Here is a 55,174-nt window from a genome sequence, read left to right as displayed (position 1 = left end):
CGACGGCGGCCTGGCGCGGACACTGGAGCATCCCGACACCGGATGGCTGCGCCGCTACCGCGTGCGCGCGCATGGCGAGGTGACGCAGGGCCAGCTCGACCAGCTCAAGGGTGGCGTCGAGGTCGACGGCGTCAAATACGGACCGATCGACGCGACGCTGGAGCGCGACCAGAGCGCCAATGTGTGGGTGGTGTTCGCGATCCGCGAAGGCAAGAACCGCGAGGTGCGCAACGTGATGGCGCATCTCGGGCTCGAGGTGAACCGGCTGATCCGGATCTCCTACGGTCCGTTCCAGCTCGGCGAGCTCGAGGAGGGCAAGGTCGAGGAGGTCAAGACGCGGGTGCTGCGCGAGCAGCTCGGCGAGAAGATCGCCAAGATCGCAGGCGCCGACTTCACGCGGCCGGAGCAGCGTGACGCAGCCGACAGCGACGATGCGCCCGCCAGGAAGCCGAAGCCCAGCAAGCGCGAAACCATCAACGATCGCAAGGGCCGCCGAGTGCTGGTGCAGCGCACCGGCAGCGAGGAAGCGCGTGCCCGCAATGAAGACGAGGCGAACGGCTACGGCCCGCCGCGCCGTCCCAAGCGCGGCTACCACGGCAAGCGCGATCTCAAGCCGCGCGACGAGTAACGGTCGATGCGCGTCGTCGGGGGCAGGCTGAAGGGCCGCAATCTCGCTTCGCCTGCGGGCCGCGAGATTCGTCCGACCGCGGACCGCCTGCGCGAGTCCGTGTTCAACATTCTGATCCACGCCTACGACAATCCGATTGAGGACGCGCGCGTGCTCGATCTGTTTGCCGGCACCGGCGCGCTCGGCATCGAGGCGGTCTCGCGCGGCGCCAGGTTCACGCTGTTCGTCGACAATGGTGCCGAGGCGCGCGCGCTGCTGCGCAACAATGTCGAGTCGCTCGGCCTCGGCGGCACGACCAAGGTCTATCGCCGCGACGCCACCGATCTTGGACCGGCACATCCGGTCGAGCCGTTCTCGCTGGTGTTTCTCGATCCGCCCTATGGCAAGGGTCTCGCCGACAAGGCGCTCGCCTCGCTGCGCGACGGCGGCTGGCTGACGCCGGGCGCGCTGCTCGTGGTGGAGGAGGCCAAGGCCGCGGCGTTCGCGGCACCCGAGGGCTTCGAGGAGCTCGAGCGGCGCGCGTATGACGACACGGAGTTCGTGATTTTGCGTGCTGTCACCGCAATCTAGAATTCGTAGGATGGGTAGAGCGAAGCGAAACCCATCAACTTCCGGGCCGCGGGAAAGATGATGGGTTTCGCTGCGCTCTACCCATCCTACGCGATACTGATTCATCACCGCTAGGGGAGCGCGAACCATGGCCGACACTCTTGCCGGGCTGGCCGGTCAGCTGGAGACGCAGGTCAAGGCGTTGCGCGGCGCTGGCGATGATGCGGCGCTGCTTGCGGCAGCGCGCGATGCCGCCGATCAGATCGAGCGCGGTTGCGGCGCGCGGGATGGGGATGCGCGTGACGCGCTCATGATGGTCCAGCGCTGGACGTTCAATGCGGCGGCCGATTGCTGGCCGGGCTGGAGCGTGTCCGACAAGCCGATCAATCAGGACAATCTGCTGGCCGCACGCGAGCTTGCAGAACGCTCGCTCCGGCTGGTGCGGACTCTGGAGCTCGGACCGCTGCGCGAGGCGACGGGCGTCTGGATGGTGGGGGCGTTTAACCTGGCGCTTGGCCGCTATGAGGAGGCGATCAGCATGTTTCGCGAAGCACGCGAGCATTATGTTGTCGCGAGCGCGCCCGGCCTCGTGCTGCTGACGGAGGGCTATGTCGCGATTGCGAGGCAGGTCGGCAAGGATCAAGCATCACCTGGGGGCGAAGATCTCGATCAGATCTGCACGCGGATCGCGGCAGGCGGGTTCGAGGACGGTCACGAATGGATCGCGCAACTTCGCACGGTGCTGGACGTGTTTGCCCGGCGGAACAGTTCGTAGGATGGGTAGAGCGAACCCATCAACTTCCGGGCCGCGGGAGAGATGATGGGTTTCGCTGCGCTCTACCCATCCTACGAGATATTCATCTCCGCCCGAACAGCTTCTCGATATCGCTCAGCTTCAATTCGACATAGGTCGGGCGGCCGTGGTTGCACTGGCCGGAATTCGGCGTGTCCTCCATCTCGCGGAGTAGCGCGTTCATCTCTTCCGGCTTGAGGCGGCGGCCGGCGCGGACCGAGCCGTGGCAGGCCATGGTGGCGGCGACGTGCATCAGCCGGCGTTCCAGTGGCAGCGCCTCGTCCCACTCCGCCATGTGCTCGGCGAGGTCGCGCAACAGGCCCGCCGCATTGGCCTTGCCGAGCAGCGAGGGCGTCTCGCGCACCGCGACCGCGCCGGGGCCGAAGGATTCGATCGAGAGCCCGAATGACGCCAGCTCCTCGGCGCGATCGAGCAGCTTCTCGACAGTCGACTCATCGAGCTCGACGATCTCGGGGATCAAGAGGATCTGCCGCTGCACGCCGTTCTTCGCCAGAGAGGCCTTGAGCTTCTCATAGACGATGCGCTCATGCGCCGCGTGCTGGTCGACCACGATGAGGCCGTCGCGGGTCTGCGAGACGATGTAGGTCTCGTGGATCTGGGTGCGCGCGGCGCCGAGCGGCCGGTCGAGCAGGTCGGGCGCGGGCGCGGCCTCGAAGCGCACATCGGCGGTCGGCATGCCGACGTCGAAGGCGGCCTGTCCGGGCTCGGCGAAGGCGGGCGCCGCCGCGCCGTCGAATGCGCGCATCGGACCAACCGGATAGGACGGCGAGCCGCGCCAGTCCCAATTGCCCGGACGCGGCGGCGTGAAGGCCGGGCGGAAGGCCGAGAGCGCCGCGCCGTCGGCGGTATTGGCCGCGGTGCGCCTGCCCTCGCGCGCGAGACCTTCCTTCAAGGCGTGCACGATCAGCGCGCGGACCAGGCCGGCGTTGCGGAAGCGCACCTCGGTCTTGGCCGGATGCACATTGGCATCGACGCCCTCGGGGTCGCAGGTCACGAACAGCGCCACGACAGGATGGCGGTCGCGCGGCAGATAGTCGGAATAGGCCGCGCGCACCGCGCCGAGGATCAGCTTGTCGCGCACCGGGCGGCCGTTGACGAACAGATATTGCCCGAGCGCATTGGCGCGGGTCAGCGACGGCGCGGCGGCAAAGCCTTCGACCACGACGCCCTCGCGCTCGGCGCGCACCTCGATCGCGGAGCTGCGAAAATCCGCGCCCAGGATATCGCCGAGCCGGGTCAGCCGGCCGGCGGCGCCGGGCAACGCTGCGGCCCAGGTGACCGGCGCGCGCTCTTCGCCGGCCAGCGTGAAGGCGATGTCGGGGCGCGCCATGCCGAGGCGGCGCACCACCTCGCGGATCGCTTCCGCTTCGGTGCGGTCGGTCTTCAGGAACTTCAGCCGCGCCGGCGTCGCATAGAAGAGTTCATTGACCTCGACGCGGGTGCCCTGGCCGAGCGCGGCCGGCATGACCTCCGACTTCTCGCCGCCTTCGACCGACAGCGACCAGGCATGCGGCTCGCTGGCATGACGCGTGGTGATGCCGAGCTTTGCCACGGCGCCGATCGACGGTAGCGCCTCGCCGCGGAATCCGAGCGTACGGATGCGCAACAGGTCTTCGTCGTCGAGCTTGGAGGTGGCGTGCCGGTCGACCGCGAGCGCAAGGTCGGCGCGGGTCATGCCGCCGCCGTCGTCGGTGATGCCGATCCGGCGCCGCCCGCCGCCATCGGTGAAAACGTCGATCCGGCTGGCGCCGGCGTCGATCGCGTTCTCGACCAGTTCCTTGACCACGCTCGAGGGGCGTTCGACCACTTCGCCGGCAGCGATGCGGTTGACGAGCTGTTCGGGAAGCTGGCGGACGGGCATGGATTGGACGTTCGGAGGAGCGATTCGAGGCTGGCCATTACTATAAGTCGCCGCGCCGGCAAATGCATGGGACCGATCTGGCGGCCGCAAGCAGGTTGGGGATGAGTCCGGCCTATCGCCTTGAAGACGCTTGGCTTCGGCGGCCGGCGCGTTACGCCCTACGTCCCGATTGTGGGGCCGCGCGCACAGGTATATCGTTTAGAAAAATTATAAGTTCTCGCCGGAGGAACGCCATGTGCCATCTTTTCGCGCATCAGCCGCAACGCGACTATGAATCGCAGACCCGATCGTTGCGGATCGACGGCCATTGCACCTCGATCCGGCTGGAAATGTCGTTCTGGGATACGCTGGAGGAGATCGCGGCCAAGGAAGGCATGACGCTGGCCAAGTTCCTCACCACCCTGCACAACGAGGTGCTCGATCATCACGGCGAGGTGAACAATTTCGCGTCGCTGCTGCGCTGCTCCTGCCTGATCTACCGCGCCAAGGCGAACGCGCCGGCGGTCGTACCGGACTATCGCGGGGCGGCGGCGATCATGGATGCCGCGGAATAGATTTCGCACCGGTCCATCACGCAAAGAAGAAAGCGGCCTTGTCCAGTTGGGCAAGGCCGCTTCAGTGAGAGGGGAATTGTATTTTCTTGCTAAAGCGCAGTGGCGACCACGACGGCGCTGCGCTCCCTCGCCCCGTTCTTACGGGAGAGGGTTGGGGTGAGGGGCCGTCTCCGCGTATCCGGTGACAGCTGCGTTTGCGGAGACTCCCCCTCACCCGGAACGCATCTAACGATGCGCTCCGACCTCTCCCCGCACGCGGGGCGAGGTGAGGCGGAATCCGCGACTCGGTTCGAATGGTCGTCTGGTCTAGATCTCCTTGCGCTGCATCGCGCCGGCGATGTGGTCGGCCTGGCGGATCGCCAGCGACACGATCGTCAGCGTCGGGTTGCAGGCCGCTCCGCTCGTGAACTGGCTGCCGTCGGAGACGAACAGGTTCTTGATGTCGTGGGTCTGGCCGAACTTGTTGACCACGCCGTCGCGCGGCTTCTCGCTCATCCGGTTGGTGCCCATGTTGTGGGTCGAGGGATAGGGCGGCGTCGGATAGGTGACGGTGGCGCCGACCGCCTCATAGACCGCGGAGCCCTGCTTGTAGGCGTGATCGCGCATCGCAACGTCGTTCGGATGATCGTCGAAATGCACGCTGGCGACCGGCATGCCGAACTTGTCCTTGATCTTCGGATCGAGCGTGATGCGGTTGGTCTCCTGCGGCATGTCCTCGCCGACCAGCCACATGCCGGCCATCCGCGGATAGCCCTCGATCGCGCTGGTGAAGCTGCGTCCCCAGGCGCCGGGATTGAGGAACGCGGCCATGAAGGGCAGGCCGAGCGACAGCGTCTCCATCTCGTAGCCGCCGACGAAGCCGCGCTTCGGATCGTTCTTTGCCTCGTCGCGGATGATGCCGGCCATGGTGGTGCCGCGATACATGTGCACCGACTTCTCAAAGCTCGCATACACGCTGCCGGTCATGTGCCGCATGTAGTTGCGGCCGACCTGGCCGGATGAGTTGGCGAGCCCGTCCGGGAACATGCTGGACGCGCTGTTGAGCAACAGCCGCGGGCTCTCGATCGAGTTGCCGGCGACCGCGACGACGCGGGCCTTCTGGCGCTGCATTGCGCCCGTCGCATCGGCATAGACCACGCCGGTGACCCTGCCGGACTGGTCGTGCTCGATCTTGATCACCATGCTGCCGGGGCGCACTTCGAGATTGCCGGTGGCTTCGCCCTTCGGGATCTCGGTGTAGAGCGTCGACCATTTGGCGCCCGACTTACAGCCCTGGAAGCAGAAGCCGATCTGCTGGCAGGAGCCGCGGCCGTCGCGCGGCTCGCTGTTGATCGCCATCCGCCCGGTGTGCACCTCCTTGTAGCCGAGCTTCTTCGCGCCGGCCTCCATCACCTTGAAGTTATTGTTGCCGGGCAGCCCGGGGATGCCGTTGGTGCGGGTGACGCCCATCTTGTCCTCGGCCTTGGCGTACCACGGCTCCATCTCGGCGAGCGTGATCGGCCAGTCGATCAGGTTGGCGCCAGGAATGGCGCCATAGGCCGACTTGATCTTGAACTCGTGCTCGTCGAAGCGCAGCGAGGCGCCGGCCCAATGCGTGGTCGAGCCGCCGACGGCCTTCACGATCCAGGCCGGCAGGCCCGGAAAGTCCTGGTGGACGCGCCAGCTGCCCGAGGTCGAGCGCGCGTCGGACCAGGCGAGCTGGGTGAAGCTGTCCCACTCATCGTTGATGAAGTCCTGGTTCTCGATGCGCGGGCCAGCCTCCAGGATCACGACCTTGACGCCCTTCTGCGCCAGTTCATTGCCGAGCGTTCCGCCGCCGGCACCGGAGCCGACGATCACCACAACGCCGCTGTCATTCAGATCGAATTTTGCCATTGTTTCCTCCCGACCCGTTAGACCTTCGGCAGCCAGTCGATATCGGCGAAGCCGCGCTTGATGTAGCCGCCATGTTCGGCCGAGGAGCCCTCGTAGCCGAACCGCGGCCACACCTCCTTGTTGTTGTAGATGGAGACGATGAGGTCGCCGCGGATCTTCTGGAAGAACGCGCTTTGCTCGATCTGTTGCAGCAGCGCGACGCGATCGTTTTCCCAGGCGACTTGGACATAAGGCATCTTGTGGCGGTCGTTGGCCGCCTGATCGAGCCTCGTGGCGCCGTCATTGATCAGCGACTTGACCGCCGGATCCTTCGCGGCCTTCTCGTCATACGGCTTGACCGCTGCTATGTAGTAGCTGTCGCCGAGGAAATCGTGCGGATAGATATCGCGCGCCATCTTCAACAGCGTCTTCAGCGTGGCCGGCGTCAGCGTCGTGGCGCCTTCGGCCCACGCATCGGTGATACCGAGCCCCGTCGAGGTCGCAATCGCGACTGCGGGTGCGGTCACGGCCGCGCCTTTGAGAAAGACACGCCGGTCATATTTGCTGCGTCGATCGATTTCTCTCATGGGTTCCTCCGTCAATTTTTATTTGTGCAATTGCCTTGTTATTTCGAGCATGCTCTAGCCGAAGCGCCCGCCGCGCTGGATCACCTCGATCTTGTAGCCGTCGGGATCGGAGACGAAGAAGAAGCGCGCCAGCGTCTTGCCGTCGTGCTTGAAGTCGCGCAGCGGCCCCGGCGACAGTTTCTCCTGCTCGAAACGCGCGTGCTCAGCATCGACGTCATCGACGATGACGGCGAGATGGCCGTAGCCGTCGCCGAGCGTGTAGGGCTCCTTGCGATCGAAATTGACCGTGAGCTCGACCTCGAAGGGCGAGGAGGGATGGCGCAGATAGATCAGCGCGAAATCGGGAAATCTCAGATTGTCCACGATCTCGAGGCCAAACGCGCGCTGGTAGAAGTCGAGCGCTTTGGCCTCGTCGAGCACGCGGATCATCGAATGCACGGGTTTCGCCATTCAGTTCAGCTCCTTCAGATAGGCGATGATCATGGCGCGGGTTTCCGGCTTGGCCTGCCGGTAGGCCATCACGGCGCCCGGGATCACCTCCTGCGGATTGGTCAGCCAGGCATCGAGCCTGGCGTCGTCCCAGACGAAATCGGCCTTGCCGAAGCCCGCGGAATATTTGAAGCCGTCGGCCTTGCCGGCATGGCGGCCGACGATCCTGTAGAGCGACGGTCCTTGCCGGACGGCATCCGACATGTTGGTGGTGTGGCAGGTCGCGCATTGCTGCTTGAACAGCGTCGCCCCATCGGGTGGCTTGGCGGCGGGCAGGGGCATCTGCGCGCCGGCCATTTGCACTGCAAGCATTGCGCTGCAAAATCCCAGCCCCAACGTCCACCTTGCGCGCAGCTTTGTCATCTACATCACCGCCTCTGTGCGGTGACTGTAGGAGGCTGAAATCCGCCGTTGGTAGTAGCGGGCTGTTTCACAGCAGAACAAAGCTGGGCGGTGATCTGGCGCGGAACCGGTGGTTGCCGCATATGCGGACGACAATTTCGCAAAATGACCGCGAAATCCCTGCACGATCACCACACGACGCAGCTTGCATCTCGCGTGCGCCGTTTGCGGAAAATTCAGTCTTGCGCGATGGGGTTCAGGGTCGGCGCTGCAAACGGCGCACCACCTGCGCCGCTCCTCCATCGTCAATTAAAGTCCCAGGAGAAATGGATGACGTTTGCAAAAACCAGCGTGCTCGCCCTTGCCATCTCGGCCGCGATGGCCGGCCCCGTCCTGGCACAGGGAACGACCGCACCGGATACCCGCGGCGGTGCACCGAGCAGAGGTACCATGCAGCAGGGCGGCGGCATGTCCGGCAGCGGCGATGAGGAAATGACGGCGCAACCTGGCGCGCCGACGCAGAAGAGCGGTGCCGCCGCCAAGTCGGGCAGCAAGGGAACGGTCGGCAGCGGACGCACGGCACCGAAGTCGGGTGGTTCCGAGATGGCGCCCGCAACCAAGAAGTACTGAAGCACGAGGGCCTTCGCGGTTCTGATCAATCGGAACCAAGGCTCAGGCTTCCTGTTCTGACGCGTTCCTTCGCGCGAACCGACATCCGCTTCGCGCGAAGACGCTTCTGGTTACGCTGACCGGATCCCGGATGCAGTGCCGCGCGCGCTGCGTCCGGCGTTCCCTGGAGCATGATCCGGAAAAGTGGAAACCGGTTTTCCGAAAAGATCATGCTCGAACAAGGAGATGAGATCATGATGCGATTCCGTGGAAACGCATTATGATCTAATCGTCGAAACGACGCGCCCCGCGCCCCGCCTTGATGTCGCTGCGGCGTTTCTTGCCCTCGAGCCGGCGCTGCTTGGAGCCGAGCGTCGGCTTGGTCGGTCGCCGCGGTGTCGGCCGCACCATCGCCTCCCTCAACATCTCGAGCAGCCGCTCGATCGCATCGGCGCGATTGCGTTCCTGGGTGCGAAAGCGGAAGGCGTGGATCACGATCACGCCATCCTTGGTCATGCGGCTGCCGGCGAGCCGCGCCAGCCGCTGCGCGGCGTCCGCCGGCAACGCAATCTTGTTGGTATCGAAGCGAAGCTGCGCCGCGGTCGAGACCTTGTTGACATTCTGTCCGCCCGGGCCGGAGGCGCGGACAAAGACGATCTCAATGTCGTTCTCGTCGATCGTAAGGTCGCGGGACACCCGCAGCATGACATCACCCGTGGAGGGAAGAATCGGCAGGCCGCAGGATAGCGGGTTTGGGTCTGCTTGGGTGGTGTTGATGCAGTGGTCGTTACGTCGGCGTCCGAGTGCGCGGCTCCCCCTTCTCCCCCCTTGCGGGGGTCCGAGGCGAGCGTAGCTCGCTCTCGGGGTTGAGAGGAAAGGTGGCGCGCCGAAGCGCGTCAGTTCGCCTTCGGCGGCGCCGACACCGGCTGCGCCGCGGCCTGCGGGGCGCGGCCGACGATTGCGGTGAGCAGGCCGTTGCCCCAGAGCTTTTTGGCGACCCGCTTGGCATCGTCGAGCGTCACCGCATCGACGATGGCGTTGCGTTTCTCGATGTAATCGATCGGCAGCTTGTCGAGCTGGTATTGCAGCATCGCCTGCGCGAGCTTGGAGGAGGTGTCGAGCGCCAGCATCTGCGAGCCCTTCAGGTAGGACTTCGCCTCGTCGAGCTCCTTCTGCGTCGGACCTTCCTCGGCAATGCGGCGGACTTCCGCTTCGATCGCATCGACGGTCTCGCCGGCGCGATCGGCGCGGGTGCCGGTGTTGCCGATGAACAGCGCGGAGTGATCCATCCAGACCAGCGCTTCATAGATCGAGTAGGCCAGCCCGCGCTTCTCGCGCACTTCCTTGTAGAGCCGCGACGACAGCCCGCCGCCGCCGAGAATGTGGTTCACCACATAGGCCGCCATGAAGTCCGGGTCATGCCGGTTAATGCCGGGGCCGCCGAAGGTGACGACGGTCTGCGGCACGTCGAGCGGGACGAAGGCGCGCTGCGGCGGCCGGGTCGCCACGACGTCGGGGACGGGCGTCAATTCGGCTTTCGCCGGCAGGCCGCCAAAGGTCTTGTCCAGCAACTTGCCGAGCGTATCGGGATCGACGTCGCCGACCACGGCAACGCGCAGCGTATCCTTGGCGATGATGCGGCGGGTATAGTCCTTGAGATCCGGGATCTGGATGGTCGGCACGCTGTCGAGCGTGCCGGTGGCCGTCCTGGCATAGGGATGATCGCCGAAGGCGAGCTCGAGGAACTTGCGGCCGGCCAGCGAGGACGGATTGGTCGATTCGCGGCGCAGATTGGCGATCACCTGGGCGCGGATCCGTTCGACGTCCTTCGGCTCGAAGTGCGGCGAGGTCAGCGCCATCCGCAACAGGTCGTAGGCTTCGTCCTTGTTGTCCTTGAGCATGCGCAGCGAGCCGCGGAATTGATCGCGGTTCGACTGGAAGCTGAGCTCGATGGCGCGGCGCTCGAGCCGCTCATGATAGGTTTTGGAATCGAGATCGCCGGAACCCTCGTCGAGCAGGTCGGCGACCAGATTGCCGACGCCGGGCTTGCCGGGCGGGTCCTGGCTGGCGCCGCCGCTGAAGGCATATTCCATTGCGATCAGCGGCACGGTCGCATCCTGCACGAACCACGCCTCGATGCCGCCCGGCGACACCAGCCGCTGGATCTTGGCCGCGGCCTGCGAGGGCGCCGACGTCAGCGTCAACAGCGCGGCGCAGGCGCCGCCGATCAGCGCCGCACGGCGGGTGAGGGAATAGATCACGAGCGCTTCTCCTCGCGTTTCGGCGCAGTATCCTTGATCAGATAGCCGGTCACCGACCGCTTCTTGTCGAGCCAGCTGGCGGCAGCAGTGCGCACCTGCTCGGCGGTGACGGCGCGAATGCGATCCGGCCAGCTGCGGATATCCTCGATGCTGAGCCCGGTGGTCAGTGCGCCGCCATACCAGCGTGCCAGTGTCGCCTGGTTGTCCTGGGCGTAGATCGCCTCCGCGATGAGCTGGGTCTTGACCCGTTCGAGATCCTCGGCGCGCGCCGGGTTCTGCGCAAGATCGGCGATCACCTTGTCGATCGCGTCCTCGATCTGCGCGAACTCGACGCCGGGTTTCGGCGTCACCGAGATCGAGAATTGCGACGGATCGAGCGAGGTGCCCTGGTAGCCGGCGCCGGCCGAGATCGCGAGGCCCTTGTCGATCACCAGCGAGCGATAGAGATAGGAGTTGGCGCCGCCGCCCATCAACTGCGCGAGCACATCGAGCGCCTGGCTCTCGCCCGCTGCCGCCGTCGTCGCCGACGGCACCAGGTAATAGCGGCGCAGGCTCGGCTGTTCGACGCGCGGATCCGACAGCGTCACGGTGCGCGGCGCGGCAGGTGTCGGCTCCTGCGGCCTGACCCGCTTCTCGGGGATCGCATGCTGCGCCGGGATCGGGCCGAAATTCTTCTCGACCAGCGGGCGGATATCCTTGACGTCGACGTCGCCGGCGATGACCAGGATCGCGTTGTTCGGCGCGTAGAAGCGCCGGTAGAAGGCCAGCGCATCCTCGCGGTCGAGCTTCTCGATCTCCTGGTGCCAGCCGATCACCGGCCGGCCATAGGGATGGTTGAGATAAAGCGCGGCCATGATCTGCTCGGCCAGCCGTGCATCCGGGTTGTTGGCAACCCGCATGTTGAACTCCTCCAGCACGACGTCGCGCTCGGGCAGCACGTTCTCGTCCTTGAGGATCAGGCCGGTCATGCGGTCGGCCTCGAACTCCATCATGGTGGGCAGCTGCTCGCGCGGCACGCGCTGGAAGTAGCCGGTGTAGTCGACCGAGGTGAAGGCGTTCTCATTGCCGCCGACGCGCAGCACGGTCTGCGAGAACTCGCCGGCCGGATGCTTGGCGGTGCCCTTGAACATCAGATGCTCGAGGAAATGCGCGAGGCCCGATTTGCCGGGCGTCTCGTCGGCCGAGCCGACCTTGTACCAGATCATCTGCGTGACCACCGGCGTGCGGTGGTCGGGGATCACCACGACCTGCAGGCCGTTGTCGAGCGTGAAGCTGGCGGGGCGTTCCGAGGTGACGGTGGTCTGGGCGCGGAGGCTGGCACCCGGCAGCGGGATGGTGGAAACGAATGCGGCAGCGAACAGGGCGATCGATCGGCGAGAGCGCATCATGATCCTTATGAAAGCCCGGACCCACGGCCGGGGCGCGAAAGCAAGCCATCGTACACGGTCGTTCCCGTGCCGATGGTCACGAAGCGGAGAGACACCCGCCGCCCCGCATTAAGCTTTGCTCATGTCAGCCTTCGCCCGCGCAGGCCAAGCGATCACTGCACCGGTTTTCCGGTCATGACGTCGTATTGGCCTTCTTTCGCCATCGGCGCCTGCGGGCCGGTGCCGTAGGCATAGCCCGCGGACGGCGTCTGGTAGCCGGGCGGCGGCTCGGTCAGAGAATCGCGCGTCGGCTCGCCCTTGAACGGTTTGGACTCGCTGCTATTCCCCTTGAACATGCCGAGCAGGCCGCCGGTGTAACCGAGCTGGCTCGGCATCAGCGATGGATTGGTGCTCACGCCGGGCTCCAGGGGCTCCTTGCGCCCATCGGTGGCCGTCTGCTGCTTGCGGCCCGCCTCGATCTCGGCCGGCGTCAACGCCACCGCCGACTGCCACGGCTCCTTCTTGACTTCCTTCTTGCGCGCCGCGATCGCAGCCTTGCGCGCCGCGAGATCAGGGTCCTTAGGCCAGTTCGGCGCGTTGACCTGGGCGGTCGATGCCGGCGGGGGCAAATCCAGCTTCGGCGGCACCACCAGCGGCGAGCGCTCGCGGTAGTCGATGCCCTTGCTGGCCGCGCTCTTGGCGCCGAGCCCGGTCATCAGATTGTCGACGATCCGCTCTTCGAAGGTCAGGCCGTCGTCGCCGTCATCCTCATCGTCGCCGGCGCGCACCGGGCCGGCCGTCATGACAAGGCCGATCCCGGCTGCGACGAACGCCAGGCGCAGGCCGCGCATCAGCGACAGCCGGGACGTCTCGATCAGGTAACCGCGGGCTTTGGTGTTGCGCATTGCGCCATTCCCATCTCAAAATTCGCCAAAGCGATCACTGGCTTAGGCACAGTTCCGCTTGATACAGGTGTGGGCCGCTGACCGGCTCGTATCGGCCGGGATCAGGGCGCTTTTACGGCGGGGGTCCCCACCACGGAATCATACAATAGGGCTGCCACGCCAGCAACGATGGCTACATCGGCAAGGTTGAAGATGTACCAATTGAAGGTTTTTCCCCCGATCTCGGCATGAAGCAGGGCAAAATCGACCACCGCGCCATAGGCGAAGCGGTCGATGCCGTTCCCGATGGCACCGCCGATGATCAGGCCGAGCGACACCGTCGCGAGCCAGGTCCGCGACCGCGCCATCCAGATCGCCAGCGCGATCACGGCCGCGGCCTTGATCACCATCAGCAGGATCTGGGCCGCCGGGGTCTCGCTCTGGAACCAGCCGAAACTGATCCCTGGATTCCAGGCGAGCACCAGGTCGAAGAACGGCGTCACCCGCACCGGGGCGTGATGCACGATGTCGAGGACGTGGAGCAGCCAGAGCTTGGAGGCCTGGTCGGCGATCAGGGTGATCACCGCCGCAAGCACACCGGCGCGCACGGGCGAGCTCAAGCCGTGACCTCCAGCGCCTTCCATTCGCGCAGCGCTTGCGCGTCGCGCGGCGAGACGTCGGGATATTCGCCGTCCTCGCCCACCGTCGGCAGGATCTTCCACGAACGGGCGCATTTGGTGCCGACCGCCTTCTCGACCACGACCGCAACGCCAGGCACGGCATCGAGGCGGAAAGCTGTGGCCGGCGCCTCGCCCTCGCGCACCTCGTAGTTCGAGGTGATGCAGACTTCGGCGAGATCGATGTCGAACAGCGTGGCCAGCATCTCCCTGTCAGCGACGTAGATCACCGGCGATGCCTCGAGCGAGGAGCCGATCCGCTTGGCGGCGCGTTCGAGTTCGAGCGCGCCGGTGACGACGCGGCGGACGTTGCGGACCGTCTCCCACTTCGCGGCAAGCGCGTCGTCTTGGAACTGCTCGAGACCTTCGGGGAACAGCGTCAGATGCACCGAAGGCTCGGCGTTCGGCCGATACATCCGCCAGGCTTCGTCGGTGGTGAAGCTCAGGATCGGCGCCAGCCATTTCAGGATCGCGTCGCAGAGCAGATCGATCGTGGTCAGCGCCGCCTTGCGCGCCACCGAGGACGGCGGATCGCAATACAGCGTGTCCTTGCGGATGTCGAAGTAGAACGCCGACAGCTCGGAGTTCATGAAGGCCGCGAGGCTTGCGACCACGGTCTTGTAGTCGAAGTCGGCATAGGCCTTGCGGATGGTCTCGGTGTGGCCGGCGAGCTCGTGCAGCATCAGCCGCTCGAGTTCGGGCATCTCGGCAAAGGCGACCTTCTCGCTCGGCTTGAAATGATGCAGCGTGCCGAGCATCCAGCGGATCGAGTTGCGCAGCTTGCGGTAGGTCTCGATGGTGTTCTTGAGGATCTCCGGGCCGATGCGCTGGTCGTCGGCATAGTCGGTGGCGCAGACCCACAGGCGCAGGATGTCCGCGCCGGAATCCTTGATCACCTTCTGCGGCTCGACGGTGTTGCCGAGCGACTTCGACATCTTGCGGCCGTTCTCGTCGAGCGTGAAGCCGTGGGTCAGCACGATGTCATAAGGCGCGCGGCCGCGCGTGCCGGCGCTTTCCAGCAGCGACGAGTGGAACCAGCCGCGATGCTGGTCGCTGCCTTCGAGATACATCACGGTGTCGTTGCCGCCGTCGACCTTGCGGACGATGTTGCCGAGCTGCGGGAAGTTCTGGCGGTCTTCCAGCACGAAGGCATGCGTAGAGCCGGAATCGAACCAGACGTCGCAGATGTCGTCGACCTTCTTCCAGTTCTCGGACGCGCGGCTGCCAAGGAAGCGCTCGCGGGCGCCGGCCATGTACCAGGCGTCGGCGCCTTCCTCCATGAACGCCTCGGTGATGCGCTGGTTGACGACCTCGTCCTGCAGGATCTCGGCCGAGCCGTCGCTGTTCTCGCGCACGAACACGGCAATCGGCACGCCCCAGGCGCGCTGGCGCGAGATCACCCAGTCGGGACGGTTGGCGATCATGCCGTTGATGCGGTTCTCGCCCGCCGGCGGCACCCATTGCGTGACCGAGATCGCGTGCAGCGCGCGGGCGCGCAGCGTGTCGCCTTTCCTGGCATGGCCGTTCTCGGCGATGGGCTTGTCCATCGCGATGAACCATTGCGGCGTGTTGCGGAAGATCACCGGCTTCTTGGAGCGCCAGGAGTGCGGATACTGGTGCTTGAGGCGGCCGCGCGCGAGCAGCCTGCCGGCCTCGATCAGCGCCTTGATCACGGCCTCGTTGGCATCGCCCTTCTCGCCCTTGTCGTTGAGCACGCGTTTGCCGGTGAAGCCCGGAGCGTGATCGGTGAAGGCGCCGTTTTCATCTACCGTATAGGGAATCGAAGTCTTGATGCCGCGCGCATCGAGCTCGCGGGTGTTGGCCGTCCAGACGTCGAAGTCCTCGCGGCCGTGGCTCGGCGCGGTGTGCACGAAGCCGGTGCCGGTGTCGTCGGTGACATGCTCGCCGGCGAGCAGCGGCACGATGAATTCGTAGCCGCCACCGAAGCCGCGCAGCGGATGGGCGCATTCCACGGCGTCCAGCGTGTCGCCGGGAATATCGCGGACCTTCTCATAGGACGTGACGCGCGCCTGCTTGAACACTTCGGCGGCAAGAGCGTCGGCCAGGATCAGGAGATCGCCGGTCTTCGCCCAATTGTCCGCCGGCGCATCCGTCACCTTGTAGAGGCCATAGGCGATCTTCGGCGAGAACGAGATGGCGCGGTTGCCGGGCAGCGTCCACGGCGTGGTGGTCCAGATCACGACCGAGGCATTGGCCAGCGCGCCATGCGCCGGCGAGGTGACCGGGAATTTCACCCACACCATGTCGGAGGTGTAGTCCTCGTATTCGACCTCGGCTTCGGCAAGCGCGGTCTTCTCGACCACGCTCCACATCACCGGCTTCGAGCCGCGATAGAGCGTGCCGTTGGCCGCGAACTTCATCAGCTCGCGGGCGATCTGGGCTTCGGCCGGATAGCTCATCGTCTGGTAGGGATGATCCCAGTCGCCAATGATGCCGAGCCGCTTGAACTCCTCGCGCTGCACGTTGATCCAGTGCGTCGCATAGGCACGGCATTCCCTGCGGAACGCGACCATCGCCGCCGAGTCGCGGAAATCGGGCTTCTGCTTGCCCTTGGAGCGGTAGTTCTCCTCCTCGATCTTCCATTCGATCGGCAGGCCGTGGCAGTCCCAGCCCGGCACGTAGTTGGAGTCGAAGCCGAGCATCTGCTGGCTCTTGGTCACGACGTCCTTGAGGATCTTGTTCAGCGCGTGCCCGATATGGATGTTGCCGTTGGCGTAGGGCGGGCCGTCATGCAGCACGAATTTGGCGCGCCCCTCGGCTTCCCGGCGGAGCTTGTCGTAGAGGCCGATGTCGTTCCAGTATTTCAGGATTTCCGGCTCGCGCTGGGGCAGGCCGGCGCGCATCGGGAAATCCGTCTGCGGCAGGTAAAGGGTCTTGGAATAGTCCCTAACGTCAGTCTTTTGGGCGTCGGTCTTTTGCGGCTTGTCGGACATGAAAGCTCTGATTTGGCAGGTGCGGGCGCGGATACGCGATCAATCGCGGGTGAAACGGCGAAGTCCCGGTCTTGCGCCGAGCCTTCAGGCTCAGGCGGAAGCCGGGCAGCTAATCCGTATGATGCGCCGCGAAAACATGGGGTTTCCATAGCAGCCGGACGGGGAAATCGCAAAGCCCCCGGTGGCCCGCAGGGCCGCGCATGGCGCGGCTCAGGCCGGCCGTGCCCGGGCCGGATTTCCCGCCACTATCGCGCCGGGGGCGACGTTCCGTGTGACCACGCTGCCGGCCCCGACCAGGGCGCCGTCGCCGATCGTGATGCCGGGCAGGATGATGGCACCCCCGCCGATCCAGACGTCGCTGCCGATCCGGATCGGGCGGCCGAATTCCAGCCCGGCGCGGCGGGTTTCGGCATCGCGCGGGTGGTCGGCGGTATAGATCTGCACCGCGGGTCCGATCTGGGTCCGATCGCCGATCACGACCTCGACGACGTCGAGGATGACGCAATTGAAGTTGAGGAACACGCCGTCGCCGAGGCTGATATTGCTGCCGTAATCGCAGAAGAACGGCGGCCGGATCACGGTATCCCTGCCGACCTTTCGGAAGCGCGCGGAGAGCTGTGCGTGCAGCTCGGCCGCGGACGCTGCGCCCGACACGTTGTAGCGGGCCATCCAATGTTCCGCCGCGGTGTGGTCGGCGGCGAGCTCCGCATCCGGGCGATACAGCTCGCCCGCCAGCATTTTTTGCTTTTCAGTCCGGTTCAACCAATCACTCCGAGCTGCGGGAACGCGTCGGGCGCCGCGGCAAGCACCGCGCGCGCCTTGGCGCTGTCGTCATCCATCTGGCGTATCAACGCCTCGATGGTGTCGAATTTCAGCTCTTCGCGAATGAAACCGATGAATGCGACATCAAGGACCGCGTCGTACAGATCGCCCTTGAAGTCGAACAGGAATACCTCGAGCAGCGGCGCGCCGTTGTCGAAGGTCGGCCGGCGCCCGAAGCTTGCGACACCGTCGAACCGTTGCGAGCCCTTGCCGACCCGCACCGCGTAGATGCCGTGCTTCAAGCCGCAATGCTTGTCGAGGCGGATATTGGCGGTGGGATAGCCGAGGTCGCGGCCGCGCTTCTCGCCATGGACCACCTTGCCGGTGACGAACCACGGTCCGCCCAGCATCGTGGTCGCATCCGCGATCTCGCCCTCGGCGAGCGCCATGCGGATGGCACTGGAGGAAACCGGGCGCTCCTCGATGTCGACATGGGCCTGCACATCGACCTCGATGCCGAGCCGCGGCGCTTCGCTGACCAGCAGGCTCGGCGAGCCGACCCGGCCCTTGCCGAAATGGAAGTCGTAACCGACCGCGATCCCGCTGATGCCGAGCCGGCCGATCAGGTCGTGATGAATGAAATCCTGCGCCGAGGTGCCGGCGCGCGCCTTGTCGAAGGTCATGACGACGGCACCGGCGAGGCCGGTGGCCGCGAGCAGCCGCAGCTTGTTGGTCTCGTCCGTGAGACGGAATTGCGGGGTGTTCGGGCTGAAGAAGCTGCGCGGATGCGGCTCGAAGGTCACGGCGAGCGCGGGCACGCCGTGCGCTCTGCCCATCGCGAGCGCCGCGCCGATCACGGCGCGGTGACCGCGATGGACGCCATCGAAATTCCCCATCGCGACCACGGCGCCTTTCGGAATGGCGCTTGTGGGGGTGTTGTCGCGGATAACGGTAAAGCCGGTGCTCATGAGTGGTATTCTTCAAGGATTCTTAAGCATGATTGGTGCGGGCCGGACCGTGACGCGGCGGCGGCGTGGAAGTCAAGGCTAACGAAAATCGCGTCAAATCCGTAACAATCCGGATTCAGCCGGTTAACGCGCTGTTTAACGGCTGCTGTTAGTCGTTGGCGGAAAGCTGCGTTCGTGCAGAAGCCAAGTTGCGTTTGTGTTTTGGGGGGAAAGATGGCGGTTGATTTGTCCATGCCGGTTCTGGTGGTTGATGATTACAGCACCATGATCCGCATCATCCGGAATCTTCTCAAGCAGCTTGGATTTGAAAATATCGACGATGCCTCCGACGGCTCCGCAGCGCTGAACAAGATGCGCGGCAAGAAGTATGGCCTGGTGATTTCCGACTGGAACATGGAGCCGATGACCGGCTACGACCTGCTCAAGGAAGTCCGCGCCGATCCCAATCTCGCGACCACGCCCTTCATCATGATCACGGCGGAATCCAAGACCGAGAACGTGATCGCGGCCAAGAAGGCCGGCGTGAACAACTACATCGTCAAGCCGTTCAACGCGGCCACGCTGAAGACCAAGATCGAGGCGGTGTTCCCGGACATGGCGACGGCGTAAGACGCTCGTCCATCGCATCGACTGAAATTCACGTCATGCCCGGGCTTGTCCCGGGCATTTGCATTTGATCACGCTTCCCTTCACCCGCTCCGCTTGCGGGACGGGGGGCGGATGCACGATTTCGGAATATTAGAAGAATATCGCTGAGTTGCCCGACGTGTCAAGTTGGCTGTCGAACGTCGGCCGCCGCTGGCTACTTTGCATGGGGTTGTTTTCGATATTTTGGCGGCGCGCCCCTTCACCTCGCCCCGCTTGCGGGGAGAGGTCGGATTGCATGCAGCGTAGCGAAATGCGATCCGGGTGAGGGGGACAGGTCCAACCGCGTTCGTTACTCGCGGAAGCAGCCCCTCACCCCAACCCTCTCCCCGTGAAGAACGGGGAGAGGGGGCGCAGAGAGTTGGCCGTTACCACTTCAGCTCGCGCATCAGCGCGCGCGGCGGATGGCCGAACAATTCCTTGATCGAGGCCGCATCGAGCTGCTCGATGCCCTCGAACTGCTCGGAATGGATGCCGCGGGTGACGAACAGGAGATCGATGCCGAAGCCAAGGGCGCCGGTGAGATCGGTGCGCACGGAATCGCCGATCGCGAGCACCCGGCTGAGCTCGGTCGGACGCCCGCGACGCTCGGTGGCCAGTGCCATGGCGCGCTCATAGATCGGCCGGTGCGGCTTGCCGTAGAAGATCACCTCGCCGCCGAGCTCGCGATAGAGTTCGGCGACCGCCCCGGCGCAATAGATCAGCCGGTCGCCGCGCTCGACCACGATATCGGGATTGGCGCAGACCAGCGTGAGCTTGCGCTCGAGCGCCTTCAGCAGCGTGTCGCGATAGTCTTCGGCCGACTCGGTCTCGTCGTCGAACAGGCCGGTGCAGATGATGTAGTCGGCCTGCTCCAGCGGCACCAAGGTGGCGTCGAGACCGCGGTGGATCGAGCTGTCGCGCTCCGGGCCGATCCAGAAGATCTTCTGGCCGGGATGATCGGCCACGAAGTGGCGCGTCAGGTCGCCCGAGGAGACGATCGCATCATAGGTCTCGTCGGCGACGCCGAGCTTGCGCAGTTGTCGCTGCACGGAATCGGCCGGCCGCGGCGCGTTGGTGATCAGGATGACCGTGCCGCCCTGCTGGCGGAAGGTGTGCAGGGCCTCGCAGGCCTCGGGAAAGGACTCGAGCCCGTTGTGCACGACGCCCCAGATATCCGACAGCACCACATCGACGCCGCCGACGAGGTCGCGCAGCTGCTCCACGAAACGCAGTGAGGTCATGATGCAAATTGCCGGCTAATTTGGACCGAGGGCGCGGCGCGCCAGCGCGGCGCTGCCGGTTGCGCGCGGCGGAGCTGCGGGGCTGGAGACAGGGGCTGAAGTGCTGGCGCCATTAAGATCCTGAGGGTTGATCTGTGGAGCCTCGGCGGTAGCAGATGCCCCCTCCGGCCGCAACGGCCGCGGCGGCGCGAACAGGAACCCCTGGCCGAACCGGACATCGTAGTCGAGCAGATCGACCACCGAGCGTTCGCCCTCGATCCGTTCGGCGATCAGGTCGATGCCGTAGCGGCCGAGCAGGTCGGACAGATCGGAAGGATGGATATCGGTGCTCGCGATCTGCTTGGCATCAAGCAGCAGCGCCGCCGGTACCTTGATGAAGCGGACGCCGCGATCGGCGAGCTCGCGCGGCTCGAGGCGAAGGTCGCTGACATGGTCGATCGAGAACCGGTAGCCGCGCTGCGCCAGCGCCGCGAGATTCTCGCTCTCGGTCGGGCCGAGATTGCGGAAGGTCGCCTGCTTGAACTCGAGCACGAAGGACGGCGCCAGCGCGCGGTTGGCCTCGAGGAAGTCGAGACACTGGGTGAAATGCGCCGGGTTGGACAGCGTCGCCGCCGAGACGTTGCAGAACACGCCGACATCCTTGCTGCGGATCATCAGGCGGCGCAGCACCTGGACGCAGCGAAGCATCACCATGTGATCGATGCGGCCGATCAGGCCGCCGGCCTCGGCCGCCTCGATGAAATCCTCGGCGGCCAGCACCTGGTCGCGCTCGTCGCGCAGCCGCGTCACCGCCTCGTAGTAGCGCACCTTGCGCTGCGGCAGCGTCACCATCGGCTGCAGGTAGATGTCGAGGCGGTTCTCGTCGATGGCCTGCTTGATCGCGCCGATCAGCTGGGTCTGGCTGCGCGAGACCTCCGGCGGAGCCGCAGGTGTCGGCGGAGGCGCAACCACGACGGTCGGCGCCGGCGCAACCCGTTGCAGCACATCGTCGCGCGGGGACGCGACCGGCTGCACCGCCGGAGCCGCCGCCAGCAGATCCTCATGATGCGCGACGGATGCCGCAAGCTGCCGCACCAGTCCGCCGAGCTCGCTGATCTCGCCCGCCATGCCCTGCATCCGGTCGGAGCCAGAGGAGTTGGCCGAGGCGACGCGGCCTTCGACCGCGGCCAGCCGGCGGCCGAATTCGGCGACCTGGCGGGCAAGGTCGGCGGTGCCGCGCGACAGATCCGCGATCTGGCCGCCGACGTCGCTGCGGTCGCGCAGCCGCATCGAGACCGCATTGTAGAGGATCAGGCAGGTGAGGGCGGCGAGCGCCACGATCGCCGATTCCGATCCGCTGATGCCCGCCACCGAATACAGCACGAAGCCGAGCGAGGCTGCGACCAGCACCATGCAGATGGCGATGAAGATCGTCGAAATGCGAATCATGTCGCGCGCCCGCGCCCTCTGTCCGAACGTCCCCGGACCGCGACCTTAGCACCATTGTTGATTCGACGGGCCAGCGATCTTCGGAACCGGCTGGAACTGCACACGATTTTCGCTTCGCCCGGATCGGGCTCCGTAAATCGCCGGAGCCGGCGGCGGCTCGCCGGTCAGAGGTGCGCGGCGGCGATCCAGAACACCTCGCCCTCGGAGTCCTCGGTGTCGAGCCAGAGCAGCGGCAGGTTCGGATAGGCGGCCTCGAGATTGTCGCGGCCGCGGCCGATCTCGCAGAGCAGCCCGCCCTGCGGGGTCAGATGCTGCCTCGCCTCATCGAGCAGGCGGCGGACGATGTCGAGCCCGTCGGCGCCGCCATCGAACGCGATCTTCGGCTCGGCACGGCACTCGCGCGGCAGCGCCGCCATGCCTTCGGCGTCGACATAGGGCGGGTTCGAGATGATGAGATCGTATCTGCTGCCGCCGAGCGGCTTGAACAGGTCGCCGCGATGCAGCGTCAGGCGACCGTCGAGGCCGTGGTCGGCGACGTTGCGCGCGGCGACCTCGAGCGCATCCTTTGAAATATCGACGGCATCGACTGCGGCGTTGGGGAAATGCCGGGCGGCCAGGATCGCGAGGCAGCCGGAGCCGGTGCAGAGGTCGAGCACGCGTTCGACCTCCTCGGGATCGCCGAGCAGCGAGGTGCCGTCCTCGTCGCCGCCGAAATGCGAATCCAGCAATTCGCCGATGAAGGAGCGCGGCACGATGGTGCGCTCGTCGACATAGAACGGCAGGCCGCGCATATAGACCTTGTTGACGAGATAGGCGGCCGGCTTCCGCGTCGCGATCCGCCGCTCGATCAGGTCGAGGATCTGCTTGCCCTCGGCAATCGTGACGCGTGCGGTGGCAAAGTTCTCGAACTGGTCGGGATGCAGGTGCAGCGTTTCGCAGATCAGGAACGCTGCCTCGGCCACCGGATCGGTGGTGCCGTGCGCGAACACGAGCTTGGCTGCGTTGAAGCGGCTCGTCGCATAGCGCAGGAAGTCGAACAGGGTGTGCAGCTCGCCGGCACCGACTTTCGGCGCTTTCGGCACGGCGGGGCTGCGCCTCGCCGGCACTTTGCTGCGCTTGGCCATCAGGATTTGGTCCAGCGCGCGGCGGCCGCGTCGTCGTGGTCCTGCGCCTCGATCCAGCTCGCGCCGCGCGCGCTTTCCTCGCGCTTCCAGAACGGTGCGTTGGTCTTCAGATAGTCCATCAGGAACTCGGCGGCCTCGAACGCGGCCTGCCGGTGCGCCGAGGCGGTCACGACCAGCACGATGTTCTCGCCCGGCGCGATGCGGCCGAAGCGATGGATGATGGTGAGGCCCTGCAACGGCCAGCGCGCCAGCGCCTCGTCGGCGTGGCGTCCAATCTCGGCTTCCGCCATGCCAGGATAATGTTCGAGCGTCAGCGCCACGATCGGCTCGCCCTGCTCGCTGCCGCGGCAAATGCCGCTGAAGCTGACGACCGCGCCGACATCGGTGCGGCCTCGGCTCAAGGCCGCGATCTCCTGCGCGACGTCGAAGTCGGCTTGCTGGATACGGATGGTCGCTGCGACGGTCATGTTAAGATTTAGCCGCCGGTCATCGGCGGAAAGAACGCGATCTCGCGGGCGCCGGAGATCGCCGCGTCCGATTTGACATGGGCGTGGTCGATCGCGGCGCGGATCACCGTCGGCTTCTCGAAGGCATAGGCGTAGGCATCGTCGCGCGCGGCAAGCCAGCCGATCAAGTCGCCGACGGTGCGCACCTCGGCCGGCGGCTCGACGATCTCTTCAGCCTTGCCGACGCGTTCACGTACCCAGGCGAAATATTTCAGCTTCATCCCTCATCCTCCTTGATGAGGTGATGGATGCCGGCACGGAAGTAATCCCAACCGGTGTAGATCGTGAAGATAGCCGACATCCAGAGCAGCACGATGCCGATCAGGGTGGTGGCCGGGAAGACCTGCTCGCCCGCTTCGCCGGCGATCAGGAAGCCGATCGCCACCAGCTGGATCGTCGTCTTCCATTTGGCCAGCTTGGTGACGGGAACGCTGACCCTGAGCCCTGCGAGATATTCGCGCAGGCCCGAGACCAGGATCTCGCGGCACAGGATCACGATCGCCGCCCACAGCGTCCAGCCATGGATCGAATTGTCGGCAGCCAGCATCAGAAGGCTGGAGGCGACCAGCAGCTTGTCGGCGATCGGATCGAGCATCCGGCCGAAGGCCGACTGCTGGTCCCACATCCGGGCATAATAGCCATCGAGATAGTCGGTGATTCCCGCCGCAATGAACACGGCCAGCGCCACCCAGCGCAGCCACAACGGGCCGTCCAGGATCGATTGCCAGTAGACGCAGCCGATCACCACCGGGATCGCGGCGATCCGGGCGTAGGTCAGGATATTCGGGAGGGACATGGTCTTGGTCTGTCCCCGGGTCGTGGCGATGTTCATCCGTTCTACCAATACCGCTGAAGCGAGAAGGTCAACCGTGCGGACGCGTCAAGCGCGACCAGATTGCGCTGCATCGTCATAGCGCCTTAGCTCGTTGTTTAAGCATGATCTTTTCGGATAACTGCCTCACACTTTTCCGCATCATGCCCTAGATGCCCTGTCGCAGGCGACGCCCTGATGACTCGCCTTTGGTTTAACCCGGCTGGGCGTGGAAAAACTCGAAAATCTTGCGGGCGCTCTCGGCGCTGACGCCGGGAACCTTGCCGAGGTCGGCGATCGAGGCCCGCTCGATCTCCTTGAGCGTTCCGAAGTGGTGCAGCAAGGCACGCTTGCGGGACGGGCCGATGCCCGGGATCTCCTGCAGGCCGGCCTCGCGGATGTCCTTCTTGCGCAGCTTGCGGTGCGAGCCGATCACGAAGCGATGGGCCTCGTCGCGCAGCCGCTGGATGAAATAGAGCACCGGGTCCCGCGGCTCCAGCTTGATGGCCTCGCGGTCGGGCATGAACAGGGTTTCGCGCCCGGCATCGCGCTCCGGACCCTTGGCAACTGCCATCAACGAGACCTCGGTCAGCCCGAGATTCTGGAATATCTCCCGGACCGCATTGAGCTGGCCGCGGCCGCCGTCGATGATGACGAGGTCGGGCCATTGCGGGAACGAATCGTCATCCGCTTTCGTCTTGGCTGCGGCCTCGCCCTCCGGCGGCTTCAGCAGCCGCTTGAAGCGGCGTTCCAGCACCTCGCGCATCATTCCGTAATCGTCGCCGGGCGTCAGTCCTTCGGACTTGATGTTGAACTTGCGGTACTGGTTCTTCATGAACCCGTCGGGTCCCGCCACGATCATCGCGCCGACCGCGTTGGTGCCCTGGATGTGGCTGTTGTCGTAGACCTCGATCCGCTTAGGTGTGTGCGGCAGGCCGAGCGTCGAGACCATGCCCTCCAGCAGCCGGCTTTGCGTCGCGGTATCGGCGAGCTTGCGGCCGAGCGCCTCGCGCGCGTTGGTGAGCGCGTGGCCGATCAGCTCCTTCTTCTCGCCGCGCTTCGGCACGGAGACCTCGACCTTGGATCCGGCCTTGACCGACAGCGCGTCGGCGAGCAACGCGCTTTCCTCGATCTCGTGCGACAGCAGGATCAGCTTCGGCGGCGGCTTGTCGTCGTAGAATTGCGCGAGGAACGAGGACAGCACCTCCTCGGGCGTGAAGCTCTTCTCGGCCTTGGGGAAATAGGCGCGGTTGCCCCAGTTTTGGCCGGTGCGGAAGAAGAACACCTCGACGCAGGAATAGCCGCCCTCCTGGTGGATCGCGAACACATCGGCCTCTTCGACCGTGCGCGGATTGATGCCCTGCTGCGACTGGATTGCCGACAGCGCCGCGAGACGGTCGCGGTACAGTGCCGCGGTTTCGAATTCGAGCTCGCCGGAAGCCTTCTCCATCTCGGCCGCGAGCAGCTCCTTCACGGCGTGGCTGCGGCCGGAGAGGAATTCGGTCGCCTCGCGCACCAGTTCGCTATAGCCGGGGAAGTCGATCTCGCGCGTGCAGGGACCGGCGCAGCGCTTGATCTGATAGAGCAGGCAGGGCCGGCTGCGGCTTTCGAAGAAGCCGTCGGTGCAGGAGCGGATTAGAAACGCGCGCTGCAGCGCCGTGATGGTGCGGTTGACTGCGCCTGCGTTGGCGAACGGGCCGAAATAGCGCCCGGGCCGCGACTGCGCGCCGCGATGCTTGAGGATCTGCGGCGCCCAATGGTCGCCGGTGATCAGAATGTAGGGAAACGACTTGTCGTCGCGCAGCTGCACATTGAAGCGCGGACGGAGCTGCTTGATCAGATTGGCTTCGAGCAGCAGCGCCTCGGTCTCGGTCATGGTCGAGACGATCTCGACCTGCGTGGTCGCCGCGATCATGCGCAGGATGCGCGCCGGCAGCGGCGCGTTGGCCCGCGCATAGGACGACAGCCGCTTTTTGACGTTCTTCGCCTTGCCGACATAGAGCACGTCGTTGGCAGCGTTGAGCATGCGGTAGACGCCGGGCGAGGTCGGGGCGAGGCGGACCGCGTTCTCGATCGCGGCATGTCCGACCGAGAGCGTGCCCTCGGCGACTGCCTCGGCGGCGTCCTCCGAAGCCTCGGGCAGGCGTGCCTCGTCCTCCTCCTCGGCGGCGGAGGTTTCGGGATCGACGTCGCTTGTATCGAGCGCCAGATCGTCCTGTGGCAGGTCGGACTTTGAACCGCGCCGCGGCTTGGGGTCAGCCTTGGAGTCAACCTTGGAGGCCGGCGTCGGGCGCTCGGGAGAATCGTGAACCATGGGCCGTAAACTAAGTGCTTGGGCGACCGGTCGCCAGCGTTGACGGCACCTACAAAAAGCACCTCGATTGCAGGAGATTACCGGCCCGCACGGGCGCCGGGAGGGGGGGGCGTAACACCTTGTTAAGACTGATGAGCGGGCCGGTAACCGGGCTTAACAGCCCTTTAACTTAAAACTCTCGATAAACCTTAGCGAAAAAGTGGAATTCCGTAACCACGCCGGCCTTGGCCGGCGGGCTGCGGCTGTTGCGTGGTGGAGAGTACCAATGACCCGGTTTGTCGCGCGTGCGCTGGCACTGATCGTTGCAGGCTGGACGACCTCGGCGGCGTCGGCCGATCTCAACTACGGATCGCCCTATACCGTCTATCAGCCGCTCAATGCCTATAGCTGGGCCGGCCCCTATCTCGGCGGCAATGTCGGCTATGGCTGGGGCTCGGTGGAGAACAACCCGACCAAGCCGTCCGGTTTCGTCGGCGGTGTGCAGGCCGGCTACAACTTCCAGAACGGCTCCCCCTGGGTGTTCGGTATCGAGGCCGATATCCAGGGCACCACAGCCGACGACCGCTTCGCGCCGTGGAAGTTCTCCAACCCTTGGTTCGGCACGGTGCGCGGCCGCGCCGGCTATGCGGTCAACAACGTGCTGTTCTACGCGACCGGCGGTCTCGCCTTCGGCGAACTGCGCGGCGAGACGTTCGGCATCACGGAGAGCCACACCAATGCGGGCTTCACCGTCGGTGCCGGCGCCGAAATGGGCTTTGCCCCGCACTGGAGCGCCAAGATCGAGTATCTCTACGTCGACCTTGCCAACAGCAATTTCACGATCACCGGTGGCGTGTCGAACGGCTACAGCTTCAGCCTGGTTCGCGCCGGCATCAACTATCACTTCTGAGAAAAAGAAAACGTCGACCATCAACTCCCGGCCGCGCCTTGCGCGGCCGGGTTTTTCTGTTGATGATCTCAACGTCGCGCACGGCGGCATGCATGCCGCGGCATCCGCGAATCCAATCGGTGGGCCGCACGTGTGGGATATGCGGCACCGCCAGTCGCGTCCGCATCATGCAGGTGGTCATCCAGCGAGCGCTAGCCGCGCTCGGCAGTCAACTCACACGCAACGCCTCATTCGGTGTTCATCCCGAGCCGCGCATCGCGAGCGCTCGTCATGAGACCACCAGGTTGACCGCCTTCGGGCCCTTGCCCTTCTTGTCGGGCTCAACCTCGAACGTAATGCGTTGTCCTTCAGTCAGGTCCTTCAATCCTGCACGCTCGACGGCTGTGATGTGAACGAACACATCGCGGCCGCCATCATCAGGCTTGATGAAGCCGTAGCCACGCTCTCCGTTGAAGAACTTGACTGTCCCAGTCATGGCCATCGGGAAACTCCTCCCCCGTATTGCTCCACCGCTACGCGCACGCCGCGTAGCGGTTGACCGACATTCGCTTGTCGGAAGCTTGGCCACCTGAACAGGCCGGCGTCACGCCACCGGTCCGCCTGGATTTTATTTCGGCCTTGTCACTCCGCCGCAACCATTCGCGGAAGCGGAACGTAAAGCCAGTCGTAACAGGATGAGCATAATACGGTTCCGCGCAAATTGCCTATGCTCAAAATTGAACTTTTCAGTAGGAGGTGTCGATCATGGTTTAGGCGTCTCGAGTCTGAAGCGTCCCGCGCCGCCTTGACCGAGCGGCTTCTCGAGTTCGGGCAGGATGATCTTCAACTCATTCGCCAGCGTCCACGGCGGATTCACCAGCAAAAGCCCTGTGGAAACGAGGCCTGCGCCTGCTTCTTGCGGTGCCACACTGAATTCCAATCGCAGGCATTTGCCGGCGGGCCGGCTGCTTGCTGCTGCAGCGACCACACTGCGCGTTAGCTCGTCGGTGGCTCTCCGGGTTTTTACGGGGTACCACAAAAGATACGAGCCGGTCGGCCACTTCGCGTACGCTTCCGTGAAAGCGCTGGCCAGCCGCTCGAACTCGTCCTTCGCTTCGAACGGCGGATCGATCAGCACCAGGCCGCGCCGTTCGTTCGGCGGCACGAATGCGGGCAGCGCCATCCAGCCGTCGAGATCGACGACGCGCGCTTGCGCGTCGCGTCGCAAGGCGTCGATCAGTTGTTTGCGCGCCGTCGGTTCGATCTCGCTAGCGGTGAGGCGATCTTGCGGACGCAGCAGCGCCCGCGCGATCAACGGCGAACCAGGATAGGCTTTCAGCTCGCCTTTCGGATTGAATGCTCTGACGATGTCGAGATAGGGCGCGATCAGCGGCAATGCCTGGTCGGAGAGCCGCGCCTGCATCAGCCGGGCGATGCCGGTGAGCCATTCGCCGCCGCGCTGCGCTTCGCTCGACGTCAAATCATAGAGGCCGGCGCCGGCATGGGTGTCGATGACGCGGAACGGCGCCGGCTTGTCCTGCAGATAGGTGAGCATGCGCACCAGCACGATGTGCTTGATGACGTCGGCAAAGCTGCCGGCATGAAAGGCGTGACGGTAGTTCATGTGATGATCGTGCTGCGCTCCCAAAGGGTGCGCATGTTGTACTCGTCATGCCCGGGCTTGTCCCGACCTTCGCTAAAGCTTCGGCGGGGTTAACATCCCGGCTCGGCCAAGCCCTGGCGTAGCCGGCTCCCGGGCATCTGCGCCTTATCTTGCTTGTTTCGCGATGGCGCAGGTGGCCGGGGCGTTCTGCGCCACGACGCGCGGCGCGGGTCTGCCGGCCATGACGCAGAGAGTTTCAGCCGCCGCGAACCGGCGGCATCAGCACCTGATCGCGGCGGCAGGCGCGGCGATCGATTTCCTCGCAGGAGCGGAATTGCAGATCCTTGCTGAGGCAGATCCGCACCTCGCTGAGCCGCTTGCTGTCGCAGGTCACCGAGATCGCGGAGTTGCTGAGGCCCGGATTGACCTTGATGAACGCTGTCTCCAACTCGTCGGGCGCGACCGTCTTCGGCTCCGACAATTGCAGGAATTCCTCGGGGATCTTCACCGTGGCGCGGGCCTTGCGGATGGCTTCGAAATAGGCGCGTTCGCCGAGACCGGAGCAGGTGCCGTGCTTGTCCCACTCGTTGTAGATCAGTCCGGGCGCCGGCATCAGGTCGAGCATCGAGCTCATGATGCTGCGGGCGAGTCGCGGCGAGGGCCGCTGGCAGTATTCCGGAAAGCCCCGTTCATATTGCGGCCAGAGGCCGTGCACCACGAAGGAATAGGGCCGTCCGCCGCACTGCGCCTGCGTGCCGCGGCCGTTGTTGCCGCGCTCGCTCGCCGCCTCGCAGAACGAGGGCGACCACGACAGCGACAGCACATAGAAATCGAACTCACCGGGCGCATTCTGGCGGCGATCCTGGGCCGACGCCCCAACCGCACTGCACAGAATAATGGCAACCGAAATCAAAAATCGGGAAATCGTGTCCAACCGAGGCATCAAACGCTCCCTCACTCGACCGCCCGGAGCCTAGCAGGCCGTGAGAACATTTCAAGAACAAAAAGCCGCCGTCCAAATGGCGGCGGCTCCTGCTTTAGCAATCCGGTCGGAGATCAGGGCCGCGCGGCCTTGCAGGACGGGTTATAGGTCCAGTTGCGGTCGAGCCCCGCGACGCACCATTCGACGCCCTGATTGATGCTGGCAAAGCCACCGTCCTCGATGATCGAATAGTGCACCTTGCGCACCTTGCCGTCGCTCAGCATCGCCTCGCCCGTGCAATAACGGCGCGGAATATTGTCGGACTGCCAGGGACGGAAGGCGGTTTCGTGAATCCCGTTGAAGCCGGTGATCACGAGCGGCGAATTCCAGAAGGTGGCTTCCTTTTCCTGGAATTGCGTGCTGATGACCGTCAGGGCCTTCTCGCATGGGGCCACATTGCCATCATAGCGCGGGCCGGACAGCCAGAAGTTCATTTCGAGCGGATTGGCGGCCTGGGCCGTACCCCCGAAAGCCAGCAGACCGACCACGAGTGCGGCGCCGAGGCCGAGCTTGCGGCCGAGTTTATTGCGGGAGTTGAACAGGTTGCGCATGGGAATCCACCCGATTATCCGATGCCGCGGACGGTGCCGCGAAGCCCCGGCAAGGTCAAGTGCAGGGCGGCAACACCTGCGGAGAAGTCCACTTTGGGGAGCCCGCTCGTTCTTTTCACGGTCGCCGGCGCACTCTATGTTGGCTCGAAGCGAAATGGAGTCTGCGATGCGAAGGAAATTGGCCGCTTGCCTGGTTGCCGTTTGCGGGATGCTGGCCGTTGTGCCGGCGCGGGCGGATTGGATGCAGCCGGTGCCGCCGTTCAAGGGCAATGATACCGGCGGTATCATCGCCTATACGCTGGCGACCCAGAGCGACGCCCGGCAGCTCGCCGTCGATCACTGCGCCTCCTACGGCAAGGTGGTTAAGTTCCTTGCGATGCAGAACTATCCGGGCGGCTACATCTCTTTCGCCTGTCGCTGGGTGCCCTATGGCGCAGCCCAGAGGCCGCTGCGCACGCTCTACTGAGCGCGCACCAGATCTTTCGATCGTTCAGCCGGGAGCCGACCGCATGACCCGACAGCTTGCCTTGCTTGGTTCGGCTGTGTGCCTTGTTCTGTCCGCTGGCGCCGCAAGTGCCGTCGATCTGCCGATCCGCAAGGCCGGTCTGTGGGAGATGAAGATGGTGCGCACCGGCGGGCCGATGCCGGAAATCACCATGCAGCACTGCACCGACGAGACCACCGACAAGGAGATGAGCGCGGCGGCCTCGCCGATGGCCAAGGAAGTCTGCTCCAAGCAGGATATCCAGAAGACCGCGACCGGCTATGTGAGCGACAGCGTCTGCAGCGTCGCCGGCATGACGATGCAGAGCCATGCCGAGATCGTCGGCGATTTCAATTCCGCCTACACGGTGAAGAGCACCTCGCATGCCGAGGGCGGCGCGGCCGGCTCACGTGACACCACGATGACCATCGAGGCGAAATGGCTCGGCGCCTGCAAGAGCGACCAGAAGGCCGGTGACATCATCATGCCCGGCGGCATGAAGATGAACGTCAAGGACATGGAAAAGCTGAAGGGCCTCCTGCCCAAGCAGAAGTAGCGCGCAGCGCATCCGGCTGTTGCCGCGCGCCTGAATGCATCGCCTCGCATGCTGAGAGGCTGCGCCGCTTGCCGCACCATCATTTCGAGTAGCTCGCGACAAGATTGCAAAGCAATTTTGCGCTGAGGCGATGTGCAATCCATCCGATCCCACCCCGTCACCCCCAGGGCTATCGCATATGCCCCTTGGCGACCGCGCAAGTGCTTGGCCACGTGGTTCGAGACGCGCCGCAAGCGGCGCTCCTCACCATGAGGGTCTACTATTGTGCCGCAGAACAAGACCTCATCCTGAGGAGCCCGCCGAAGGCGGGCGTCTCGAAGGATGGCCACGAGAACGCCGCCACGAAATGCGATAGCCTTTGCGCGGGGATGACGGTTCACCGCGTTCATGCGCTCCTTGGCGCGCGATGACGTCGACGGGGTACAACATCGTTGAATGATCGCTGCGTGCCTCGCGTTCGAGACTCTCTGCGAGAGACGACGCGCATCGCCAACGTCGTGTCGAACGCCTGACGCGCCAACATGTCGTTTTGAATCGTTCCAGTGATGCGCATCTTGAATCACTCCAGTGTTGCGCTTCGTTGCTGCTTCCATCGATTCTATTTTGCGCGTGTGGAATTTCGATCATCCCGCCGATAGAAGTCCGCCCCAATCGATGCCGGCCTTGTCGCAAACGCGGCTCGATCGATGTCGGCGTAAGGCAATGTGGGGATTTGTTCGGTGGGAATGGCTTCGTTGCGGAGCAAGCGCGGTTTGCTCGGATCAACGGCTGCGATCAATGCAGCGCTACTCGGTTCGGTCATACTTGTGCCAATGGGCACAGACGTCGCCTACGCTCAGGCGCAGACAAGTCCTCCGCAGAACAATGTCAGCGAACTTCCCGCAGTGACGGTGGATGAACCTGGCGCCGCAAAAAAGCGCGGTGCCGTCGTTTCAAGTCAGAACACCAGGACTTCGCGCGCGGTCGCGGCGAATCGGCGCCGCAATGTGACTGCGCCCGCCCAGAGTCAGGCTCCGCGGTCGCAAGGCACAGGAGGCGCGATCGGTATGACGACGGGTTACGTCGCAACCGGAAGCACTGCCGGCACCAAGACCAGCACAGCGCTGATCGAAACGCCGCAGTCGCTTTCGGTCGTGACGCAAAAGGAGCTAAGGGATCGCAACGTCCAGACGCTCAAGGACGCCGTCAGCTACACGCCCGGCGTGACGACCACGGCGTTCGGCTATGATCCAAGGTTCGATAGTTTCTACATCCGTGGCTTCGACGCGACCTATACAGGCATCTATCGCGACGGCCTGCGCCAGGGCGGCGGCAACTTCGCAATTCCCAAGATCGAACCCTACGGTCTCGACAGCGTGTCGATCCTCCGCGGACCAGCCTCGGGCCTCTATGGCCTCGGCTCTCCAGGAGGCATCGTGGATGTCACGACCAAGCGGCCGCCGTTGACGGCATTCGGTGAGGTGCAACTGCAGGGCGGCACCTACGACCGTTACCAGGGCAGTTTCGATGTCGGTGGTCCGGTGCCCGGCAGCGATCAGCTGTACTACCGGCTGACGGGCCTGCTTCGCGACGCAAAGACCTGGTACCCCGGCAACGACGACGATCGCGCCTATATCGCGCCGGCGCTGACCTGGCGGCCGGACGCCGACACGTCCTTCACCATCCTGATCGAATATCAAAAGAGCCGAACCGCCGCGAGCATCGGCAACTTCCGCACGCCCGACGGACAATTGACCAACATCTACTCGAATGATCCGGCGTTCAGCGCAATGGATCAGAAGCAATATCGCATCGGCTACGCGTTCGAGCACAATGTCGACGATGTGTGGACGGTGCGGCAGAACTTCCGCTTCTACCAGGTCGACGTCGACGCGAAATACACCCAGATCGATTCGATCGACAGCAGCACCAATCTGGCGTCGCGGTCGGCCTGGCGGATCCTGGACAGTTTCAACACCGTGACGCTCGACAATCAGGCCGAGGCCAAGTTCATGCTTGGCGCGATCAGGAACACGGCGCTGTTCGGCGTCGACTACGGTCACTCCTACTACAACGACAAGATCGGCTACGGGCCGGCGCCCGACCTCAATCTCCTGACCATGAACTACGGCGCCCAGGCCATCGCGACGCCGACATTCTCGATCTTCAACAAGCAGTCGACCGACGAGGTCGGTGTCTATGCACAGGAGCAGGCCAAGCTCGGCGGCTTCATTCTGACGCTCAATGGGCACCAGAGCTGGGTGTCGCAGACGACGACCGCGGGTCTCGACGGCGTGCCGTCGACGCAAAGGGCCACCGCCTTCACGGGCCGTGCGGGCCTCAGCTATGTCTTCGACAACGGCATTGCGCCCTATGTCAGCTACGCGACGGCATTCGCCCCGCAGGTCGGCGTCGACGCATCCGGATTGCCGTTCAGGCCGACCACCGGCGAGCAGAAGGAAGTGGGCATCAAGTACCAGATGCCGAACGTTCCAGTGCTGTTGACCGCCGCGGTGTTCGACATCACGCAGGACAATGTGCTGCGTACCGATCCGAACAACATGGCGTTCCAGGCAGCGACCGGGCAGGTCGAATCCAAGGGCGTGGAGCTCGAGGCGAAGCTGGCGCTCAAGCAGGGATTTGATCTCACCGCCGCCTACACCCATCTCAACGTCGTGATCACGCAGGGCAATCCCGATACGACCGGCAATGAGCTCTCCGGCATTCCGAGGAATTCCTTCGCCGCCTTCGGCAAATATACGTTCCAGTCCGGCGTGCCCGTCGAAGGCCTCGGGCTTGGTCTCGGCCTGCGTTATATCGGCACGAACTTCGGCAACGACCAGAACACGTTCCAGAACGCGGCGACGACGTTGTTCGATGCGGTGATCGATTACGATCTAGGCAAGCTGGACCGGCGCTTCCTCGGCGCCACCGCGCGCGTCAACGCCACCAATCTGTTCGGCACGCACTACCAGACCTGCCAGTCCGGGTACTGTTATGCCGGCGAACGGCGGCAGGTCATCGGCACGTTGTCATACCGCTGGTAGCTCGAATTTGTTGTTTGGACGCGTTTTCCTGACGCGAACCGGCGTCCAATTCGCTCGAAAACGCTAGGTTACACCGGCACCCGCACGACGGCGCGCAGGCCGCCCATCGGGCTTTCGCTAAGCATGATGTCGCCGCCATGCGAGCGGGCGATGTCGCGGGCGATCGCAAGCCCGAGCCCGGTGCCGCCTTCGTCCTGGTTGCGGGCATCGTCGAGCCGCAGGAACGGCTTGAACACTTCCTCGCGCATGTCGGCGGGGATGCCCGGCCCGTCGTCGTCGACCGTGACGTTGAGATAGCGATGGTCGCGATGGCCGGTGATCGAGATCGTGTTGGCGTGGCGCGCGGCGTTGGAGACGAGGTTGGCGAGACAGCGCTTGAACGAGGCCGGCTTCACCGTGACGACGGGCAGGCCGTGGAATGCAACGGTTGCGGTGTGGCCGTGGCGCTCGGCGTCGCTGTGCAATTCCTCCAGCGCCAACGCCATGTCGGTCGGCTGCGCGACCTCGCCGGAATCGCCGCGCGCGAAGGCAAGGTAGTCCTCCAGCATCATCGACATCTCGTCGACGTCCTTGCGCATCGCGTCGATCTCGGGACCTTCGCCGATCAGGGCAAGCTCGAGCTTGAACCGGGTCAGGATGGTGCGCAGATCATGCGATACGCCGGCGAGCATCGCGGTGCGCTGCTCGATCGAACGTTCGACGCGCGCCTTCATCTCGATGAAGGCCTGCGCCGCGCGCCGCACCTCGCGCGCGCCGCGTGGCCGGAAGTTCGGCGCCTCGCGGCCCTTGCCGAAACTTTCGGCGGCGTCGGCGAGCCGCAGGATCGGCTTGATCTGGTTGCGCAGGAACAGCACGGCGACGATCAGGAGGATCGTCGAGGTGCCGAGCATCCAGAAGATGAATATCTCCGAATTGGAGGCGTAGGCCGCGCTGCGCTGGGCGAAGATCCGCATCACGGAATCGTCGAGCTGCACGCGGATCTCGACCAAATTGGATTTGCCGACAGTGTCGATCCAGAACGGACGGCTGATCTGGCGGCCGAGCTGCACCGAAAGCGTCTGGTCGAGCAGCGAGAAGAACGGCTTCGGCCCCGGCGGCGGCATGTCGCCGGCGGGAAGGAAGTCGACCACCAGCTGGAGTTTCTGGGCGATGCGGCGAAGCTGCGCGCGGTCCTTGTCCTGCGGGTAGCTCTTGTAGACGTCGATCAGCGCGGCAATATCGGACACCACCGCGGCCGACAGGCGCCGCGTCACCGTGTTCCAGTGCCGCTCCATGAACACGAACGCCACCACGGTCTGCAGGATCACCATCGGCACGATCATGATCAGCAGCGCGCGGGCATAGAGGCCGGTCGGCATCCAGCTCTTGAACGCATTGCCCATCCAGCCATTCGCCTTCGAGACGCGCTGCGAGGCGTTGCGGATCAGGGTCAGGCCGGAGTCGAGCGTGCTCATGTTCGATACTTATAGAGCGATGGGATTTCGTAGCCCGGATGAGCGAAGCGATATCCGGGGCTTGCCAACCCCGCATATCGCTTCGCTCATGCGGGCTACTTTCTGGGTCATGCTCAGGGCGAAGCCACTAGGCGATAGCCGATGCCGCGCACCGCCTGCAGGAACAGCGGATTGGCGGGATCGTGCTCGATCTTGCGGCGCAGGCGGTTGATCTGCACGTCGACCGCGCGTTCGTTGACGGTGCCGCCGGAGGTCAGCTCGGCGCGCGGCACGGTCTCGCCGGGCGCGCTGGCGAGGATGCGCAGCATCTCGCGCTCGCGATCGGTCAGATGGATGATCTCTTCGCCCTGACGCAGTTCGCTGCGCTCGATATGGAAAATATAGGGGCCGAACGCGATCTGCTCGACGACTGCGACCTGCGGCGGCGCGGTGCGCTTGAGGATATTGCCGATCCGGAGCACCAGCTCGCGCGGCTCGAACGGCTTGGCGACATAATCGTCGGCGCCGATCTGCAGGCCCTCGATGCGGGCTTCCGCCTCGTGCCGGGCGGTCAGCATGATGATCGGCACCGTCGAGGAGCTGCGGATGAAGCGGGCGAGGTCGAAGCCGTTCTCGCCGGGCATCATCACGTCGAGGATCAGCAGGTCGAAATGCAGCCCGAGCAGCTTGGCGCGCGCATCGGTGGCGCTCATCGCCGTCGTGACCCGGTAGCCTTCGCCGGAGAGAAAGCGCGACAGCAGGTCGCGAATACGGCGGTCGTCGTCGACCAGCAGAAGGTGCGGCGCGTCGTCGGCCGGCTCGACCGGCGCGCGCATCATGGTTGCAGCCTGCACCAGCTCACTCCCTCGTTTTTCTGCCGCCGCCGAAGATCGCTTCGAGCACCTTGTCGGGATCGTCGCGGTCGATCATCGCGCGGAGGAATTGGCGAACCGTCTCGACGCCGGCCGGATCGATGCCGGCGACCGCGCGGTTGATGCGGTCGGTCTGCAGCCCCGCGAGCTTGGCGACCAGCGCCTCGCCCTTCGGGGTGGCGTAGAGCAGGCGCTGCCGGCGGTCGTTGTTGCCGGTCTTCTGCACGATGTAGCCCTCGTCCAAGAGCTGCTTGAGCACGCGCCCGAGCGACTGCTTGGTGATGCGCAGGACGTCGAGCAGGTCGGCGACCTTCAGCCCCGGATAGCGGGTCACGAAGTGGATGACGCGGTGGTGGGCGCGGCCGAAGCCGAACGCCTCCAGCTCCTGGTCGGCATCGCCGACAAAGTCGCGGTAGGCGAAGAACAACAGCTCGATGATGTCCCAGCGCAGGTCGCGTACCCCCGCCCCAGGAGCGTTGTCGTCTCCCTGCGAATCGGGCTTGGCAGCCATGCCTGAGAAATTTATGTCAGTCATATTGACGTATCTTGGGTTCAATGTTACAAAACTGCCTGTCACGACGAAACATTAGGTCGTTTTGTCCTCGACAGCGTTTAAGGCGGCCTGAACGAGCCTGTGAGGCGGTTTGGGCCGCAAATTGGACTACCGTGCGATTGTCGAGCGGCATTTCGGCAAACATACTGGACTTCAGCATTCCGCAAAAGCATGTCTAAACGGCATGTTGGCGATGGAAGCCGGCGGCGCGGCCGGCGGTGGTGAAGTTCGGGCCAGCTGAGCCTGATGGCTCCGGGGGAAACAGGCCGGCGCCGGGTATCGCGCCGGTTCCGACAGCGGAAAGCAAGAAAAATGACTTTGAAATTTGACATCCAGCCTTCGCCGAATGCGACGTCCGACAAGGATCGCGCGGCGAAGCTCGTGGACCCCGGCTTCGGCCGGGTCTTTACCGATCACATGGCGATCGTCCGCTACAGCCAGGGCAAGGGCTGGCACAGCGCCCGCGTCGAGGCCCGCGCGAATTTTCCGCTCGATCCGGCCGGCGCGGTGCTGCACTACGCCCAGGAAATTTTCGAAGGCCTCAAGGCCTACAAGCGCGACGACGGCGGCGTGAACCTGTTTCGGCCGGACGCCAATGCCCGCCGCTTCCATGATTCGGCCGAGCGCATGGCGATGGCGCCGTTGCCCGAGGATTTGTTCATCGATGCAGTCGAGCAGCTGGTGCGGATCGATCGCGCCTGGATCCCGGGTGGCGAGGGCAGTCTCTATCTGCGGCCTTTCATGATCGCGAGCGAGGTCTTCCTCGGCGTGAAGCCGTCGGCCGAATACATCTTCTCGGTCATCGCCTCCCCGGTCGGCTCCTATTTCAAGGGCGGCCCTGCGCCGGTGTCGATCTGGGTGTCGGAGAATTACACCCGCGCCGCGATCGGCGGCACCGGCGCCGTCAAGTGCGGCGGCAACTACGCCGCCAGCCTGCGCGCGCAGGCCGAGGCGATCGAACGGGGCTGCGACCAGGTCGTGTTCCTCGATGCGGTCGAGCGCCGCTACATCGAGGAGCTCGGCGGCATGAACGTGTTCTTCGCGTTCGACGACGGCTCGCTGCTGACGCCGCCGCTCGGCACCATCCTGCCCGGCATCACCCGCGACTCGATCATCGCGCTTGCCAAGGATGCCGGCACGCGCGTGCGCGAGGAGCCCTATACGATCCAGCAATGGCGCGCTGACGCCGCCAGCGGCAAGCTGAAGGAGGCGTTCGCCTGCGGCACCGCGGCCGTCATCTCGCCGATCGGCAAGGTGTGCTCGGCGAGCGGCGACTTCCAGATCAGCGGCGGCGTGGCCGGCCCGGTCGCCATGGGCCTGCGCAAGAAGCTGGTCGACATCCAGTACGGTCGCACCAACGACCCGCATAACTGGATCAGGAACGTCGCCTGACTGGCGGTTTGGCGGACGTAAGGTAGGCACGCTCTCCGACTCCCTCGCCCCGCGCTTGCGGGGAGAGGGTGGGGTGAGGGGCCGCTTCCGCAAACATGGTAAGAGACCGGCTCGTGGAGGGTCCCCCTCACCCGGAATTCAAGCTACGCTTGAATTCCGACCTCTCCCCGCAAGCGGGGCGAGGTAAGAGCGGCCGGATACCTTGCTCCGCGCCGCCTCGGCTGGTAACCCGGCATCATCTTTGTAAGCTACCGCGGCTTACAGACCTTGCAGCGCATGACATGGCCGAGAAACCCAAAAAACCCCAGAAACTGAAGGCGCGCCTGCCGCGCGGGCTGGAAGATCGCGGCCCGGCCGCGATCAATGCCACGCGGGCGATGGTCGAGAAGATCCGCGCCGTCTACGAGCTCTACGGCTTCGAGCCGGTGGAGACGCCGGCGATGGAATACACCGACGCGCTCGGCAAGTTCCTGCCCGACCAGGACCGTCCCAACGAGGGCGTGTTCTCGTTCCAGGACGATGACGAGCAGTGGATCTCGCTGCGCTACGACCTGACCGCGCCGCTGGCGCGCTATGTCGCGGAAAACTTCGACGCGCTGCCGAAGCCTTATCGGTCGTATCGGTTCGGCTATGTCTTCCGCAACGAGAAGCCGGGTCCCGGCCGCTTCCGCCAGTTCATGCAGTTCGACGCCGACACCGTCGGCTCGGCGACGCCGGCGGCCGACGCCGAGATCTGCATGATGGCGGCCGACACGATGGAAGCGCTCGGGATTCCGCGCGGCTCCTATGTCGTGAAGGTGAACAACCGTAAGGTGCTCGACGGCGTGCTCGAGGCGATCGGTCTCGGCGGTGACGAGAATGCAGGCCGTCGCCTCACCGTGCTGCGCGCGATCGACAAGCTCGACAAATTTCCCGCCGAGGAAGTTCGCAAGCTGCTTGGTGCCGGACGATGGGATGGCGGCGAAGAGGGCAAGGGCGACTTTACCAAGGGCGCCGACCTGAGCCCCGCGGATGCCGATATCGTCCTGGCCGTCACGCAGCAGCGTGACGATTGGCGAGAGGCGATTGCCGCGGCGGAGACCTATCTGGCGAAGAGCGAAGTTGGTCAGGCCGGCGTGAGCGAGCTCGAGGAGATCGCCAAGCTGGTCGCGGCGTCCGGCTATGGCGCGGATCGCATCCGCATCGATCCCACCGTTGTTCGTGGTCTCGAATATTACACCGGCCCGGTCTACGAAGTTGAGCTGCTGCTCGACACCAAGGACGAGAAGGGCCGCCCGGTGCGGTTCGGCTCGGTCGGCGGCGGCGGCCGCTATGACGGCCTGGTCTCGCGCTTCCGCGGCGAGCCGGTGCCGGCAACGGGCTTCTCGATCGGCGTGTCGCGCCTGCAGGCCGCGCTGACGATGCTCGGCCAGCTCGACACGCAGGCCGAGTTCGGTCCCGTCGTCGTCACCGTGTTCGACCGCGATCGTGTCGCCGACTACCAGAAGATGGTCGCGCAGTTGCGCCAAGCCGGCATCCGCGCCGAGCTCTATCTCGGCAATCCGAAGAACATGGGCAACCAGCTCAAATATGCCGATCGCCGCAACTCGCCCTGCGTGATCATCCAAGGCTCGGACGAGAAGGCGCGCGGCGAGGTGCAGATCAAGGATCTGATCGAAGGCGCCAAGGCCGCGGCTGCGATCGCCTCCAACCAGGAATGGCGTGAGACGCGTCCGGCGCAGTTCTCCTGTGCGGAGGCCGATCTGGTCGCCAAGGTCCGCGAGGTCCTGGCGCGGCATGACGTGGCGTGGGGATAGCCATTCGCTGGTGACGTCATGCCCGGCCTTGTGCCGGGCATCCACCTCTTGTTTGATGCGCGGCGACGTGAATGGCCGGGAGGAGCCCGGCCATGGCGACAACAAGAGGGAGAGCAACAATGCCTGAGATCACCGTGAGCATGGCCGCCGGCCGCACCGACGAGCAGAAGCTCGGCATGATGCGCGACATCACCCAGGCGCTGGTGAAGAATCTCGGCGTCGATGCCGACGCGGTCGTGATCCAGATCAACGAAGCGCCGCTGCATCACAAGATGAAGGGCGGCAAGTCGTTCGTCGAGCGCGCGGCTGCGGCGAAAAAATAATTCGCATTCATTTCGTCGTCCCTGCGAAAGCACTAGTGCATGCACACATCTTCTGGAGTCTTCTCAATGACTTGGCTCAAGAACGCAGAGAAACGATGCATTTTTGCCAAGCTGCGCTCGCGAAGTTTCGTCACGGAGTGGCGACTAAGCCCTTGATCAAGAGTCGGTTTTTCGGCTCGAAAAGATGTGTGCATGCACTAGTGCGAAAGCAGGGACCCATAACCATCGATGCCGGTGATTGGCAAAGGCTGCGGCCTCAGCTTTCGACCGATTGATATTCGTGGTTATGGGTCCCGGGTCGCGCTTCGCTTGCCCGGGACGACACCTGTTTTGAGGCACCCATGGACGCACGCGACTTCATCAAGATCGGCATGAGCGCCGAGCGCATGCTCGTGGTGCCGCCCGAGCGCACCGTCGGTCACTTCGTGCCCGGCATGCCGATGGTCTATGCGACGCCGATGATGATCCTCGACATGGAGATGGCGTCGGGCGATGCCATTCGCGCCGCGCTGCAGCCCGGTTGGGTCACGGTCGGGACCGAGGTCGATATCCGCCATCTCGCCGCCGCGCTGGTCGGCGCCACCGTGCGGACGACCTCAAAAGTGATCGCGGTCGAACGCCGCGTGATCCGCTTCGAGGTCGAGGCCTTTGAGGGCACGCGCAAGCTCGGCGAAGGCCGCCACGCCCGCGGTCTGATCAATGTCGAAAGCTTCAACAAGCGGCTGGCCGGGACATCGGGCCAGGCGCAGTAGATGAAGCCTTGTGGCCGATCCGCGTATTCCGACGTCATCCTGAGGTGCGAGCCTTGCGGCGCACTTGCGTCGCTGGGCGAGCCTCGAAGGATGGGCCGCGGGCCGTGCACCCTTCGAGGCTCGCTCCGCTCGCGCCTCAGGGTGACGGGGAACGAGTGATCGGTCGGCGAAGGACTACTTCGCCAATTCCCTTGAGCGCCTTGTCGCGGCGGCAATCGCGCGGGTCATCAGCGGCTGCATGCCGTCATTGGCCATCAGCACCTCGAGTGCCGCAGCGGTGGTGCCGCCGGGCGAGGTGACGTTCTGCCGCAGGGTCGCCGACGGCAGATCCGAGCGATGCAGCAACTCGCCGGAGCCGGCGACGGTCGCCCGGGCCAGCGTGGTCGCGAGCTGCTCGGGCAGGCCGGCCGCAACGCCGGCGCGCGCCAGCTCCTCGGCGAGCAGGAACACATAGGCCGGGCCCGAGCCGGACACCGCGGTCACCGCGTCCATCAGGCTCTCATCGTCGACCCATTCGACGAGCCCGGTCGCTTTCAGCAGCGCATCGGCCATCGCGCGCTGCGCGGCGGTGACGCGCTTCGACGGCACTGCAACGGTGATGCCGCGGCCGATCGCCGCCGGCGTGTTCGGCATCGCGCGCACCACCGCGCCGCCGACAACGTCTTCCAGCGCTGACATCGTCGTGCCGGCCATGATCGAGACGACGAGTGTCGAGGGGCCGACGAAGGATTTCAGCGCAGCGCCGGCGTCGCGGAACGATTGCGGCTTCACCGCGACGACAAGCGTGTCGACCGTGCCGAGATCCTTCGCTTGCGGATTGAGCCGCACGCCCTTTGCGGCAAGCGCGGAGATTTCCGGCGAGAGATGCGGGTCGATCACCGCGACGCGCTCGGGTGCAAGGCCCTGCGCGAGCCAGCCCGTCAGCATGGCGCCGCCCATCTTGCCCGCGCCCGCGAGCGCGATGGTGCCGGAAGTATTCGTCAGTGCGCTGCTGGATGTGCTCACAGGTGACTCCGCAAACTCTCACGTCGTCCCGGCGAAGGCCGGGACCCATAACCACAGGCGGTTCTAGTGAGGCACGTGATCAGCCACAAGCAGTTTGCTTAAGCCCAGGGGCCGCGGAGTATGGGTCCCGGCCTTCGCCGGGACGACACCGAGCGTGTGGGAGCGCTGGAGCGAAACGCTTACGCCTCGCCCTCGGTATCGAACATCGCCGCGGCCATCGCCTCGGCGGTCGACTTGCCGGCCCACACCACGAACTGGAACGCCGGGTAGTAGCGCTCGCAGGCGTGGATCGCGTTGACCACCATGGCCTCGCACTGCGCGGTGGAGGCGGTGAGACCGCCGGGCAGCACCAGCGCCTGACGATGCATCACCATGCCGGTGTGGGTCCACAGATCGAAATGGCCGACCCACAATTGTTCGTTGATCGCAGCGACCAGGCGCTGCACCTCGGCGCGGCGCGCCTGCGGCATCTTCATGTCGAAGGCGCAGGCGAGATGCAGCGCCTCGATCTCGCCCATCCAGGTGAACGAGAGTTGATAATCGATCCAGTCTCCCTTGGAGACGATCGTCACCTCGTCTTCGCCGGAACGCTCGAACGCCCAGTTGTTGTCGGTGGCGATATCTTCGACCACCGCAAGCGGGTTGTTCCGGGAATCGATAATGCTTTCGAGGAGGGACATGCCGTCTCGGACCTTGTTCTTATGATCGCTTGATACGCACACGGAAGCCGGCACTTGCGACATACTGCGTCGTGGCCGAGTGCAGTTCCTGATGCGGGCTTCCGGATGCCCCTGGACCTGACGCCGATGAAGTGATGTGATTTGCGGAATCCGCGCAACCGCACGCCGAGTCCGTCCACAGCCAAAGCGCGCATCGTCCACAGCTGATCTCCGCCACATCTGTGATTTTGAGAACAAATCGGAATCTAAGCGTTCGCGTAACGCTTTGTTAACCATTTGCTGGCGCTTCGCCGCGCCTGTGAATCAGCTGTCGGGGCCTCGCATCAACCTCGCAGAGCCGCAACGCGCTCATGGGGACATGCCGTTTCCCCATGCCAAAGGCCTTGCCCGGCTGTCGCGCTTTGGTCATATTTCGCCTCAGGCACGTCCATCCCGGGCGTGCCGAGTTCTCAGGGCGGGGTGAAAATCCCCACCGGCGGTAAGGGTGATGAGCCCAAGCCCGCGAGCGCCTTCCTCCGCGAAGCCGGCGGAAGGGTCAGCAGATTCGGTGCAATTCCGAAGCCGACGGTTACAGTCCGGATGAAAGAGAACGGTTGCGGCAGCCAACGCGATTTTCGCGTGGGCTCGTGTCGTTGTCCGTGTGCCCTGATTCTGGTCCTGAAAGAGGAAAGCCATGAATCAGATGTTGCAAGACCAAGACGCTCAAGCCTCTCAAGTCCAAACCTCCCAGGCAGAAAGCGCTCCCGATACGCCGGCCATTCCGCCGACGCCGGAGCATCCGCACTTCGCAAAGCCGCAGCGCGTTGCCTTCGTGCAGTCGTCCTGGCATCGCGACGTGGTGGAAGAATGCCGCATCTCCTTCCTGAAGGAGATCGAGGCGCGTCACATCACCAATGTCGACGTGTTCGAGGTGCCGGGCTCGTTCGAGATCCCGCTGCATGCCCAGCTGCTGGCGAAGACCCGTCGCTACACCGCGATCGTCGCGGCCGGGCTCGTCGTCGATGGCGGCATCTACCGCCACGAATTCGTCGCCGACACCGTGATCAAGGCGCTGATGGATGTGCAGTTGCGCACCGAGGTCCCGGTGTTCTCGGCGGTGCTGACGCCGCAGCAATTCCACGAGACCGAGGTGCATTACGAGTTCTTCCGCAAGCACTTTGTCATCAAGGGGATCGAGGTCGCGGAAGCCTGCGCCAACACGCTGCTCAGCCTCGAGCGTCTGCGCGGCCAGGTCGCGGCGGGGATTCCCGGCTAGCGTCGGCGGAAAAGCGATTCCGGCATGCGTGCCGGGATCGCTCTCGCCTGCGGCGCGTTCGGTTATGCTTGCGGCATAAAACCAAAATGCGCGGGAGGCGCCCCATGACCGAACAACATTCCTCCGACTGGCTCGGCCTGTCGGGCCGCGTTGCCGTCGTCACCGGCGGAGGCGGCGGTATCGGCCGCGCCACCGCGATCAGTTTCGCGCGGGCCGGCGCCAGGGTCGCCGCGCTCGATCGCGACGAGCGCTCCCTTGCGGAGACCAAGGCAGAGCTTCGCGAATTCGGCGACGGTCATCTCGTCGCGACCTGCGATACGACCAGCGAGGACAATGTCGCGGCAGCCGCCGACGCCGTCGCGCGCACGCTTGGCGCTTGCGACATCCTTGTCAACACTGCGGCGGTGCTGCGCCCGGGTGGGCTCGACACGTTGCCGCTCGCGGAATGGAATGCGGTGCTGGCGGTCAATCTCACCGGCTATTTCATCTGCGCCCAGGCGTTCGGCCGCCAGATGCGCAAGGCCGGACGCGGCAGCCTTATCCACGTTGCCTCGATCGCCGCCAGCAATGCGCAGGGGCAGAGCGGTGCCTACAGCGTCAGCAAGGCTGGCGTCGTGATGTTCTCGCAGCAACTCGCCGCCGAATGGGGACCGCACGGCATCCGTAGCAATGTGGTGAGCCCCGGCCTTGTCGTGACGCCGATGAGCCAGGCTTTCTACGATACGCCAGGGGTCACCGAGCGGCGCACCGCCGTGGTGCCGATGCGCCGGATCGGCGCACCGCAGGACATGGCGGACGCGACCCTGTTCCTGGCCAGCGACCGCTCGTCATACGTCAATGGCGAGGAGATCATCGTCGATGGCGGCTATGCGCGGACGCTGATGAGCCACGTTCCGCGGCCGGGGTTTTAGCGGGGTGGCTGCCGCATACTCGGTGTCGTCCCGGCCTTGAGCCGGGACCCATAACCCCGAATTGGAGTTGATTGACAACGCTGGAGCCACGGCCTTCGCAACAACAAAGGCCTGTGGTTATGGGTCCCTGTTTTCGCACTAGGGCATTTACACATCTCTTCGAGGCTAGAAAACCGACTCATCATCAAGGGGTTAGCTACTAGGCGAGAGCCGAAATCGGCGGGCGCAACCCTAGTGCAGATGAGTAAGTTCTCTGCGGTTTTCGGCCAACTCTTTGAGAAGACTCCGGAAAGACTGCGGAGGATATGTATATACGCTAGTGTTTTCGCAGGGACGACAGCAAATATCGATTTAATCGAACAGGCTGGAAACCGACTCTTCCGCCGCGGTGCGGCCGATCGCTTCGGCAATCAGGCCGGCGATCGAGATCTGGCGGATGTTCGGCGCCTTGTTGACGGCCTCGGTCGGCAGGATCGAGTCGGTGATGACCAGTTCCTTCAGCCGCGACGAGGCGATGCGTGCGGCGGCACCGCCGGACAGCACGCCGTGGGTGATATAGGCCGAGACTTCCTTGGCGCCGTGCGCGATCAGCGCCTCGGCCGCATTCACCAGCGTGCCGCCGGAATCGACGATGTCGTCGACCAGGATGCAGTTGTAGCCGGCGACGTCGCCGATCACGTTCATCACCTCGGACTCACCGGGGCGCTCGCGCCGCTTGTCGACGATCGCAAGCGGGGTGTTGATGCGCTTGGCGAGGCCGCGGGCACGCGCCACGCCGCCGACGTCGGGCGACACCACCATCACCTTGGCGAGGTCGAACTTTTCTTTGATGTCGCGCACCATCAGGGGCGCCGCGAACAAGTTGTCGGTCGGGATGTCGAAGAAGCCCTGGATCTGGCCGGCATGCAGGTCGAGCGTCATGACGCGGTCGACGCCGGCGTGCGAGATCAGGTTGGCGACGAGCTTGGCCGAGATCGGCGTACGCGAGCCGGACCTGCGATCCTGCCTGGCGTAGCCGAAATAGGGCACCACCGCGGTGATGCGGCGCGCCGAGGAACGGCGCAGCGCGTCGGTGATGATCAACAGTTCCATCAGATTGTCGTTGGCCGGAAACGACGTCGACTGCAGGATGAACATGTCCGAGCCGCGGACGTTCTCCTGGATCTCGACGAAGATCTCCATGTCGGCGAAGCGCCGGACCACGGCCTTGGTCAGTTCGATGCCAAGTCCCTTGGCGATGTCCTGCGCCAGCGCAGGATTGGAGTTGCCGGCGACGAGCTTGATTGATCCGTTCTTTGCCGACATCGATGCTTCCCCCCGCGCCTTGCTGGATACGACGTTCAGCATCTCAAGTCCTTACAGAACCGGCGGGTTTTCGGTGCGCGAGGGAATATCAGGCAGGCGCATCCGATGGCAACCCATTAGCCGGCTTTGGCCGCCGTTTTCCTGGGCAAAAAGCGCATTTCCCGGGCGATAACGGGGTTTAGTCGGCGGAATAGCCGAGCGCCACGGTCTCGGGCGCGGCGGGGGCCGGGGCGCTTGCCACCGTGGGCCCGCGGAGGTCCGGTGCCGGAGCGGGCGTGGGGCCGTCCGCCGGGCCGCCATTGATCATGCCGGACAGGCCGCTGAGCCCGGCCTGAGCGATCTTGCGCAGCACCAGGTCGTCGGCGGCGGCCCAGGCGTCGCGGCCGGCCTTGCCGGCGGGCTCCTCGCCGGAGAGCCGCAGCGCGCGTTGCTGGTTGCTGTCGTAGACGTCCCACACCCACGCGATCATGGTGCGGCCGCGCACCACCTGCGCCGACAGATAGCTGCGCACGCGATAGGCGGCAGCGCCCTGGCGCGACACGATCGACAGGCTGCGCAGCTTGGACTCGCTGTCGAGCACGCCGACCATGCGGTCGAACACCTGGGGCGGCGGGCCGTCGATCGATTCGAAAGCGACGGTTGCGCCGCTGCTTGCCGGCGTGGCCATGGCGTAGGAGTCGGCCACGTTGCCGCCGGCCGCGCAGCCGCCAAGCGCGCACGCGATCGCGAGCCACGAGCATGCGATCGCGGCACGCACGGCTGTCCCAGTTTGAAACTGGCGGTTCGACGCTTCCCTCATTGCGTCCTGCGATATCGTTAAAACGGCTTAACGTCTAGGGCAGGACGGCCACAGCGCTTAACAGTCGACGGTCCAAGCGCCGCGCCAGGATCGAATTCCTTGCTCCGTCATGTTGCCGAACGACGCCACCAACCTGAGCGGATTTTCCGGCTCTGAGACGTCAGCGGTTTGGCCGCGCATCCATGGCGACCAGCGTCGTGCAGCGCATATCCGCGATCTAGCCGCGACATTCGGGTTTGTTTCCCGTCAGACAAATTCGCCTGAAAATGTGAAGCAGCGCATACAGCCAGACCGACAACCGGTTTAGGCATTCATCGATACTTATGCAATTTTAGGTTTCAGGAGATAGTTGTCATGCCATCCTATGCCGACGAACTCGAAAAGCAATTTGCCGCAGCCGACACGACCACGATAGCCGCCGCCCCGCTCGACCTCCCGGGGGACCATCCACTGAGGCTGAAGGGATATTCTCCGGTTTTGCTGTCCTCGTGCGTTTGTGTAACCGATCCTTGTCCCTGCGACGATCCGGACGGCCCGATCGTCTGGCTGCTGGATGGTGACGTTCGCAAGCGCGTGGCCGCAAAGGGCAAGAACAAGGCTGGAGAAGCCCTGTACGAGTATCACCTGGCGCGGGATGCTTTCGTCATCATCGAAACCTTCGCACGCACGAAGGCCGGCACGCTCGTGGCGTCCGGTGACAAGACCTCCGCACTCAGGCGATCGGCGTTCAACCGGCTCATGCGAATGCGGGGATCGGATTCGGCAGGCGGTCTCATTGCGCGGGCGCCGGGCTCCTCCTATGGAGGGCAGGAATGCGGCGGAGGCACGCTGTACGACGTTTACGTCGAATCGGACGGCGCAGGCGGAACAGTATTCTACTATCAGGCCGTCGGCAGCTGTTGACGGGTGAACCCCGCTTCGTGGCGCTCGCGCATGGTCGATGATTACGCCGGCCGTTCCAGCGCGATGGCGTGAACGAGCCGGCCGTAATCGGCTTCCTTGCGATGCACGGAGCGGCGGTAGCTGAAGCAGCGCTCGTCGGAATAGGTGTCGATGCCGAGATCGTCGATCATCAGCACGCCGGCATTTTCCAGCCGCATGCGGATGAAGCCGGCAAGATCGAACATCGCGTGTCCATCGCGTTCGGCAGGCATGAAGAACATGCCGTTCTCCGCATCGGCCTCGATGAAGCGTTCGACGAATTCGTTGCCGACCTCGTAGGACTCCTTGCGGATCAGCGGGCCGATGGCGGCGACGATGCCGCCGCGCTCGGCGCCGAGCTTCTCCATCGCGTCGATGGTCGATTCCAGCACCCCGGTCAGCGCGCCCTTCCAGCCGGCATGCGCCGCGCCGATCACCCGTGCATTGGGGTCGACGAACAGGATTGGGCCGCAGTCGGCCGTCGTGACCGAAATCGCAAGGCCCGCGGTGCGGGTGACGAGCGCGTCCGCCTTCGGGCGCACGGCGCCATTCCATGGACCGGTCACGGTCACGACGTCAGGCGAATGAACCTGATGCACGCTGACGAGGTGATCGAGCGGCACACCGAGCTGCGCCGCCATCCGCCGCCGGTTCTCCGCGACCTTGGCCGGATCGTCGCGCGAGCCGAGCCCGCCATTCAGCGCGGCATAGATGCCCTCCGACACGCCGCCCTCGCGCGAGAAGAAGGCATGGCGCAGGCCCGGAATGGCCGACAGCAGCGGTGATCCCAATGTCATTGTTCGGTCTCGTCAGGCTGATCGCTCAATCCGGCGATCGAGGTGAGGCGCGGGTCGGAGATGGCCATGACCTTGAACATCGAGCCCATCCCGCCGCGTCCGGAATCGGTCAGGCGCTTCAGCGCACCGGCAACGTCGGCCGAGACTTCGGGGCTTGCTTTCGCCATCAGCCCCGCCGCACGGGCCTCGACGCCGAGACGCTTGAGGAAGTCGCCCTGCGTCGCCGGTCCGTGGACGCGCGCGCCGACATCCTCGGCGGCCCGCGCCAGCGCTTGGAAATCGACATGCGCGGTTACGTCGGCCTGTCCGGGGTTCTTCAGCGGGTCGGCGAAGCTGTGGCGCGCGATCGCCTGGAAGGTGTCGCCGGCGTCGCTGCGCAGATGGCCGTAATCGATGATCAGCGCGGCGCCGTCCCGGTCGCGCAGCCGCGTGGCGAGCTTCATGATCTCGTTGTCGGGCCGCCATTCGAACACCGCGCCGAGCGGGGCGGCGCGCACCAGCGGCGGCAGTAGCACCTCGAAATGCGGCGTCGGCTCGGGCGCGGGCGCGAAATACAGGTTGCCATTGGCATCCATCCCGACCGTCCGCTCGTGCCAGCCGGTCTCGCGGCGGACCATCTGGTGGATCGGCAGCACGTCGAAATATTCGTTGGCGAGGATCACCGCCGGTCCCTCGGGCACGTCGTCGATGTTGTCGTGCCAGGTGATGTTGCGCACGCCCGTCAGCGTCGCGTACTGCTTCTCGCGCAGCACCGGGTTGACCTCGACGAGGTGGATGCTGAGCGACTGGTAGAGCGGCGGCAGCACGCGCAGCGCACGCAGCGCGTCGGACATCATGGTGCCGCGGCCGGGCCCGAGCTCGATCAGGCGGAACGTCTCCGGCGAGCCGATCGCGCGCCAGATCGAGGCGCTCCACAGCCCGAGCAGTTCGCCGAACATCTGGCTGACCTCGGGCGCCGTGGTGAAATCGCCCTCGCGGCCAAGCGGATCGCGCGACAGATAGTAGCCGTACCGCGGATGCATCAGGCACAATTCCATGTAGCGCCAGACCGGCATCGGCCCGGACAGCTTGATCAGCTTCCTGATCTCATCCAGCAGCGGGGAGGGTTCGTTCACGGCCTTCCTTGGATTGCACTTGCTTTAGATTGAACTTGTTCAGGTTGAACTCGGTGCCGGACCGTTCGCCCTGCGGCGGACGGCGGCGGTGATGATGATAACGCCCACGATGATCATTGGCACCGACAGCAGCATGCCCATGGTAAGTCCGCCCCACAGGAATCCGAGTTGCGGGTCGGGCTCCCTGAAGTGCTCGCCGATGATTCGGGCAACGCCGTAGATCGTGATGAAGCTACCGAGGATCAGGCCGGGACGCTTCAGCGCGCCCATCCGGATCACGATCGCCAGCGCTGCAAACAGCACGATGCCCTCGAGCCCGGCTTCGTAGAGCTGGCTCGGATGCCGCGGCAGCGGCCCGCCATTGGGGAAGATCATGGCCCAGGGCAGGCTCGGATCGGCGTGACGGCCCCACAATTCGCTGTTGATGAAATTGGCGAGCCGGCCGAGGAACAGCCCGATCGGCGCGACCGCGGTGGTGATGTCGCCGAGCGACAGGATCGGGATGTTGTTGCGGCGGGCAAACAGCATCACCGCGGCGACGCAGCCGAGGAAGCCGCCGTGGAACGACATGCCGCCCTTCCACAATTCGAGGATCTCGGAAGGGTGCGCGATGAAGAAAGGCAAATTGTAGAACAGCACATAGCCGGTGCGGCCGCCGACGATGATGCCGATGGTGACCCAAAGGATGAAATCGTCGAGCTGCGGCAGCGTGATCGGCGCCGGGCCGCCCCACAGCCGCTCCTTCTTGATCAGCGAGCGGGCGTAGATCCAGCCCAGCACGATGCCGACGATATAGGCCAGTGCATACCAGCGGATCACGATCGGCCCGAGCGAGAGCGCGACGGGATTGAACACCGGAAAGTCGATCAGCAGGAACGGCATCGTGCGTCTTGAGACTCAGCTCACGAGGTTGCGCCGGTAGAGCGCGAGGAGCCGCTCCCAATGGCGTTCGGCGGCGTCGCGGTCATAGACCGGACGCTTGGGGAACGCAAAGCCGTGATGCGTGCCGGGATAGATCTCGACCTCGTTGTTCGATCCCTTCATGCCGGCCTTCACCTGCTCGATGATTTCCTGTGGCGCGTAGATATCGGTCTCGGCGCAGGCGAAATAGAGTTCGGCCTTTGTCCTTTGCGCGGCAAGATGCGGACTGTCGGGCTGATCGGTCGCCAGATGCGTGCCGTAGACCGAGGCGGCGGCCTTGACGCGATCGCCGAAATGCGTCGCCGCGTTCACGGCGTAGCGGCCGCTCATGCAATAGCCGACAGTGCCGATGATCCTGGTGTTGGCGGCCTTCTGCGTCTCGGCATAGGCGAGCAGGCCCTTGGTGTCTTCCATCACCAGCGGAATGTTGAGCGAGTGCATCAGCTCGAACATGCGCTTGCGCTCGGGCGATTCCGGATCGGGATTGATCGGGCCGAGCTCCATCACGCCGGCGCGGTAATACATGTTGGGCAGCATCACATAATAGCCTGACGTGCCGAGCCGGCGCGCCATGTCGCGCAGCTCCTCGCGGATCGCCGGCGCGTCCATGTAGAAGATGACGACAGGGAAGGGGCCGCCGCGCTCGGGATGGGTGATGAAGGTGGTGGTCTTGCCGTCCTTGGTCGGGATATCGACGGTCTGGTCGATCATGGCGTTTCTGCTCGCGTTATGTGTGCGATTTCTGTTGTGAGTTCATACGATTGCAAGGAAACCGGAGCATGACAAGGCAAGCCTCGGGAGGCCTGCCATTCGCGGCGGACTTGAACCGGATGGCTGAGATCGCCATTGTCTTTGGCGCGAGGCAGTGAACGCGGAGAGTTTTGCGAGATGACCCAGACCAGCAACCGGTTTTTCGATGAGATCGGCCGTCTGATGAACGATGCCGCGGGCGCCGCCCAGGGCGTCAAGCGCGAGGTCGACACGGTCATGCGCAACCAGGCGGAGCGGATCCTGCGCGACCTCGACGTGGTCAAGCGTGAGGAATTCGACGCGGTCAAGGATATGGCCCGCCTGGCACGCGAGGAGAACGAGGCGCTGAAGGCGAGGATCGCGGCGCTGGAAGCCAAGCTCGGCGGCACGGCAGGCTGAAACGGCATGTAGCCCGGACGGCGCGAAGCGAAATCCGGGACCACTGCCTCCGCGGGACCGGCCCCGGATTGCGCTTCGCGCCGTCCGGGCTACGATCCTCCCTCGGTAACCCAAGAAAAATCCCTTCATTTCCTTGTCATTTCGGCCCTTTGGGGCTAAAAGCCCGCCACGTCCGCGGCCCCCGCACCCCTGGAGGCTTGCTGTGGACCTGAGCATGGGCCGCGCTGCGGCCTTTAACTTTTTAAATACAAGGACTTAACGCTATGGCGACCGTCAAGGAATTGAAGGCGACCGCGCGTCCGAAGAGCGGCAAGGGGGCCGCCCGGGCAGAGCGTCGCGCCGGGAGAGTTCCCGGAGTGATCTACGGAGACAACCAGCCCCCCGTCACCATCTCAGTCGACGATCGTGAACTGCGCCAGCGCATCCTGGCGGGCCGGTTCCTGACCACGATCTATGAGATCGACCTTGAGGGCAAGAAGCACCGCGTGATTCCGCGCGACTTCCACCTCGACCCGGTGAAGGACTTCCCGCTCCATGTCGACTTCATGCGGCTCGGCGAAGGCGCGACCATCCGCGTCAGCGTGCCGCTGCACATCGTAAACGGTGAAATCTCCCCGGGCGTCAAGCGCGGCGGCACCGTCAACATCGTCACCCACGCGCTCGAGCTCGAATGCGCGGTCGACAACATTCCGCAATATATCGAGGCCGACGTCGGCGCGCTGGAGATCAGCTACTCGCTGCATCTTTCCGACGTCAAGCTGCCCAAGGGCGTGAAGTCCCTCGCCCGTGAAGACGCGACGCTGGTCACCATCGTGCCGCCGTCCGGCTACGCCGAAGAGCAGAAGGCCGCGGCTGCGGCGGCTGCTGGTGGCGCGGCTCCGGCTGCGGGTGCTGCAGCTCCGGCCGCGGCGGCAACTCCGGCTGCGGGTGCGGCTCCGGCCGCGGGTGCCAAGGCTCCCGCCGGTGGCGACAAGAAGAAGTAATCGATCAGGTCGGCGCGCGATCGTCTGATGGCGCACCGACGCGGGATGCCGCGCCATGCGCCTTTTTGTCGGTCTCGGTAATCCCGGCGCGAAATACGCCAGCAACCGGCACAATATCGGTTTCCTGGCGGTCGATGAGATTGCACGGCGTCATGGTTTCGCACCATGGCGCCGTCGCTTTCAGGGCGAGACCTCCGAGGGTGTCGTCGATCGCGAGAAGGTCGTGCTGCTGAAGCCGACCACCTACATGAACGAGTCCGGGCGCGCGGTGCAGGAAGCGGCGAACTTCTTCAAGCTGACGCCCTCCGACATCACCGTGTTCCAGGACGAGCTCGAACTGCCGCCCGCCAAGGTGCGGGTCAAGATCGGCGGCGGGATCGCCGGCCACAACGGGCTGCGCTCGATTTCCGCGCATATCGGCAACGAGTATCGGCGGGTGCGGCTCGGGATCGGTCATCCCGGCGTCAAGGAGCTCGTGCACAGCCACGTGCTGTCGGACTTCGCCAAGAGCGACCGGGCGTGGGTGGAGGCCTTGTGCCAGGCCGTCGCCGACAATGCCGGCCTGCTGGCTGCGGGGCACGACGCGTCGTTCGCCAACAAGGTGCATCTGACGATGCAGGCCAAGGGGTTTTTCGACAAGGGTGAGAACGGCGGCGAGAAGCCGGCCTGATCTCCCTTGTCGTCATGCCCGGCCTTGTGCCGGGCATCCGCGTCTTACCTGCCGCGTGCACCGTAAGACGTGGATGGCCGGGACGAGCCCGGCCATGACGGATCAGAGAATGTTGAGGAAGACATGGGATTCAAATGCGGGATCGTCGGGCTGCCTAACGTCGGCAAGTCGACGCTGTTCAATGCGCTGACCGAGACGGCGGCCGCCCAGGCGGCGAACTATCCGTTCTGCACCATCGAGCCGAATGTCGGCGAGGTCGCGGTACCTGATCCGCGGCTGGAGAAGCTCGCGGCGGTCGCGAAGTCCGCGCAGATCATTCCGACCCGGCTGACCTTCGTCGACATCGCGGGCCTCGTCCGCGGCGCGTCGCAGGGCGAAGGTCTCGGTAACCAGTTCCTCGCCAACATCCGCGAGGTCGACGCCATCGCCCATGTGGTGCGCTGCTTCGAGGATTCCGACATCACCCATGTCGAGGGCAAGATCGCGCCGCTCGCCGACATCGAGACCATCGAGACCGAGCTGATGCTGTCCGACCTCGACAGCCTGGAGAAGCGCGTCGATAACCTCTCGAAGAAGGCCAAGGGCAACGACAAGGAAGCCAAGGAGCAGCTCGAGCTCGTCAACCGCGCGCTGGTGCTGCTGCGCGACGGCAAGCCGGCGCGCGCGCTGGAGCGCAAGCCGGAGGAGGAGCGGGCGTTCCGCATGCTCGGGCTCCTGACCTCGAAGCCCGTGCTCTATGTCTGCAACGTCGAGGAAGCCTCGGCGAAGGACGGCAACAATTTCTCCAAGGCGGTGTTCGAACGCGCCAAGGAGGAGGGCGCGGTCGCGGTCGTGATCTCGGCCAAGATCGAATCCGAAATCGCGACGCTGTCGCGTGAAGAACGCACTGACTTCCTGGAGACGCTGGGTCTGGAAGAGGCCGGGCTCGATCGGCTGATCCGCGCCGGCTACCGGCTGCTCGATCTCATCACCTATTTCACCGTCGGCCCGAAGGAAGCGCGCGCCTGGACCATCGACCGCGGCACCAAGGCGCCCGCCGCCGCCGGCGTGATCCATACCGATTTCGAGAAGGGGTTCATCCGCGCCGAGACCATCGCCTACGCCGATTACATCGCCGGCAACGGCGAGGCCGGCGCGCGCGATGCCGGCAAACTGCGGCTTGAAGGCAAGGAGTACGTCGTCGCCGACGGCGACGTCATGCATTTCCGCTTCAATACCTGAGCATCGATTTCGAGAGAGCTTTCTCCCCACGTCGTCCCGG

General features: G+C 64.8%; 56 protein-coding genes and 1 riboswitch (1 of these 57 cut by a window edge). Of the genes, 21 read left to right on the top strand and 35 right to left on the bottom strand.

Annotated features, from left to right (window positions below; translation table 11 throughout):
• From J6525_RS17880 to J6525_RS17870, 3 genes are all read left to right on the top strand, one after another.
• Positions 1-628, top strand: partial view of a pseudouridine synthase gene (locus J6525_RS17880; RefSeq protein WP_225645628.1) — the final stretch only. 1,433 nt of this gene lie to the left of the window's left edge; 628 of the gene's 2,061 nt are visible here — the last part of the coding sequence; the start codon falls outside the window, past its left edge; the stop codon is at positions 626-628.
• Positions 629-634: 6 nt separating this feature from the next.
• Positions 635-1,198, top strand: coding sequence for a 16S rRNA (guanine(966)-N(2))-methyltransferase RsmD (gene rsmD / locus J6525_RS17875; protein ID WP_225645627.1), 564 nt, complete (start codon positions 635-637; stop codon positions 1,196-1,198).
• Positions 1,199-1,325: 127 nt separating this feature from the next.
• A complete protein-coding gene (locus tag J6525_RS17870) occupies positions 1,326-1,952 on the top strand; it encodes a tetratricopeptide repeat protein (protein ID WP_225645626.1) in 627 nt (208 codons plus the stop codon).
• A gap of 82 nt (positions 1,953-2,034) precedes the next feature.
• Here J6525_RS17870 and mutL read toward each other — a convergent pair whose 3' ends face one another.
• Positions 2,035-3,852 carry a DNA mismatch repair endonuclease MutL gene (mutL, locus tag J6525_RS17865; RefSeq protein WP_225645625.1) on the bottom strand — a complete coding sequence of 606 codons (1,818 nt, stop codon included), beginning with the start codon at positions 3,850-3,852 and terminating at the stop codon, positions 2,035-2,037.
• 233 nt (positions 3,853-4,085) lie between these two features.
• Here mutL and J6525_RS17860 point away from each other — a divergent pair, with 233 nt between their 5' ends.
• The gene (locus J6525_RS17860) at positions 4,086-4,406 is read left to right on the top strand and encodes a ribbon-helix-helix domain-containing protein (protein ID WP_016848007.1); all 321 of its coding nucleotides are present in this window, start codon (positions 4,086-4,088) and stop codon (positions 4,404-4,406) included.
• A 306-nt stretch (positions 4,407-4,712) separates the two neighbouring features.
• Here J6525_RS17860 and J6525_RS17855 read toward each other — a convergent pair whose 3' ends face one another.
• The 4 genes from J6525_RS17855 to J6525_RS17840 are packed head-to-tail and all read right to left on the bottom strand — an operon-like array spanning position 4,713 to position 7,618.
• A complete protein-coding gene (locus J6525_RS17855) occupies positions 4,713-6,281 on the bottom strand; it encodes a GMC family oxidoreductase (protein ID WP_225645624.1) in 1,569 nt (522 codons plus the stop codon).
• A 17-nt stretch (positions 6,282-6,298) separates the two neighbouring features.
• On the bottom strand, positions 6,299-6,847 hold the full coding sequence (locus J6525_RS17850) for a gluconate 2-dehydrogenase subunit 3 family protein (RefSeq protein ID WP_225645623.1): 549 nt from the start codon (positions 6,845-6,847) through the stop codon (positions 6,299-6,301).
• 54 nt (positions 6,848-6,901) lie between these two features.
• The gene (locus tag J6525_RS17845) at positions 6,902-7,297 is read right to left on the bottom strand and encodes a VOC family protein (protein WP_225645622.1); all 396 of its coding nucleotides are present in this window, start codon (positions 7,295-7,297) and stop codon (positions 6,902-6,904) included.
• A complete protein-coding gene (locus J6525_RS17840; RefSeq protein ID WP_225645687.1) occupies positions 7,298-7,618 on the bottom strand; it encodes a c-type cytochrome in 321 nt (106 codons plus the stop codon). It lies immediately after the preceding gene.
• A 390-nt stretch (positions 7,619-8,008) separates the two neighbouring features.
• Here J6525_RS17840 and J6525_RS17835 point away from each other — a divergent pair, with 390 nt between their 5' ends.
• Positions 8,009-8,308, top strand: a complete 300-nt coding sequence (locus J6525_RS17835; RefSeq protein ID WP_225645621.1) for a hypothetical protein — start codon at positions 8,009-8,011, stop codon at positions 8,306-8,308.
• Positions 8,309-8,572: 264 nt separating this feature from the next.
• Here J6525_RS17835 and arfB read toward each other — a convergent pair whose 3' ends face one another.
• The 8 genes from arfB to J6525_RS17795 all read right to left on the bottom strand — a co-directional run bounded on the left by arfB (position 8,573) and on the right by J6525_RS17795 (position 18,160).
• A complete protein-coding gene (gene arfB, locus J6525_RS17830; protein ID WP_168856562.1) occupies positions 8,573-8,992 on the bottom strand; it encodes an alternative ribosome rescue aminoacyl-tRNA hydrolase ArfB in 420 nt (139 codons plus the stop codon).
• Between the two features lie 191 nt (positions 8,993-9,183).
• Positions 9,184-10,548 (bottom strand): M16 family metallopeptidase, encoded by a 1,365-nt coding sequence (locus tag J6525_RS17825; RefSeq protein ID WP_176937169.1) that lies wholly within the window; start codon positions 10,546-10,548, stop codon positions 9,184-9,186.
• A complete protein-coding gene (locus tag J6525_RS17820; protein ID WP_176731370.1) occupies positions 10,545-11,936 on the bottom strand; it encodes a M16 family metallopeptidase in 1,392 nt (463 codons plus the stop codon). The genes J6525_RS17825 and J6525_RS17820 overlap by 4 nt, the downstream gene beginning before the upstream one ends.
• 152 nt (positions 11,937-12,088) lie before the next feature.
• Complete coding sequence (locus J6525_RS17815) at positions 12,089-12,820, bottom strand: hypothetical protein (protein ID WP_225645620.1); 732 nt, start codon at positions 12,818-12,820, stop codon at positions 12,089-12,091.
• 101 nt (positions 12,821-12,921) lie between these two features.
• Positions 12,922-13,443 carry a signal peptidase II gene (gene lspA, locus J6525_RS17810; protein ID WP_092089066.1) on the bottom strand — a complete coding sequence of 174 codons (522 nt, stop codon included), beginning with the start codon at positions 13,441-13,443 and terminating at the stop codon, positions 12,922-12,924.
• A complete protein-coding gene (ileS, locus tag J6525_RS17805) occupies positions 13,416-16,430 on the bottom strand; it encodes an isoleucine--tRNA ligase (RefSeq protein ID WP_092089064.1) in 3,015 nt (1,004 codons plus the stop codon). The genes lspA and ileS overlap by 28 nt, the downstream gene beginning before the upstream one ends.
• A 210-nt stretch (positions 16,431-16,640) precedes the next feature.
• Positions 16,641-17,192, bottom strand: a complete 552-nt coding sequence (locus J6525_RS17800; RefSeq protein WP_225645619.1) for a sugar O-acetyltransferase — start codon at positions 17,190-17,192, stop codon at positions 16,641-16,643.
• The gene (locus J6525_RS17795; RefSeq protein WP_225645618.1) at positions 17,189-18,160 is read right to left on the bottom strand and encodes a bifunctional riboflavin kinase/FAD synthetase; all 972 of its coding nucleotides are present in this window, start codon (positions 18,158-18,160) and stop codon (positions 17,189-17,191) included. The genes J6525_RS17800 and J6525_RS17795 overlap by 4 nt, the downstream gene beginning before the upstream one ends.
• 213 nt (positions 18,161-18,373) lie before the next feature.
• On the opposite strand from J6525_RS17795, the gene J6525_RS17790 reads away from it, so the two are divergent.
• Positions 18,374-18,769 (top strand): response regulator, encoded by a 396-nt coding sequence (locus J6525_RS17790; protein ID WP_016844467.1) that lies wholly within the window; start codon positions 18,374-18,376, stop codon positions 18,767-18,769.
• Positions 18,770-19,173: 404 nt separating this feature from the next.
• Here the strand turns inward: J6525_RS17790 and J6525_RS17785 are convergent, their stop codons facing one another.
• From J6525_RS17785 to uvrC, 7 genes are all read right to left on the bottom strand, one after another.
• Positions 19,174-20,028 (bottom strand): TIGR01459 family HAD-type hydrolase, encoded by an 855-nt coding sequence (locus tag J6525_RS17785; RefSeq protein WP_076825548.1) that lies wholly within the window; start codon positions 20,026-20,028, stop codon positions 19,174-19,176.
• A gap of 15 nt (positions 20,029-20,043) precedes the next feature.
• The gene (locus tag J6525_RS17780) at positions 20,044-21,456 is read right to left on the bottom strand and encodes an EAL domain-containing protein (RefSeq protein WP_225645617.1); all 1,413 of its coding nucleotides are present in this window, start codon (positions 21,454-21,456) and stop codon (positions 20,044-20,046) included.
• Between the two features lie 164 nt (positions 21,457-21,620).
• Positions 21,621-22,580 carry a 50S ribosomal protein L3 N(5)-glutamine methyltransferase gene (gene prmB / locus J6525_RS17775; protein ID WP_225645616.1) on the bottom strand — a complete coding sequence of 320 codons (960 nt, stop codon included), beginning with the start codon at positions 22,578-22,580 and terminating at the stop codon, positions 21,621-21,623.
• Positions 22,580-23,047, bottom strand: a complete 468-nt coding sequence (locus J6525_RS17770) for a molybdenum cofactor biosynthesis protein MoaE (protein ID WP_092089052.1) — start codon at positions 23,045-23,047, stop codon at positions 22,580-22,582. The genes prmB and J6525_RS17770 overlap by 1 nt, the downstream gene beginning before the upstream one ends.
• A gap of 8 nt (positions 23,048-23,055) precedes the next feature.
• Complete coding sequence (gene moaD, locus J6525_RS17765) at positions 23,056-23,307, bottom strand: molybdopterin converting factor subunit 1 (protein ID WP_028333074.1); 252 nt, start codon at positions 23,305-23,307, stop codon at positions 23,056-23,058.
• Positions 23,304-23,918, bottom strand: a complete 615-nt coding sequence (gene pgsA, locus J6525_RS17760) for a CDP-diacylglycerol--glycerol-3-phosphate 3-phosphatidyltransferase (protein WP_016844474.1) — start codon at positions 23,916-23,918, stop codon at positions 23,304-23,306. Before pgsA ends, moaD begins: the two co-directional genes overlap by 4 nt.
• A gap of 193 nt (positions 23,919-24,111) precedes the next feature.
• Positions 24,112-26,211: an excinuclease ABC subunit UvrC gene (uvrC, locus tag J6525_RS17755; RefSeq protein WP_225163791.1), complete on the bottom strand. Its 2,100-nt coding sequence runs from the start codon at positions 26,209-26,211 to the stop codon at positions 24,112-24,114.
• A gap of 265 nt (positions 26,212-26,476) precedes the next feature.
• On the opposite strand from uvrC, the gene J6525_RS17750 reads away from it, so the two are divergent.
• Positions 26,477-27,100 carry an outer membrane protein gene (locus J6525_RS17750; protein WP_016844476.1) on the top strand — a complete coding sequence of 208 codons (624 nt, stop codon included), beginning with the start codon at positions 26,477-26,479 and terminating at the stop codon, positions 27,098-27,100.
• 268 nt (positions 27,101-27,368) lie between these two features.
• Here J6525_RS17750 and J6525_RS17745 read toward each other — a convergent pair whose 3' ends face one another.
• The 4 genes from J6525_RS17745 to J6525_RS17730 form a co-directional block, all read right to left on the bottom strand.
• Positions 27,369-27,581, bottom strand: a complete 213-nt coding sequence (locus J6525_RS17745) for a cold-shock protein (RefSeq protein ID WP_016844477.1) — start codon at positions 27,579-27,581, stop codon at positions 27,369-27,371.
• Positions 27,582-27,842: 261 nt separating this feature from the next.
• Complete coding sequence (locus J6525_RS17740) at positions 27,843-28,703, bottom strand: 23S rRNA (adenine(2030)-N(6))-methyltransferase RlmJ (protein ID WP_225645615.1); 861 nt, start codon at positions 28,701-28,703, stop codon at positions 27,843-27,845.
• A 235-nt stretch (positions 28,704-28,938) separates the two neighbouring features.
• Positions 28,939-29,625 (bottom strand): ribonuclease T2 family protein, encoded by a 687-nt coding sequence (locus J6525_RS17735; RefSeq protein WP_038377299.1) that lies wholly within the window; start codon positions 29,623-29,625, stop codon positions 28,939-28,941.
• Between the two features lie 113 nt (positions 29,626-29,738).
• Entirely contained in the window at positions 29,739-30,215 is a 477-nt protein-coding gene (locus J6525_RS17730) for a hypothetical protein (protein WP_057016620.1), read from the bottom strand.
• A 166-nt stretch (positions 30,216-30,381) separates the two neighbouring features.
• Between J6525_RS17730 and J6525_RS17725 the strand changes: the two genes are divergently transcribed.
• The 3 genes from J6525_RS17725 to J6525_RS17715 all read left to right on the top strand — a co-directional run bounded on the left by J6525_RS17725 (position 30,382) and on the right by J6525_RS17715 (position 34,281).
• Positions 30,382-30,681 carry a hypothetical protein gene (locus J6525_RS17725; RefSeq protein ID WP_028341043.1) on the top strand — a complete coding sequence of 100 codons (300 nt, stop codon included), beginning with the start codon at positions 30,382-30,384 and terminating at the stop codon, positions 30,679-30,681.
• A gap of 43 nt (positions 30,682-30,724) precedes the next feature.
• Positions 30,725-31,255 carry a DUF3617 domain-containing protein gene (locus J6525_RS17720; RefSeq protein ID WP_018269802.1) on the top strand — a complete coding sequence of 177 codons (531 nt, stop codon included), beginning with the start codon at positions 30,725-30,727 and terminating at the stop codon, positions 31,253-31,255.
• A gap of 1,046 nt (positions 31,256-32,301) precedes the next feature.
• On the top strand, positions 32,302-34,281 hold the full coding sequence (locus J6525_RS17715) for a TonB-dependent siderophore receptor (RefSeq protein WP_225645614.1): 1,980 nt from the start codon (positions 32,302-32,304) through the stop codon (positions 34,279-34,281).
• A 68-nt stretch (positions 34,282-34,349) separates the two neighbouring features.
• On the opposite strand, the gene J6525_RS17710 is transcribed toward J6525_RS17715, so the two are convergent.
• The 3 genes from J6525_RS17710 to J6525_RS17700 all read right to left on the bottom strand — a co-directional run bounded on the left by J6525_RS17710 (position 34,350) and on the right by J6525_RS17700 (position 37,121).
• The gene (locus J6525_RS17710) at positions 34,350-35,735 is read right to left on the bottom strand and encodes an ATP-binding protein (RefSeq protein ID WP_225645613.1); all 1,386 of its coding nucleotides are present in this window, start codon (positions 35,733-35,735) and stop codon (positions 34,350-34,352) included.
• A gap of 113 nt (positions 35,736-35,848) precedes the next feature.
• Positions 35,849-36,553 (bottom strand): response regulator, encoded by a 705-nt coding sequence (locus J6525_RS17705; RefSeq protein WP_038377300.1) that lies wholly within the window; start codon positions 36,551-36,553, stop codon positions 35,849-35,851.
• A 19-nt stretch (positions 36,554-36,572) separates the two neighbouring features.
• On the bottom strand, positions 36,573-37,121 hold the full coding sequence (locus J6525_RS17700) for a MarR family winged helix-turn-helix transcriptional regulator (protein ID WP_092089044.1): 549 nt from the start codon (positions 37,119-37,121) through the stop codon (positions 36,573-36,575).
• 330 nt (positions 37,122-37,451) lie between these two features.
• Here J6525_RS17700 and J6525_RS17695 point away from each other — a divergent pair, with 330 nt between their 5' ends.
• The 4 genes from J6525_RS17695 to J6525_RS17680 all read left to right on the top strand — a co-directional run bounded on the left by J6525_RS17695 (position 37,452) and on the right by J6525_RS17680 (position 41,402).
• Positions 37,452-38,531 (top strand): branched-chain amino acid aminotransferase, encoded by a 1,080-nt coding sequence (locus tag J6525_RS17695; RefSeq protein WP_225645612.1) that lies wholly within the window; start codon positions 37,452-37,454, stop codon positions 38,529-38,531.
• A 281-nt stretch (positions 38,532-38,812) separates the two neighbouring features.
• Entirely contained in the window at positions 38,813-40,327 is a 1,515-nt protein-coding gene (gene hisS / locus J6525_RS17690; protein WP_225645611.1) for a histidine--tRNA ligase, read from the top strand.
• 119 nt (positions 40,328-40,446) lie between these two features.
• Complete coding sequence (locus J6525_RS17685; RefSeq protein WP_018269806.1) at positions 40,447-40,650, top strand: tautomerase family protein; 204 nt, start codon at positions 40,447-40,449, stop codon at positions 40,648-40,650.
• Positions 40,651-40,991: 341 nt separating this feature from the next.
• Positions 40,992-41,402: a thioesterase family protein gene (locus tag J6525_RS17680; RefSeq protein ID WP_225645610.1), complete on the top strand. Its 411-nt coding sequence runs from the start codon at positions 40,992-40,994 to the stop codon at positions 41,400-41,402.
• Positions 41,403-41,576: 174 nt separating this feature from the next.
• Here J6525_RS17680 and proC read toward each other — a convergent pair whose 3' ends face one another.
• Positions 41,577-42,407, bottom strand: coding sequence for a pyrroline-5-carboxylate reductase (proC, locus tag J6525_RS17675; protein ID WP_225645609.1), 831 nt, complete (start codon positions 42,405-42,407; stop codon positions 41,577-41,579).
• Positions 42,408-42,586: 179 nt separating this feature from the next.
• Positions 42,587-43,087, bottom strand: coding sequence for a type III secretion system chaperone family protein (locus J6525_RS17670; RefSeq protein WP_016844492.1), 501 nt, complete (start codon positions 43,085-43,087; stop codon positions 42,587-42,589).
• Between the two features lie 441 nt (positions 43,088-43,528).
• Positions 43,529-43,682, top strand: a riboswitch (FMN riboswitch).
• 78 nt (positions 43,683-43,760) lie between these two features.
• Between J6525_RS17670 and J6525_RS17665 the strand changes: the two genes are divergently transcribed.
• Both J6525_RS17665 and J6525_RS17660 read left to right on the top strand, forming a co-directional pair.
• Positions 43,761-44,342, top strand: a complete 582-nt coding sequence (locus J6525_RS17665; protein WP_225645608.1) for a 6,7-dimethyl-8-ribityllumazine synthase — start codon at positions 43,761-43,763, stop codon at positions 44,340-44,342.
• Between the two features lie 104 nt (positions 44,343-44,446).
• On the top strand, positions 44,447-45,253 hold the full coding sequence (locus J6525_RS17660) for an SDR family NAD(P)-dependent oxidoreductase (RefSeq protein ID WP_225645607.1): 807 nt from the start codon (positions 44,447-44,449) through the stop codon (positions 45,251-45,253).
• A gap of 351 nt (positions 45,254-45,604) precedes the next feature.
• Here the strand turns inward: J6525_RS17660 and J6525_RS17655 are convergent, their stop codons facing one another.
• The gene (locus J6525_RS17655; protein ID WP_028344316.1) at positions 45,605-46,558 is read right to left on the bottom strand and encodes a ribose-phosphate pyrophosphokinase; all 954 of its coding nucleotides are present in this window, start codon (positions 46,556-46,558) and stop codon (positions 45,605-45,607) included.
• Positions 46,559-46,736: 178 nt separating this feature from the next.
• Positions 46,737-47,357 (bottom strand): hypothetical protein, encoded by a 621-nt coding sequence (locus J6525_RS17650; protein ID WP_225645606.1) that lies wholly within the window; start codon positions 47,355-47,357, stop codon positions 46,737-46,739.
• A gap of 354 nt (positions 47,358-47,711) precedes the next feature.
• Between J6525_RS17650 and J6525_RS17645 the strand changes: the two genes are divergently transcribed.
• Positions 47,712-48,260, top strand: a complete 549-nt coding sequence (locus J6525_RS17645) for a hypothetical protein (protein ID WP_168856576.1) — start codon at positions 47,712-47,714, stop codon at positions 48,258-48,260.
• Between the two features lie 41 nt (positions 48,261-48,301).
• Here the strand turns inward: J6525_RS17645 and pgeF are convergent, their stop codons facing one another.
• From pgeF to J6525_RS17625, 4 genes are all read right to left on the bottom strand, one after another.
• A complete protein-coding gene (gene pgeF, locus J6525_RS17640; RefSeq protein ID WP_225645605.1) occupies positions 48,302-49,075 on the bottom strand; it encodes a peptidoglycan editing factor PgeF in 774 nt (257 codons plus the stop codon).
• Positions 49,072-50,130 carry a class I SAM-dependent methyltransferase gene (locus tag J6525_RS17635; protein WP_225645686.1) on the bottom strand — a complete coding sequence of 353 codons (1,059 nt, stop codon included), beginning with the start codon at positions 50,128-50,130 and terminating at the stop codon, positions 49,072-49,074. The genes pgeF and J6525_RS17635 overlap by 4 nt, the downstream gene beginning before the upstream one ends.
• A 99-nt stretch (positions 50,131-50,229) precedes the next feature.
• Complete coding sequence (gene lgt, locus J6525_RS17630; protein ID WP_225645604.1) at positions 50,230-51,072, bottom strand: prolipoprotein diacylglyceryl transferase; 843 nt, start codon at positions 51,070-51,072, stop codon at positions 50,230-50,232.
• 15 nt (positions 51,073-51,087) lie between these two features.
• On the bottom strand, positions 51,088-51,822 hold the full coding sequence (locus J6525_RS17625) for a dienelactone hydrolase family protein (RefSeq protein WP_225645603.1): 735 nt from the start codon (positions 51,820-51,822) through the stop codon (positions 51,088-51,090).
• A gap of 177 nt (positions 51,823-51,999) precedes the next feature.
• Between J6525_RS17625 and J6525_RS17620 the strand changes: the two genes are divergently transcribed.
• From J6525_RS17620 to ychF, 4 genes are all read left to right on the top strand, one after another.
• Entirely contained in the window at positions 52,000-52,260 is a 261-nt protein-coding gene (locus J6525_RS17620; protein WP_050384261.1) for an accessory factor UbiK family protein, read from the top strand.
• A 263-nt stretch (positions 52,261-52,523) separates the two neighbouring features.
• The gene (locus tag J6525_RS17615) at positions 52,524-53,243 is read left to right on the top strand and encodes a 50S ribosomal protein L25/general stress protein Ctc (RefSeq protein ID WP_225645602.1); all 720 of its coding nucleotides are present in this window, start codon (positions 52,524-52,526) and stop codon (positions 53,241-53,243) included.
• A gap of 55 nt (positions 53,244-53,298) precedes the next feature.
• Positions 53,299-53,913, top strand: coding sequence for an aminoacyl-tRNA hydrolase (pth, locus tag J6525_RS17610; protein ID WP_092089017.1), 615 nt, complete (start codon positions 53,299-53,301; stop codon positions 53,911-53,913).
• Positions 53,914-54,036: 123 nt separating this feature from the next.
• Entirely contained in the window at positions 54,037-55,134 is a 1,098-nt protein-coding gene (gene ychF, locus J6525_RS17605) for a redox-regulated ATPase YchF (protein WP_028333102.1), read from the top strand.
• Positions 55,135-55,174 lie beyond the last annotated feature (40 nt).

It is taken from the genome of Bradyrhizobium australafricanum (assembly GCF_020329495.1).
Lineage (GTDB): Bacteria > Pseudomonadota > Alphaproteobacteria > Rhizobiales > Xanthobacteraceae > Bradyrhizobium > Bradyrhizobium australafricanum.
Note: the sequence above shows the minus strand (reverse complement) of the source record. Positions and strands in the feature narration are given on the sequence as shown.

Excerpts from the sequence above, each read along its gene's own strand:
- J6525_RS17770 (WP_092089052.1), bottom strand. The coding sequence starts at position 23,047 with ATGACCGTCGCAGCGACCATCCGTATCCAGCAAGCCGACTTCGACGTC.
- J6525_RS17710 (WP_225645613.1), bottom strand. The coding sequence starts at position 35,735 with ATGAGCACGCTCGACTCCGGCCTGACCCTGATCCGCAACGCCTCGCAG.
- J6525_RS17650 (WP_225645606.1), bottom strand. The coding sequence starts at position 47,357 with ATGAGGGAAGCGTCGAACCGCCAGTTTCAAACTGGGACAGCCGTGCGT.
- pth (WP_092089017.1), top strand. The coding sequence starts at position 53,299 with ATGCGCCTTTTTGTCGGTCTCGGTAATCCCGGCGCGAAATACGCCAGC.
- J6525_RS17635 (WP_225645686.1), bottom strand. The coding sequence starts at position 50,130 with ATGCCGGTCTGGCGCTACATGGAATTGTGCCTGATGCATCCGCGGTAC.
- hisS (WP_225645611.1), top strand. The coding sequence starts at position 38,813 with ATGGCCGAGAAACCCAAAAAACCCCAGAAACTGAAGGCGCGCCTGCCG.
- mutL (WP_225645625.1), bottom strand. The coding sequence starts at position 3,852 with ATGCCCGTCCGCCAGCTTCCCGAACAGCTCGTCAACCGCATCGCTGCC.
- J6525_RS17655 (WP_028344316.1), bottom strand. The coding sequence starts at position 46,558 with ATGTCGGCAAAGAACGGATCAATCAAGCTCGTCGCCGGCAACTCCAAT.
- J6525_RS17750 (WP_016844476.1), top strand. The coding sequence starts at position 26,477 with ATGACCCGGTTTGTCGCGCGTGCGCTGGCACTGATCGTTGCAGGCTGG.
- J6525_RS17725 (WP_028341043.1), top strand. The coding sequence starts at position 30,382 with ATGCGAAGGAAATTGGCCGCTTGCCTGGTTGCCGTTTGCGGGATGCTG.
- J6525_RS17695 (WP_225645612.1), top strand. The coding sequence starts at position 37,452 with ATGACTTTGAAATTTGACATCCAGCCTTCGCCGAATGCGACGTCCGAC.
- rsmD (WP_225645627.1), top strand. The coding sequence starts at position 635 with ATGCGCGTCGTCGGGGGCAGGCTGAAGGGCCGCAATCTCGCTTCGCCT.
- pgeF (WP_225645605.1), bottom strand. The coding sequence starts at position 49,075 with ATGACATTGGGATCACCGCTGCTGTCGGCCATTCCGGGCCTGCGCCAT.
- J6525_RS17790 (WP_016844467.1), top strand. The coding sequence starts at position 18,374 with ATGGCGGTTGATTTGTCCATGCCGGTTCTGGTGGTTGATGATTACAGC.
- J6525_RS17795 (WP_225645618.1), bottom strand. The coding sequence starts at position 18,160 with ATGAGCACCGGCTTTACCGTTATCCGCGACAACACCCCCACAAGCGCC.
- J6525_RS17740 (WP_225645615.1), bottom strand. The coding sequence starts at position 28,703 with ATGAACTACCGTCACGCCTTTCATGCCGGCAGCTTTGCCGACGTCATC.
- lspA (WP_092089066.1), bottom strand. The coding sequence starts at position 13,443 with ATGGAAGGCGCTGGAGGTCACGGCTTGAGCTCGCCCGTGCGCGCCGGT.
- J6525_RS17860 (WP_016848007.1), top strand. The coding sequence starts at position 4,086 with ATGTGCCATCTTTTCGCGCATCAGCCGCAACGCGACTATGAATCGCAG.
- J6525_RS17670 (WP_016844492.1), bottom strand. The coding sequence starts at position 43,087 with ATGTCCCTCCTCGAAAGCATTATCGATTCCCGGAACAACCCGCTTGCG.
- pgsA (WP_016844474.1), bottom strand. The coding sequence starts at position 23,918 with ATGAACATCGCCACGACCCGGGGACAGACCAAGACCATGTCCCTCCCG.
- J6525_RS17705 (WP_038377300.1), bottom strand. The coding sequence starts at position 36,553 with ATGATGCGCGCGCCGGTCGAGCCGGCCGACGACGCGCCGCACCTTCTG.
- J6525_RS17820 (WP_176731370.1), bottom strand. The coding sequence starts at position 11,936 with ATGATGCGCTCTCGCCGATCGATCGCCCTGTTCGCTGCCGCATTCGTT.
- J6525_RS17685 (WP_018269806.1), top strand. The coding sequence starts at position 40,447 with ATGCCTGAGATCACCGTGAGCATGGCCGCCGGCCGCACCGACGAGCAG.
- J6525_RS17660 (WP_225645607.1), top strand. The coding sequence starts at position 44,447 with ATGACCGAACAACATTCCTCCGACTGGCTCGGCCTGTCGGGCCGCGTT.
- J6525_RS17780 (WP_225645617.1), bottom strand. The coding sequence starts at position 21,456 with ATGATTCGCATTTCGACGATCTTCATCGCCATCTGCATGGTGCTGGTC.
- J6525_RS17615 (WP_225645602.1), top strand. The coding sequence starts at position 52,524 with ATGGCGACCGTCAAGGAATTGAAGGCGACCGCGCGTCCGAAGAGCGGC.
- J6525_RS17855 (WP_225645624.1), bottom strand. The coding sequence starts at position 6,281 with ATGGCAAAATTCGATCTGAATGACAGCGGCGTTGTGGTGATCGTCGGC.
- J6525_RS17665 (WP_225645608.1), top strand. The coding sequence starts at position 43,761 with ATGAATCAGATGTTGCAAGACCAAGACGCTCAAGCCTCTCAAGTCCAA.
- J6525_RS17625 (WP_225645603.1), bottom strand. The coding sequence starts at position 51,822 with ATGATCGACCAGACCGTCGATATCCCGACCAAGGACGGCAAGACCACC.
- J6525_RS17730 (WP_057016620.1), bottom strand. The coding sequence starts at position 30,215 with ATGCGCAACCTGTTCAACTCCCGCAATAAACTCGGCCGCAAGCTCGGC.
- arfB (WP_168856562.1), bottom strand. The coding sequence starts at position 8,992 with ATGCTGCGGGTGTCCCGCGACCTTACGATCGACGAGAACGACATTGAG.
- prmB (WP_225645616.1), bottom strand. The coding sequence starts at position 22,580 with ATGGCCAAGCGCAGCAAAGTGCCGGCGAGGCGCAGCCCCGCCGTGCCG.
- J6525_RS17815 (WP_225645620.1), bottom strand. The coding sequence starts at position 12,820 with ATGCGCAACACCAAAGCCCGCGGTTACCTGATCGAGACGTCCCGGCTG.
- uvrC (WP_225163791.1), bottom strand. The coding sequence starts at position 26,211 with ATGGTTCACGATTCTCCCGAGCGCCCGACGCCGGCCTCCAAGGTTGAC.
- J6525_RS17680 (WP_225645610.1), top strand. The coding sequence starts at position 40,992 with ATGGACGCACGCGACTTCATCAAGATCGGCATGAGCGCCGAGCGCATG.
- ychF (WP_028333102.1), top strand. The coding sequence starts at position 54,037 with ATGGGATTCAAATGCGGGATCGTCGGGCTGCCTAACGTCGGCAAGTCG.
- J6525_RS17735 (WP_038377299.1), bottom strand. The coding sequence starts at position 29,625 with ATGCCTCGGTTGGACACGATTTCCCGATTTTTGATTTCGGTTGCCATT.
- J6525_RS17745 (WP_016844477.1), bottom strand. The coding sequence starts at position 27,581 with ATGGCCATGACTGGGACAGTCAAGTTCTTCAACGGAGAGCGTGGCTAC.
- lgt (WP_225645604.1), bottom strand. The coding sequence starts at position 51,072 with ATGCCGTTCCTGCTGATCGACTTTCCGGTGTTCAATCCCGTCGCGCTC.
- J6525_RS17870 (WP_225645626.1), top strand. The coding sequence starts at position 1,326 with ATGGCCGACACTCTTGCCGGGCTGGCCGGTCAGCTGGAGACGCAGGTC.
- J6525_RS17645 (WP_168856576.1), top strand. The coding sequence starts at position 47,712 with ATGCCATCCTATGCCGACGAACTCGAAAAGCAATTTGCCGCAGCCGAC.
- moaD (WP_028333074.1), bottom strand. The coding sequence starts at position 23,307 with ATGAAGCTGAAATATTTCGCCTGGGTACGTGAACGCGTCGGCAAGGCT.
- J6525_RS17720 (WP_018269802.1), top strand. The coding sequence starts at position 30,725 with ATGACCCGACAGCTTGCCTTGCTTGGTTCGGCTGTGTGCCTTGTTCTG.
- J6525_RS17840 (WP_225645687.1), bottom strand. The coding sequence starts at position 7,618 with ATGCCCCTGCCCGCCGCCAAGCCACCCGATGGGGCGACGCTGTTCAAG.
- J6525_RS17835 (WP_225645621.1), top strand. The coding sequence starts at position 8,009 with ATGACGTTTGCAAAAACCAGCGTGCTCGCCCTTGCCATCTCGGCCGCG.
- J6525_RS17700 (WP_092089044.1), bottom strand. The coding sequence starts at position 37,121 with ATGACTGACATAAATTTCTCAGGCATGGCTGCCAAGCCCGATTCGCAG.
- J6525_RS17845 (WP_225645622.1), bottom strand. The coding sequence starts at position 7,297 with ATGGCGAAACCCGTGCATTCGATGATCCGCGTGCTCGACGAGGCCAAA.
- J6525_RS17850 (WP_225645623.1), bottom strand. The coding sequence starts at position 6,847 with ATGAGAGAAATCGATCGACGCAGCAAATATGACCGGCGTGTCTTTCTC.
- J6525_RS17715 (WP_225645614.1), top strand. The coding sequence starts at position 32,302 with ATGACGACGGGTTACGTCGCAACCGGAAGCACTGCCGGCACCAAGACC.
- J6525_RS17620 (WP_050384261.1), top strand. The coding sequence starts at position 52,000 with ATGACCCAGACCAGCAACCGGTTTTTCGATGAGATCGGCCGTCTGATG.
- ileS (WP_092089064.1), bottom strand. The coding sequence starts at position 16,430 with ATGTCCGACAAGCCGCAAAAGACCGACGCCCAAAAGACTGACGTTAGG.
- J6525_RS17785 (WP_076825548.1), bottom strand. The coding sequence starts at position 20,028 with ATGACCTCACTGCGTTTCGTGGAGCAGCTGCGCGACCTCGTCGGCGGC.